This window comes from Pseudomonas sp. Irchel s3h17 (assembly GCF_900187505.1).
In the GTDB taxonomy this organism is placed as follows: Bacteria; Pseudomonadota; Gammaproteobacteria; order Pseudomonadales; family Pseudomonadaceae; genus Aquipseudomonas.
The window spans coordinates 1-44,228 of sequence record NZ_FYDL01000009.1; the positions used below are offsets into that span (position 1 = coordinate 1).

General features: G+C 62.0%; 49 protein-coding genes and 1 pseudogene. 28 read left to right on the top strand and 22 right to left on the bottom strand.

Going from position 1 to position 44,228, the window contains the following annotated elements; genetic code table 11:
• Positions 1 to 611: 611 nt before the first annotated feature.
• Complete coding sequence (gene rhtA / locus CKW25_RS14090; RefSeq protein WP_095080062.1) at positions 612 to 1,499, top strand: threonine/homoserine exporter RhtA; 888 nt, start codon at positions 612 to 614, stop codon at positions 1,497 to 1,499.
• A 163-nt stretch (positions 1,500 to 1,662) separates the two neighbouring features.
• A complete protein-coding gene (locus CKW25_RS14095) occupies positions 1,663 to 1,944 on the top strand; it encodes a hypothetical protein (RefSeq protein WP_095080063.1) in 282 nt (93 codons plus the stop codon).
• Between the two features lie 14 nt (positions 1,945 to 1,958).
• On the opposite strand, the gene CKW25_RS14100 is transcribed toward CKW25_RS14095, so the two are convergent.
• Entirely contained in the window at positions 1,959 to 2,525 is a 567-nt protein-coding gene (locus CKW25_RS14100; protein ID WP_095080064.1) for a TetR/AcrR family transcriptional regulator, read from the bottom strand.
• A 91-nt stretch (positions 2,526 to 2,616) separates the two neighbouring features.
• On the opposite strand from CKW25_RS14100, the gene CKW25_RS14105 reads away from it, so the two are divergent.
• On the top strand, positions 2,617 to 3,357 hold the full coding sequence (locus CKW25_RS14105; protein ID WP_095080065.1) for an SDR family oxidoreductase: 741 nt from the start codon (positions 2,617 to 2,619) through the stop codon (positions 3,355 to 3,357).
• Between the two features lie 37 nt (positions 3,358 to 3,394).
• Positions 3,395 to 3,985, top strand: coding sequence for a 2-hydroxychromene-2-carboxylate isomerase (locus CKW25_RS14110; RefSeq protein ID WP_095080066.1), 591 nt, complete (start codon positions 3,395 to 3,397; stop codon positions 3,983 to 3,985).
• Positions 3,986 to 4,036: 51 nt separating this feature from the next.
• Here the strand turns inward: CKW25_RS14110 and CKW25_RS14115 are convergent, their stop codons facing one another.
• The 5 genes from CKW25_RS14115 to CKW25_RS14135 form a co-directional block, all read right to left on the bottom strand.
• On the bottom strand, positions 4,037 to 5,845 hold the full coding sequence (locus tag CKW25_RS14115) for an aminopeptidase P family protein (protein WP_095080067.1): 1,809 nt from the start codon (positions 5,843 to 5,845) through the stop codon (positions 4,037 to 4,039).
• Positions 5,846 to 5,902: 57 nt separating this feature from the next.
• Complete coding sequence (locus CKW25_RS14120) at positions 5,903 to 7,072, bottom strand: cysteine desulfurase family protein (RefSeq protein WP_095080068.1); 1,170 nt, start codon at positions 7,070 to 7,072, stop codon at positions 5,903 to 5,905.
• A 199-nt stretch (positions 7,073 to 7,271) separates the two neighbouring features.
• The gene (locus tag CKW25_RS14125; RefSeq protein ID WP_095080069.1) at positions 7,272 to 7,886 is read right to left on the bottom strand and encodes a LysE family translocator; all 615 of its coding nucleotides are present in this window, start codon (positions 7,884 to 7,886) and stop codon (positions 7,272 to 7,274) included.
• Positions 7,887 to 7,982: 96 nt separating this feature from the next.
• On the bottom strand, positions 7,983 to 8,252 hold the full coding sequence (locus CKW25_RS14130; protein WP_095080070.1) for a hypothetical protein: 270 nt from the start codon (positions 8,250 to 8,252) through the stop codon (positions 7,983 to 7,985).
• Positions 8,253 to 8,370: 118 nt separating this feature from the next.
• Entirely contained in the window at positions 8,371 to 8,736 is a 366-nt protein-coding gene (locus CKW25_RS14135; RefSeq protein WP_095080071.1) for an antibiotic biosynthesis monooxygenase, read from the bottom strand.
• Between the two features lie 92 nt (positions 8,737 to 8,828).
• On the opposite strand from CKW25_RS14135, the gene soxR reads away from it, so the two are divergent.
• The 11 genes from soxR (at position 8,829) to CKW25_RS14190 (ending at position 17,368) form a co-directional block, all read left to right on the top strand.
• Positions 8,829 to 9,308, top strand: a complete 480-nt coding sequence (soxR, locus tag CKW25_RS14140; protein WP_095080072.1) for a redox-sensitive transcriptional activator SoxR — start codon at positions 8,829 to 8,831, stop codon at positions 9,306 to 9,308.
• Between the two features lie 130 nt (positions 9,309 to 9,438).
• Positions 9,439 to 9,897, top strand: coding sequence for a VOC family protein (locus CKW25_RS14145; protein ID WP_095080073.1), 459 nt, complete (start codon positions 9,439 to 9,441; stop codon positions 9,895 to 9,897).
• Positions 9,898 to 10,158: 261 nt separating this feature from the next.
• Positions 10,159 to 11,370 carry a PepSY domain-containing protein gene (locus tag CKW25_RS14150; RefSeq protein WP_095080074.1) on the top strand — a complete coding sequence of 404 codons (1,212 nt, stop codon included), beginning with the start codon at positions 10,159 to 10,161 and terminating at the stop codon, positions 11,368 to 11,370.
• Positions 11,367 to 11,906, top strand: coding sequence for a thiamine pyrophosphate-binding protein (locus CKW25_RS14155; RefSeq protein WP_095080075.1), 540 nt, complete (start codon positions 11,367 to 11,369; stop codon positions 11,904 to 11,906). Before CKW25_RS14150 ends, CKW25_RS14155 begins: the two co-directional genes overlap by 4 nt.
• A gap of 14 nt (positions 11,907 to 11,920) precedes the next feature.
• Positions 11,921 to 12,250: a hypothetical protein gene (locus tag CKW25_RS14160; RefSeq protein WP_095080394.1), complete on the top strand. Its 330-nt coding sequence runs from the start codon at positions 11,921 to 11,923 to the stop codon at positions 12,248 to 12,250.
• Positions 12,247 to 12,822 (top strand): DUF6162 family protein, encoded by a 576-nt coding sequence (locus CKW25_RS14165; RefSeq protein ID WP_095080076.1) that lies wholly within the window; start codon positions 12,247 to 12,249, stop codon positions 12,820 to 12,822. The genes CKW25_RS14160 and CKW25_RS14165 overlap by 4 nt, the downstream gene beginning before the upstream one ends.
• Positions 12,823 to 12,857: 35 nt before the next feature.
• A complete protein-coding gene (locus CKW25_RS14170) occupies positions 12,858 to 13,796 on the top strand; it encodes a metal ABC transporter substrate-binding protein (RefSeq protein ID WP_095080077.1) in 939 nt (312 codons plus the stop codon).
• Positions 13,793 to 14,545, top strand: a complete 753-nt coding sequence (locus CKW25_RS14175) for a metal ABC transporter ATP-binding protein (RefSeq protein ID WP_095080078.1) — start codon at positions 13,793 to 13,795, stop codon at positions 14,543 to 14,545. Before CKW25_RS14170 ends, CKW25_RS14175 begins: the two co-directional genes overlap by 4 nt.
• A complete protein-coding gene (locus CKW25_RS14180) occupies positions 14,545 to 15,444 on the top strand; it encodes a metal ABC transporter permease (RefSeq protein ID WP_095080079.1) in 900 nt (299 codons plus the stop codon). Before CKW25_RS14175 ends, CKW25_RS14180 begins: the two co-directional genes overlap by 1 nt.
• A gap of 12 nt (positions 15,445 to 15,456) precedes the next feature.
• Entirely contained in the window at positions 15,457 to 16,416 is a 960-nt protein-coding gene (locus CKW25_RS14185) for a metal ABC transporter solute-binding protein, Zn/Mn family (RefSeq protein ID WP_371855182.1), read from the top strand.
• 124 nt (positions 16,417 to 16,540) lie between these two features.
• Positions 16,541 to 17,368: a bifunctional 2-polyprenyl-6-hydroxyphenol methylase/3-demethylubiquinol 3-O-methyltransferase UbiG gene (locus tag CKW25_RS14190; RefSeq protein ID WP_095080081.1), complete on the top strand. Its 828-nt coding sequence runs from the start codon at positions 16,541 to 16,543 to the stop codon at positions 17,366 to 17,368.
• 137 nt (positions 17,369 to 17,505) lie between these two features.
• Here CKW25_RS14190 and CKW25_RS14195 read toward each other — a convergent pair whose 3' ends face one another.
• Positions 17,506 to 18,828, bottom strand: a complete 1,323-nt coding sequence (locus tag CKW25_RS14195; RefSeq protein ID WP_095080082.1) for an ATP-binding protein — start codon at positions 18,826 to 18,828, stop codon at positions 17,506 to 17,508.
• The gene (locus CKW25_RS14200) at positions 18,825 to 19,505 is read right to left on the bottom strand and encodes a response regulator (protein WP_095080083.1); all 681 of its coding nucleotides are present in this window, start codon (positions 19,503 to 19,505) and stop codon (positions 18,825 to 18,827) included. The genes CKW25_RS14195 and CKW25_RS14200 overlap by 4 nt, the downstream gene beginning before the upstream one ends.
• 153 nt (positions 19,506 to 19,658) lie before the next feature.
• Between CKW25_RS14200 and dsbD the strand changes: the two genes are divergently transcribed.
• From dsbD to dsbG, 3 genes are read left to right on the top strand one after another with little or no spacing between them, the layout of a single operon-like run.
• The gene (gene dsbD, locus CKW25_RS14205; RefSeq protein WP_095080084.1) at positions 19,659 to 21,395 is read left to right on the top strand and encodes a protein-disulfide reductase DsbD; all 1,737 of its coding nucleotides are present in this window, start codon (positions 19,659 to 19,661) and stop codon (positions 21,393 to 21,395) included.
• Positions 21,395 to 22,261, top strand: coding sequence for a TlpA disulfide reductase family protein (locus tag CKW25_RS14210; protein ID WP_095080085.1), 867 nt, complete (start codon positions 21,395 to 21,397; stop codon positions 22,259 to 22,261). Before dsbD ends, CKW25_RS14210 begins: the two co-directional genes overlap by 1 nt.
• Positions 22,237 to 23,004 carry a thiol:disulfide interchange protein DsbG gene (dsbG, locus tag CKW25_RS14215; protein WP_095080086.1) on the top strand — a complete coding sequence of 256 codons (768 nt, stop codon included), beginning with the start codon at positions 22,237 to 22,239 and terminating at the stop codon, positions 23,002 to 23,004. Before CKW25_RS14210 ends, dsbG begins: the two co-directional genes overlap by 25 nt.
• A gap of 125 nt (positions 23,005 to 23,129) precedes the next feature.
• Here the strand turns inward: dsbG and CKW25_RS14220 are convergent, their stop codons facing one another.
• Positions 23,130 to 23,570 carry a heme-binding protein gene (locus CKW25_RS14220; RefSeq protein WP_095080087.1) on the bottom strand — a complete coding sequence of 147 codons (441 nt, stop codon included), beginning with the start codon at positions 23,568 to 23,570 and terminating at the stop codon, positions 23,130 to 23,132.
• Positions 23,571 to 23,837: 267 nt separating this feature from the next.
• Between CKW25_RS14220 and gcl the strand changes: the two genes are divergently transcribed.
• The 8 genes from gcl to CKW25_RS14260 all read left to right on the top strand — a co-directional run bounded on the left by gcl (position 23,838) and on the right by CKW25_RS14260 (position 33,521).
• Positions 23,838 to 25,613 carry a glyoxylate carboligase gene (gene gcl / locus CKW25_RS14225; protein ID WP_095080088.1) on the top strand — a complete coding sequence of 592 codons (1,776 nt, stop codon included), beginning with the start codon at positions 23,838 to 23,840 and terminating at the stop codon, positions 25,611 to 25,613.
• Between the two features lie 140 nt (positions 25,614 to 25,753).
• Entirely contained in the window at positions 25,754 to 26,536 is a 783-nt protein-coding gene (gene hyi, locus CKW25_RS14230; RefSeq protein ID WP_095080089.1) for a hydroxypyruvate isomerase, read from the top strand.
• A 224-nt stretch (positions 26,537 to 26,760) separates the two neighbouring features.
• Complete coding sequence (locus tag CKW25_RS14235; RefSeq protein ID WP_095080090.1) at positions 26,761 to 27,654, top strand: 2-hydroxy-3-oxopropionate reductase; 894 nt, start codon at positions 26,761 to 26,763, stop codon at positions 27,652 to 27,654.
• A 148-nt stretch (positions 27,655 to 27,802) separates the two neighbouring features.
• Positions 27,803 to 29,083 carry a glycerate kinase gene (locus CKW25_RS14240; RefSeq protein WP_095080091.1) on the top strand — a complete coding sequence of 427 codons (1,281 nt, stop codon included), beginning with the start codon at positions 27,803 to 27,805 and terminating at the stop codon, positions 29,081 to 29,083.
• Entirely contained in the window at positions 29,073 to 30,488 is a 1,416-nt protein-coding gene (gene pyk, locus CKW25_RS14245) for a pyruvate kinase (RefSeq protein ID WP_095080092.1), read from the top strand. Before CKW25_RS14240 ends, pyk begins: the two co-directional genes overlap by 11 nt.
• A gap of 175 nt (positions 30,489 to 30,663) precedes the next feature.
• Positions 30,664 to 31,584, top strand: a complete 921-nt coding sequence (locus tag CKW25_RS14250) for an urea transporter (protein WP_095080395.1) — start codon at positions 30,664 to 30,666, stop codon at positions 31,582 to 31,584.
• 21 nt (positions 31,585 to 31,605) lie between these two features.
• Positions 31,606 to 32,430, top strand: coding sequence for an ion transporter (locus CKW25_RS14255; protein WP_095080093.1), 825 nt, complete (start codon positions 31,606 to 31,608; stop codon positions 32,428 to 32,430).
• A gap of 92 nt (positions 32,431 to 32,522) precedes the next feature.
• Positions 32,523 to 33,521 (top strand): sulfate ABC transporter substrate-binding protein, encoded by a 999-nt coding sequence (locus tag CKW25_RS14260; RefSeq protein WP_095080094.1) that lies wholly within the window; start codon positions 32,523 to 32,525, stop codon positions 33,519 to 33,521.
• A gap of 145 nt (positions 33,522 to 33,666) precedes the next feature.
• Here CKW25_RS14260 and CKW25_RS14265 read toward each other — a convergent pair whose 3' ends face one another.
• The 13 genes from CKW25_RS14265 to ccmA form a co-directional block, all read right to left on the bottom strand.
• Positions 33,667 to 34,065 carry a RidA family protein gene (locus CKW25_RS14265; RefSeq protein ID WP_095080095.1) on the bottom strand — a complete coding sequence of 133 codons (399 nt, stop codon included), beginning with the start codon at positions 34,063 to 34,065 and terminating at the stop codon, positions 33,667 to 33,669.
• Positions 34,066 to 34,202: 137 nt separating this feature from the next.
• Positions 34,203 to 34,607 carry a type II toxin-antitoxin system HicB family antitoxin gene (locus CKW25_RS14270; protein WP_095080096.1) on the bottom strand — a complete coding sequence of 135 codons (405 nt, stop codon included), beginning with the start codon at positions 34,605 to 34,607 and terminating at the stop codon, positions 34,203 to 34,205.
• Positions 34,607 to 34,819: a type II toxin-antitoxin system HicA family toxin gene (locus tag CKW25_RS14275; RefSeq protein WP_095080097.1), complete on the bottom strand. Its 213-nt coding sequence runs from the start codon at positions 34,817 to 34,819 to the stop codon at positions 34,607 to 34,609. The genes CKW25_RS14270 and CKW25_RS14275 overlap by 1 nt, the downstream gene beginning before the upstream one ends.
• A 190-nt stretch (positions 34,820 to 35,009) precedes the next feature.
• Positions 35,010 to 35,420: a hypothetical protein gene (locus CKW25_RS14280; RefSeq protein WP_095080098.1), complete on the bottom strand. Its 411-nt coding sequence runs from the start codon at positions 35,418 to 35,420 to the stop codon at positions 35,010 to 35,012.
• A 15-nt stretch (positions 35,421 to 35,435) separates the two neighbouring features.
• A complete protein-coding gene (ccmI, locus tag CKW25_RS14285) occupies positions 35,436 to 36,644 on the bottom strand; it encodes a c-type cytochrome biogenesis protein CcmI (protein WP_095080099.1) in 1,209 nt (402 codons plus the stop codon).
• Positions 36,641 to 37,111, bottom strand: coding sequence for a cytochrome c-type biogenesis protein (locus CKW25_RS14290; protein ID WP_095080100.1), 471 nt, complete (start codon positions 37,109 to 37,111; stop codon positions 36,641 to 36,643). The genes ccmI and CKW25_RS14290 overlap by 4 nt, the downstream gene beginning before the upstream one ends.
• Positions 37,108 to 37,644: a DsbE family thiol:disulfide interchange protein gene (locus CKW25_RS14295; protein WP_095080101.1), complete on the bottom strand. Its 537-nt coding sequence runs from the start codon at positions 37,642 to 37,644 to the stop codon at positions 37,108 to 37,110. Before CKW25_RS14295 ends, CKW25_RS14290 begins: the two co-directional genes overlap by 4 nt.
• Positions 37,641 to 39,629 carry a heme lyase CcmF/NrfE family subunit gene (locus CKW25_RS14300; RefSeq protein ID WP_095080102.1) on the bottom strand — a complete coding sequence of 663 codons (1,989 nt, stop codon included), beginning with the start codon at positions 39,627 to 39,629 and terminating at the stop codon, positions 37,641 to 37,643. The genes CKW25_RS14295 and CKW25_RS14300 overlap by 4 nt, the downstream gene beginning before the upstream one ends.
• A gap of 3 nt (positions 39,630 to 39,632) precedes the next feature.
• A complete protein-coding gene (gene ccmE, locus CKW25_RS14305; RefSeq protein WP_095080103.1) occupies positions 39,633 to 40,088 on the bottom strand; it encodes a cytochrome c maturation protein CcmE in 456 nt (151 codons plus the stop codon).
• A complete protein-coding gene (gene ccmD, locus CKW25_RS14310; protein WP_095080104.1) occupies positions 40,085 to 40,261 on the bottom strand; it encodes a heme exporter protein CcmD in 177 nt (58 codons plus the stop codon). The genes ccmE and ccmD overlap by 4 nt, the downstream gene beginning before the upstream one ends.
• A complete protein-coding gene (locus tag CKW25_RS14315; protein WP_095080105.1) occupies positions 40,258 to 41,013 on the bottom strand; it encodes a heme ABC transporter permease in 756 nt (251 codons plus the stop codon). The genes ccmD and CKW25_RS14315 overlap by 4 nt, the downstream gene beginning before the upstream one ends.
• A 77-nt stretch (positions 41,014 to 41,090) precedes the next feature.
• Positions 41,091 to 41,759 carry a heme exporter protein CcmB gene (gene ccmB, locus CKW25_RS14320; protein ID WP_095080106.1) on the bottom strand — a complete coding sequence of 223 codons (669 nt, stop codon included), beginning with the start codon at positions 41,757 to 41,759 and terminating at the stop codon, positions 41,091 to 41,093.
• Positions 41,756 to 42,391: a cytochrome c biogenesis heme-transporting ATPase CcmA gene (gene ccmA, locus CKW25_RS14325; RefSeq protein WP_095080107.1), complete on the bottom strand. Its 636-nt coding sequence runs from the start codon at positions 42,389 to 42,391 to the stop codon at positions 41,756 to 41,758. Before ccmA ends, ccmB begins: the two co-directional genes overlap by 4 nt.
• 194 nt (positions 42,392 to 42,585) lie before the next feature.
• Here ccmA and CKW25_RS14330 point away from each other — a divergent pair, with 194 nt between their 5' ends.
• Together CKW25_RS14330 and CKW25_RS27050 are read left to right on the top strand one after the other, a co-directional pair.
• A complete protein-coding gene (locus CKW25_RS14330; RefSeq protein WP_095080108.1) occupies positions 42,586 to 44,148 on the top strand; it encodes a flagellar hook-length control protein FliK in 1,563 nt (520 codons plus the stop codon).
• Positions 44,145 to 44,228, top strand: a pseudogene (locus tag CKW25_RS27050) (flagellar biosynthesis protein FlhB); the annotation flags it as partial. The gene CKW25_RS14330 and the pseudogene CKW25_RS27050, both read left to right, overlap by 4 nt.

Sequence of the window (44,228 nt, forward strand, 5' to 3'; positions counted from 1 at the left end):
CTCAGCAATCGTTGGTTACATCTTTGATTTCTCGCGGAGTAACTTGTGATGCTGATAATCTTGTTGACTATCAGTCTGACTGCACAAGCACCCACACGAATTGCTTGATTCAGTTGTTAAAGAGCGGCTGGTTAAGATCTTTCGTCTCAACCGAGGGGCGCATTCTACAGCAGCCTCTGTTGCTGTCAAGCGGTTATTTTCAGAAGTTTTCAAATAATCCTTTGTAACTTCAACCACTTGCGCTTTCGATCTCTCGTCAGCGGGAGGCGAATTCTACAGCGTTACACGCTGCTGTCAACACCTCTTTTTCAACTTCCTTCTGGCTTCGATGACCTGAAGCAACCTGCTGCCGAAAACTGCGTAACTCTTTGTTTACCAAGGAGTTTTCCGTTTCGACTGCGCCGGAAGTGGGGCGAATTATAGACAGATAAAATTCGCCGTCAACTGCTAATTCAGGATTTCTATCAGAAAGCCGCCAAAGCCCTGAAAACCTGGCTGAACAGGCACTACTCGCACAAAGACTGCGCAGTATATTGCTCAATCCATATTAGTTGAGCATGATGTGCCACACGTATGCTCTCTCGCCTCCTGATTCTGGAAGACTCCACGCAATGAATGACCACCCCCGCAGCCTGGCTTCGACTCTGCTCCCGGTCGGCCTGCTATTAATAGCCATGGCGTCGATTCAGTCCGGCGCGTCCCTGGCCAAAAGCATGTTCCCGGTCGTGGGCGCCGAAGGAACGACGACCCTGCGACTGGTCTTCGCCAGTGTGATCATGGTCCTGCTGCTGCGCCCCTGGAAAGCCAGGCTCACGGCCAGCTCATTGCGCACCGTGATTGTCTACGGGGTGGCGCTGGGTGGCATGAACCTCCTCTTCTATATGTCGCTGCAAACCGTGCCCCTGGGTATCGCCGTTGCACTGGAGTTCACCGGCCCCCTGGCAGTGGCGATCTATGCCTCACGCAAGGCCATCGACTTCATGTGGATCGGCCTGGCGATCGTCGGCTTGCTGCTGCTTATCCCGACGGACGCGGCAAGCGCGAGCATTGACCTCGTGGGTGCCGGTTACGCACTCGCAGCCGGCGTCTGCTGGGCGTTGTACATTCTCTTCGGCCAGAAGGCCGGGGCAGACAATGGCGTGCAGACCGCCGCGCTCGGGGTGATGATTGCCACTCTCTTCGTTACACCGTTCGGAATTGCCCATGCCGGTGCTGCGTTACTGACGCCGTCGCTGATTCCCATCGCGCTTGGCGTGGCGATTCTGTCCACCGCCCTTCCTTATACCCTCGAAATGGTCGCCCTCACCCGCATGCCCGCACGCACCTTTGGCACGCTGATGAGCATCGAGCCCGCTGTCGGCGCCTTGTCCGGGCTGCTGTTCCTGCACGAGTACCTGTCCCTGGCGCAGTGGATGGCCATTACCTGCATCATCCTCGCCTCCGTGGGCGCAACCATGACCATGCGCAGCGAATCCAAGCCGCTGGTGCCGGCAGACTAAGTTTCATTCTTACGAAGGTCTGGTATTTAGCGCTCAATTAGGCCATTTTAGCCCCGACTCGACATAGGATATCGACAGCTCGGGTAGGGATGTCATCGACAAGAAATGAAAGCGCACGCTGTCAGGCTTGGGTGCCAGACCCGAGACCGTATTAGGGAAAGGAATGAAACGATTTTTGGTACTTGTTGCAGTACTTGCCATTGCCGGATGTGCCGCGACCTCTAAAACCGAAGTTAAGCGTGGAAAAAAAGGCCTTCACATCAACTGTTCCGGCCTTTCGTCCTCCTGGGACAAGTGCGACGCAACCGCCGTCCACGCGTGCGGACCAAAAGGCTACAAGGTAATCGCCAAGTCCGGTGACAGTGTCGAGGACCCGGGCGATTATCCGTTTGGCTTGAACCCTGCCGGATATACCAGCCGCAGCATGATTATCATCTGCAAGTAATCCGTACATTCCGGTCAGGCTTTTCGAGTGGCTATCTGCAGTCCGATTTCCTCGTAGCCTGACTGCAATACGCTGCGCTGGACCTCAGGACTCACCAGCATCCGCGCAACCACCAGTGCCCCGACACATTGCGACAGGATGGCCCAGGCCAGACTGTCGCTCTCCAGAACAGCCGCCCAGCTTTTGTGCAATCGACATATCCACTGCTCCGCTTCCTGGCGAACGCGGACATCGGAGCGTGCAATCTCGGCCCCCAATGCGGGCAGTGCACACCCGGTCCCGGGCTGCTCGACATGGGCCATGCTCAGGTAGTGCTTGAGACAACGCTCTAGCCTGTCTCGACTCAAGTCCCCCTCGCCACTCAATCGCTCAAGGCTGTGACGCAACTCGCGCTCGACGATCGATACGAAAAGCTCGTCCTTGGAGGCGAAGTGGCTGTAGAACGCCCCGCCGCTGAGCCCGATGGCTTTCATCAAGCCATCGACACCCACGGTGCTGAAACCTTCGGTCTTGGCCGATACCGAGCTGCTTTCCAGCAGTTTCTGCCTGGTTTCCAGTTTGTGACTGGCTGAGTAGCGCATGCTTTTCCCCGAACTTCCATCACCTTGACGTACTCGCAATCGTAGCATAACGTTCGTTTAGTTAACGACCGTTTACCAAAGAGCGATCACTATGACCACTGCTATCAACAACAAGAAAGTCGTACTGGTTGTCGGGGCCGGCGATGCCACCGGCGGCGCCATTGCCAAGCGTTTTGCGCAGGAAGGCCTGATTGCCTGTGTCACCCGTCGCAGCGCCGACAAGCTGCAACCATTGGTCGATGCCATCAAGGCCAACGGTGGCGAGGCCCACGGCTTTGCATGCGATGCCCGCAAGGAAGAAGACGTGATCGCGCTGGTGGAACAGATCGAAAGCCAGATCGGCCCGATCGAGGCCTTCGTCTTTAACATTGGTGCCAATGTGCCGTGCAGCATCCTTGAGGAAACAGCCCGCAAGTACTTCAAGATCTGGGAAATGGCTTGCTTCTCGGGTTTTCTGAACGCCCGTGAAGTGGCCAAGCGCATGGCGACCCGCCAACGCGGCACGATTCTGTTCACCGGGGCCACTGCCGGCCTGCGGGGCGCCGCCGGGTTTGCCGCGTTCGCCGGCGCCAAGCATGGTATCCGTGCCCTGGCCCAAAGCATGGCGCGGGAGTTGGGGCCCATGAACATCCATGTCGCCCATGTGGTGGTCGATGGCGCCATCGACACTGACTTTATCCGTGAGAGCTTCCCGGACAAATATGCGCTCAAGGACCAGGACGGCATTCTTGACCCCGCGCACATTGCCGAAAACTACTGGTACCTGCACAGTCAGCCGCGGGATGCCTGGACCTTCGAACTGGACCTGCGCCCCTGGAATGAACGCTGGTAAGCACGCCCCCCAGAACAATAATCAGAGCGTATCGAACATGAGCAAAACCCTGGAGTTCTACTTCGACCTCGGCAGCCCCGCCACTTACCTGGCCTATACCCAACTGCCGAGCCTCTGCGAACAAACCGGCTGCCAACTGATCTACCAGCCGATGTTGCTGGGAGGCGTGTTCAAAGCCACCGGCAACGCCTCGCCGGCGACGATCCCGGCCAAGGGACGCTACATGTTCCAGGACCTGGCGCGGTACGCCAGGCGCTACGGCGTACCGTTCAGACTCAACCCACACTTCCCCATCAATACCTTGCTGCTCATGCGTGCCGTCACCGGCATCCAGCGGCAACAGCCCGAGCGGTTCCTCGATTTCATCGATTGCCTGTTCCAGGCGATCTGGGTCGATGGCCGCAATCTCAATGATCCGGCAACCGTCGCCGCCGTGCTCAGCGAACACGGCTTTGATCCCGACACCGTGCTGGCGTTGACGGCGGACGAAGACGTCAAGGCTGCCCTCAAGGACAACACCGAGCAAGCGATCAGGCGGGGAGTGTTTGGTGCGCCAAGCATGTTCGTCGATGACCAGTTGTTCTTCGGTCAGGACCGACTGGACTTCGTTCGCGAGGCGTTGAGCTAAGTCTGGGTCAAGCTGTGCGCCGGCAGCCCTGGCCGACGGCGCACGCTTGAGTCAGATAGCGGCAGTGCGGGTGTTCAGCCAGGCCAGGGCAGCACCATCGAGCAGAGGGCTCAGGCGCTCACGGACTTGTGCGTGATAGTCGTTGAACCACTCGCGCTCATCCTGGGTCAGCAATGAAGTCTCCAGGCAGCGGGTGTCGATCGGGCACAGGGTCAGGGTTTCGAACTTGAGGAATTCACCGAACTCGCTGCTGCCCGCCTCACGGTTCAACACCAGGTTCTCGATCCTCACCCCCCAGCGCCCCGGACGATAAGTACCCGGCTCGATCGAGGTGATCATCCCCGGTTGCATCGCGGTTTGCGGCGCTGCCGCGGCTTGATAGGCAATGACTTGCGGGCCTTCGTGAACGTTCAGGAAGTAACCGACGCCATGCCCGGTGCCATGGCCGTAATCAACGCTTTCGGCCCAGATCGGTGCCCGAGCAATCGAATCGAGCAACGGCGAGAGAATGCCGCGCGGGAACTGGGCGCGGGACAAGGCAATCACACCCTTGAGTACCCGCGTGCAGTCACGCTTCTGCTCTGCGGTAGGCGTGCCCACCGGGGCCATGCGCGTAATGTCGGTGGTGCCACCCAGGTATTGACCGCCGGAGTCGATCAGCAACAGGCCGTCGCCCTCGATCACCGCATGTTCGTCTTCGGTAGCGTGGTAGTGCGGCATCGCACCGTTGGCATTGTAGGCCGCAATGGTGTTGAAACTCAGCGACACATAACCCGGACGACGGGTACGGGCAGCCGTCAGGTGTTCGTCAATGGTCAGTTCGGTGATGCGCTCACGCCCCAGGGCGTCGTCCAGCCAAGTGAAAAACTCGCACAGTGCTGCGCCGTCCTGCTCCATGGCCCGGCGAATGTGCTCGGCATCGGCGAGGCTTTTCTGCGACTTGGCCAGGGTGGTCGGGTTCAAGCCTTCAACCAGCTTCACCCCACTGCCCAGGTTCCCCAGCAGTCCGGCCGTCACCCGCGCCGGGTCGACTTGCAGGCTTGCACCGTTGGGCACCGCTGCCAGGGCCTGGGCCACTTCCTCGTAGTCACGCAGGGTGACGCCGTCTTCTTCGAGGACCGCGCGCAAGGACGCATCCACTTTGCTCAATGCGACAAACAGCGTGGCCTGCTCCTGGTTGATCAGCGCAAAGGACACGAACACCGGGTTGAACGACACGTCGCCGCCACGCAGGTTGAACAGCCAGGCGATGTCGTCGAGGGTGGCGATGAAGTGCCAATCGGCACCGCGCGTTTTCAGGGCTTCACGCAATTTGGCGAGCTTTTCACCGCGACTCACAGTCGCCTGTGGTGGCAAGTGCGGGTAGATCGGTTGATCCGGCAGGCTCGGGCGATCGTTCCAGGCCTCATTCAACAGGTCGATATCGGTACGCAGCCGGGCACCACGCTCTTCAAGCTTGCTGCCCAGGGTGCGCGCCGAAGCCACGGCCATCACCGCACCATCCACCGCGACCACGCCACCTTCCGGGGTTTGCTCGGCCAGCCACTCCAGCGGGCCAGGCTGCCCCGGTTGCAGCTTGACCAGTTCGATGCCGCTGCCCTTGAGTTCCTTGGTCGCCTGCTCCCAGTAACGACTGTCGGCCCAGACGCCGGCGAATGCCTGAGTGACGATCAGCGTACCGACCGAGCCATGAAAGCCCGACAACCACTGACGCCCCTGCCAGTAACCCGGCAGGTACTCCGACAGGTGCGGGTCGGCCGACGGCACCAGCAGGGCGTGAATGCCCTCCCGGCTCATCAGCTCGCGGGTGAGCGCCAGGCGCTGGGGAACCGTTCCTTGGGTCAAAGGCTGCGTACTCATCATGTCTCCTGCTAACCACTTGATATTGTTATAGAGCGCTGACTTCTGATCGGCGCATCAGGGTTGGGCGGTAGCCCAGAACGCCGGTGCACTGGCGCTTGCTGCCTTGATCAACTGTGCCGCCTGATCAATGTCCTGCTCGGTGGTGAAACGTCCCAGGCTCAAGCGAATCGTCCGCCCGGCCGCCCGTGCGTCGTGGCCCAGTGCCAAGAGCACATGGGACGGCACATTGTTTGCCGAATTGCAGGCCGACGTGGCCGAGAAGGCAATCGAAGCACTCAAGAGCTGTGAATTGAACTCGCCCTCGTTGAAGGTCAGGCTCAGGGTATGGGGAATGCGTTGCGTCGGGCTGCCGTTCAAACGCAGGCCGGCAATCCCGTCGAGCTGCTCAAGCAAACGTTCGTGCAGCCGGGTGATGGTAGCCCCCTCCTCGGCAAAGTGCTCGGCCGCCAGGGCGAAGGCTGCGCCCATGGCCGCGATCTGATGGGTGGCCAGGGTTCCGGAGCGCAAGCCCCCCTCATGTCCTCCGCCATGGATCTGTGCCTGCAAGCGCTGCTGGGCGCGCGGACCAACGTAGAGCGCGCCGATCCCCTTGGGACCATAGACCTTGTGCGCGGAAAACGACATCAGGTCGACCGGCCACTGGGCCAGGTCAATCGCCACTTTGCCCGCACCCTGCGCCGCATCGACATGGAACAACGCACCGTGCTCGCGCACCCGCTGGCCAATGGCCGGGATGTCGTTGACGGTGCCCAGTTCGTTGTTGACCAGCATCAGCGATACCAGGAAGGTGTCGTCGCGCAGCGCTTCGCTGACCGCTTGGGCGGTGATCAGCCCTTCGGCATCCGGCAGCAGGTAGGTGACTTCAACACCGGTCTCCTGCAATTGCCGTGCAGTGTCGAGGATCGCCTTGTGCTCGATCTGGCTGGTAATGATGTGCCCGCCGGCCTGCCCCCGGGCCTGGGCCACGCCCTTGAGGGCGAGATTGTTCGATTCGGTGGCGCCGGAGGTCCAGACGATCTGTTGCGCCTGCGCCCCCACCAGATCGGCGACTTGCTGCCGGGCATGCTCGACCGAGAGGCGGGCCTGCTGGCCAAACGCGTGGGAGCTGGACGCCGGGTTGCCGAAGTTGCCGCTGAACCCCAGACAGTCGACCATCACCTGGATGACCCGCTCATCCACCGGCGTGGTGGCGGCGTAATCGAAATACAAAGGACGCTTATTCATAAAAGACTCGCAGAGCTGGTTCCGGGATCAGGTGCATGGGCTGGCATTGCCGCGCCACGCTCAGGGTAGCGCGCGAATGGCAGGCACTCAGCAATACCTGATCGGATGCCGTTAAAGAAAGACAACTTCATTTAAAAGTGCGTAGGAACGCTCCTGAAGTCGAGCTTAACAGGCATCGGACATCCGGTCGAAGCACCCGTCAGCTGAAGCTCTCCTGCAGCATCGGGTACAACGAGGCCACCAGCAACAGCGCCATGCCCCAGTTGAACACCCGCAGCCAGCGGCGATCACGCAGGACATTGCGCAACAGACTGCCGCACACCACCCAGAGACTGACACTGGGCAGGTTGATCAAGGCGAACACGGCGGCGATGACGATCACGTTGGTGAAGTAGCCCTGCAAGGGGGTGTAGGTACTGATGGCACCAATGGCCATGATCCAGGCCTTGGGATTGACCCACTGAAACGCCGCGGCCCCCAGGTAACTGATCGGCCGGGCCTGATCGTGCCCGGTGTCGGACACCGGCCCCGAGTGGGCGATTTTCCACGCCAGGTACAGCAAATAGGCCGCGCCGATAAAACGCAGCACGCTGTAAAGCAAAGGGTAAGTCTGGAACACAGCGCCCAGGCCGAACCCGACCGCCAGCACCAGGCTGAAGAAACCGCAGGTAATGCCAAGCATGTGCGGAATCGAGCGGTTAAACCCGAAATTGACCCCCGAGGCCAGCAGCATCGTGTTATTCGGGCCAGGGGTAATCGACGTTACCAGGGCGAACAGGGCAAAGCCCAGCAGTAAATCCAGTGAGAGCGTCATGGCGCATTCCGTCGGTGTCAGTCAGATACCGACCCTATCGCAGCCGCGGTCTGCCGCCCATGGACAGTTGGGTAAAACTTCGAGCAGTACAGTGCCTCAACTGGAACGACCGTGAAGCGTCACGCCCCGCTCGGCGTTCATCTCACCGTGCTGGTCGAAGCCGAAGGTCTTTTGCGGTTGGCCAAGCAGTTCGGCTTTTTTGGCCTGGTATTCATCAAACGACAATCCACGGCGATTCAGGGTTTCCAATGCCAGCTCCCGGCTTTCCTCGGCGGTGTAGGGGCGCAACTCGGGCGCGGACTGGCTGGCACAACCGGCGAACACCGAGGTCATCAACAACAACGAAGAAACGAGCAAAACGTGCATGAGGGCGATTCCCGGGAGCTGGCCTGAAACAATGGACACAGGCTACCCCCGCCCCTTTCGGGAGAAAAATCATCGTCCTCGATAGTCATTATTGAGCGCACTGCCGTCTTTCCACGGTTCAGTTCACCAGGCTGCACTGCAACGCATTGTCTGCGCTGCGTTCGATGCTGCGCAGCACCTGGAAGGAGCCAAAGGTGACGCCCTTGGCCTGATGGGCGCGGATCAGTTGCCAGAAATCCTGTTCACCGCTCTCGAAACCGCGAAACGCCGCCTCACCTGCTTCGCGCGATTGCCATTGCAGGTAATTGAGCACGCGCCGGCCGTCATCGCTGGCCTGCACGCTGGCACTGAGAAAACCCTGGTAGTGCTGGGCCAGATGTTCGGTCTGTGCAGACAGCGCCGAGACCAATCCTGGCTGTTGATGGGGTTCGATCTCGAACTCGATCAGTTGGGTAAAACTGCAATTTCTCTCTACTGGTTGCATGAGGATTCCCCCTGGCACGTAAGTCGCGACTTGCGAATGAAAGGTCGGCAGGATAAAACCTCTACTTAAGTAAAGGTCAAGCGGCAATTGAAATGACGATCAAGGAAAACCTGCACAAAGAGTTGAGCGTCGGCCAATTGGCCGAACGCAGCGGCGTAGCGGTCACAGCCCTGCACTTCTACGAGTCCAAGGGGTTGATCAAGAGCAACCGCAATCAGGGCAATCAACGGCGCTATCCTCGCGAAGTACTGCGACGGGTGGCACTGATCAAGGTTGCCCAGCGCCTGGGCATCCCCTTGGCGGAGATCGGCCGGGCACTCAAGTCCCTCCCGGATCACCGGGCTCCGACGGCCACGGACTGGAAACAGCTGTCCGCGCAATGGAGCAAGGACCTGAATGAGCGAATCACTCAGCTGACCTTGCTGCGCGACAAGCTCAACGGCTGCATCGGTTGCGGCTGCCTGTCGATGGAGGCCTGCCCGCTACGCAACTACGGGGATGTGCTCGGCGAACAAGGCGCGGGGGCACAATTGCTGGCGCCGGGAACGACTGATCAGCAGTGGCATGACTGATAGCCCTTTAATGGCCATACTGCAGTCCGTCGGCCTCTCGGAGAGGTTGAACAGGCTGGCCTATAGTTATCCGACCGGAAACCGGCGAAGGACTTGCACCACCCCATCAACGAAAACAGGGAGAACGGTCATGAGTGTCAAACCCATTCCCGAGGGTTATCGAAGCATCACCCCCTATCTGGGCATCCAGAAAGCCGCTGAAGCCATCGAGTTCTACAAGAAAGCCTTCGGCGCCACGGAAATCATGCGCCTGGCAATGCCCGATGGCAGTATCGGCCATGCCGAACTGCGTATCGGCGACTGCGCGATCATGCTCGGCACGCCGTGTGATCAAGGTCCGCTGAGCAACCCCGACAATTCACCTTCCGTTGGCCTGCATTTATATGTCGAGGATGTTGATGCTAGCTACACCCAAGCGATCGAGGCCGGCGGTATCGTGGTTTCAGAAGTGAAGGACCAGTTCTATGGCGACCGCTCGGGGACCCTGAAAGACCCCTTTGGTCACCTGTGGTTTCTGGCGACCCACAAGGAGGACTTGACCCAGGAACAGATCGAGCAGCGAGCCAAGGAAATGTTCACCCCGCAATAATCCCCTCCCCTGCAGGAACCGGCTGGCCAGCGAAGACGGCGTATCGACCCTCATCGCCTCGGCGCCAGCCGGCTCCCGCAGGCCTGCGCGTCAACCGCAGCCCCACCCTGAAACATTTGCTTTCACATCGCCCTTCTGGATTTATGATTCTCATTCGTCTTAATGAGATGCAGCGGCCTCGTAGGCAAAAGCCACGGCCAGCTTTTTCGGGAATCACGGTGCTCGGGCACCGCTCCTCTCATCGATTAAAGACCCCCATTCATGTCGAAGAAGTCCCGCTCCAAACTCTGGTTCCTGGTGCACAGCTGGCTCGCGTTGCCCATCTGGTTCTTTGTCCTGATCGTCTGCGTCACCGGCACCCTGGCGGTGGTCAGCCAGGAGATTGTCTGGCTGGCCAATCCGGACATCCGTGCCAGCCAGCCGTCCGACGACGCCGAACTGCTCAGCTATGACCAGCTCATCGCCGCCATCAAGAAGGCCGAACCAGACACCCTTGTCGAGTCCATCAGCCGCCCCGATGAATCGCACTTCGCCCTGTCGGCTGATGTCAGCTACCCCGACGGGCGATCAGTCACGGTCTACGTCAACCCCTATACCGGGGTGATTCAAGGGATCAGCCCGGACTTCAACTTCCAGGCCTTCACCCGCGCATTGCATGGCTGGTGGCTGGTGCCGTTCACCAACGGTTTCAGCTGGGGCTGGTACCTGGTGTCGTTCCTGGCTATTCCGTTGCTGGTGTCCCTGATCACCGGGCTGGTGGTGTACAAGAAATTCTGGAAAGGCTTCTTCAAGCCCACGCTACGGGTTCGCCACGGCACGCGGATTTTCTGGGGAGACTTCCACCGCCTCAGTGGCATCTGGTCGATCTGGTTCATCGCGGTGATTTCCATCACCGGCGTCTGGTTCCTGATCCAGGCGCTGCTGTCCGACTTCCACATTTCCATATCCAGCGAACCGGTGATCCCGGTGGTGGCCCGGGAGAGCGTGCCGCTGTCACCGAGCGGTACGCCAGCGAAAATGATCGACCTGGACAACGCCATCCTGATTGCCCAGGAGAAAATCCCGGGGCTGGAAGCCAGCTTCGTCAGCCTGCCATCCAACGCCTACAGCCACCTGACCATCGGTGGCCGTGGCTGGTACCCGCTGATGTTCCAGACCGCAACGATCAACCCCTACAACGGCGACATCGACGCCTCGCGCCTGTTGTCGGACCGCACCGGCCTCGAGTTTGTCACCGAGTCCATGCGGCCCTTGCACACCGGTGATTTCGGCGGGCTGTGGATCAAGCTGATCTGGTTCTTCTTCGGCCTGGTGTTGAGCATGATGGTCCTCAGTGGCCTGCTGATCTGGACCAAACGCACGGCCCTGGCCACCGCCAATGCCCTCAAGCGCAGTAACAAGACCGCGCGTCCCGCCAGGGCCGGGCAGCCGGTTCCCGCCATGCACATCGACACGCCGGAGGGCAGCCTGTGAGCAACGTCACCGCAGCAGCACCGTCGCGCCTGAGCCAGCTCTGGCACAAGTGGCGCTTTCACATCAATGTCCTGCTGATCCTGATTCCACTGGGGTTCATGCCCAAGTACTTCGCCGACGTCGCGCTGTTTCGCGGCGACAGCGGGTTGGGCGAGCGTGAAATCGGTGAGGTCCAGGTCGGCCCCTGGAGCCTGCGCCTGGCCGAGTTGCGCAATGCCGCGCCGGAAATGTCCGGCCCGGCCGGCTACATGAAGAGCTTCAACGCTGCGCTGTGCAAGACCTGCGCCGAGCAGGTCAAGGCCACCTACCTGCGCATCGGCAAACCCCGCAGCCTGCGCGCCGCCGGGGTGATCTTCTTCGGTACGCCCTACCGCATGGGCGCCATGCTGCCGGTCCCGGAGAAGACCCGCGCCGACGCTGAAATCTGGATCACCATGGAAGGCTGGGACGGCAGCCTGCACCAGGCAGCCGTGCCACTGAGCAAGGCGTCCCCGGCCACCCTCGCCTGGCTGAACAAACAAGGAGGCAAACCATGAAGAGCGCCCACCCCATGACCGCTGTACGCCTGATCGGCAGCGCTCTCACCCTGGCACTCAGCGTGGGCTTCAGCGCCCAGGCGCTGGCTCACAACCCGATGTGCGAGTGCAAGGCCATCGATGCCGAACAAATTCGCTGCACCGGTGGCTTCTCCGATGGCAGCGGCGCCCCCGGCGTCACCCTGGATGTCATCGGCTACGACGAAACCATCCTGGTACCGGGCAAGCTGGGCACCGACTCGACCCTGACCTTCAAAAAACCGGGGGCCGAGTTCTACGTCCTGTTCGACGCAGGTCCAGGCCACGTGGTCGAGATCGACCAAGCGGATATCGAGGCCCCATGAGCAACCCGACGACACAGGTAGTCCGCCCGGCCGGTGCCGGCCATGAAACCCTTTATGTACTGCTCTTGTGCCTGGCGATCCTGACGGTTGCCGCGTCGGTGGTGCTCTGGCGCGGCGAGACGCAAGCGGTCAGCAGCATCGAACGCCATCAACTGGACGCCCGACGCGACCTCAGTGCCTCCGAACAAGGCATCTACGCCGACCTGCGGGTAACCCTCGACGAGATCCACCTGCTGCGCGAAGAACAGCACACCCCGCCCTCCCCGCAAACCCTTGCCGATGAAGGTTTTGCCCCCTTCGCCCAGGACGCCAGTTCGCTCAGCCGCGGCGCTCATGCCTGGCAAATGCTGGTATCCGGCGCCTACTTCGGTCACAGCCAGACGCCGAGCGTGGCCGGTTCGTTTCTGATGCGCCTGAGCGCTGACGATGAGGGCGAGCCGGACATCTGGCTCAACCGTAGCGCCAGCCTCACCGCCCCCTCCGACCTGGCCGATGCCACGCTCATCAGCGCGGGCTGGCAACAGATCGTCGCCCAATTCGATGCCGGCGTCACCCGCCAGCATCGGCACTGATTTTGCGCATTCACCCGAGAGAAGACCGCTTGCCCATGCCTAGTTCATCTCAACGTTATCCTTTGCTGTCCATTGCCCAGCGCCTGCTCGTCGGCCTGCTGGCCGTCTTGATCGTGCCACTGGCCAGTGCCGATCAGGCCAAGCGCCTGCGCATCGGCATTACGCTGCATCCGTATTACAGCTACGTGACCAATATTGTCGGCGACAAGGCCGACGTGGTGCCGCTGATTCCGGCAGGCTTCAACCCTCACGCCTACGAGCCTCGCGCCGAGGACATCAAGCGCATCGCCGGCCTGGACGTGATCGTGCTCAACGGTGTCGGCCATGACGACTTTGCCGACCGCATGATCGCCGCCAGCGAAACCCCGAACGTCACGGTGATCGAGGCCAACGAAAACGTGCCGTTGCTGGCTGCCACCGGCGTGGCGGCGCGCGGCGCGGGCAAGGTGGTGAACCCTCACACCTTCCTGTCGATCAGCGCCTCCATTGCCCAGGTCAACAACATCGCCCGGGAGCTGGGCAAGCTCGACCCGGATAACGCCAAGGCCTACACCCAGAACGCCCGCGCCTACGGCAAACGCCTGCGGCAGATGCGCGCCGACGCCCTGGCCAGGCTGACCACGGCGCCCAACGCCGACCTGCGGGTGGCCACCGTCCATGCCGCCTACGACTACCTGCTGCGCGAGTTCGGCCTGGAAGTGACCGCCGTGGTCGAGCCGGCCCACGGCATCGAGCCCAGCCCGAGCCAACTGAAGAAAACCATCGACCAACTGCGTGAGCTGGATGTGAAGGTAATCTTCTCGGAGATGGACTTTCCGTCCGCCTACGTCGACACCATCCAGCGTGAATCCGGGGTCAGGCTCTACCCGCTGTCGCACATTTCCTACGGTGACTACAGCGCCGACAAATATGAAAAGGAAATGACCGGCAACCTCAACACCGTGGTCCGGGCCATTCAGGAGGCTGGCGCATGACGGCCCGGCAAATCCTGAACGCACAACATGTTGGCCCGGCCCTGAACTTCAACGATGTCAGTCTGACACTCGGGCGCACGACGATCCTCGACCAGGTGAGCTTCCAGGTGCAACCCGGCAACGTGCATGCATTGGTCGGCCCCAACGGCGGCGGCAAAAGCTCGCTGATCAAGACCCTGCTCGGGCAAATGCCCCATCAGGGCCTTCTGAGCCTGGAATGGCCGGGCGAGCCAGGCACCATCGGCTACGTACCGCAAGCCCTGGAGTTCGATCGCGGCTTGCCCCTCACCGTCGACGACTTCATGGCCGCCATGTGCCAGCGCCGTCCGGCGTTCCTGGGCATCAGCCGGCACTACAGCGCAGCCATCGGCGAAGCGCTGGAACGGGTCGGCATGCAGGACAAGCGCAAACGCCGCATGGGGGCGCTGTCCGGTGGCGAGCGCCAGCGTGTGCTGTTGGCCCAGGGGTTGATCCCGGCACCGCAGCTGCTGGTGCTCGACGAGCCGATGTCGGCCCTCGATGAAGCGGGGATCCAGGTGTTCGAACGCCTGCTGGCCGATTGGCGCCAGGCCGGGATCACCGTGCTGTGGATCGAGCACGACCTGGAAGCCGTAGGCCGTCTTGCCGATCGCGTCACCGGGCTCAATCGCCGCGTACTGTTTGACGCCACGCCGAAACAGGCGTTGACCCCGGAACGCTTGCTGAGCCTGTTCTCCACCCACCCACGAACCGCCGGGAGCGCCGCGTGATGAGTTACGAAGCCTTTCGCTTGATGGTCCAGGGCTGGGCCTCTTCGGGTTACCTGCCCGAAGCGCTGGCCTACGGGTTTGTGGTCAACGCATTGCTCGCCGGGTTGTTGATCGGCCCGGTACTGGGCGGCCTGGGCACGCTGGTGGTGGTCAAGCGCTTTGCGTTTTTCTCCGAAGCGGTCGGCCATGCGGCATTGACCGGCGTAGCCATCGGCATTCTGCTGGGCGAACCCTACACCGGCCCTTATGGCAGCCTGTTCGGCTACTGCCTGCTGTTCGGCATCCTGCTCAACTACCTGCGCAACCGCACGGGCCTGGCGCCCGATACCCTGATCGGGGTCTTCCTCTCGGTGTCATTGGCCCTGGGCGCCAGCCTGCTGCTGATTCTGGCCGGCAAGATCAACGTGCACATTCTGGAGAACGTACTGTTCGGCTCGGTGCTCACGGTCAACGGCAATGACCTGCTGGTACTGGCCATCGTCGGTTCACTGGTGATGGGCCTGAGCCTGCCGCTGTACAACCGCATCATGCTGGCCAGTTTCAACCCGCAACTGGCGGCCGTGCGCGGCGTTGCGGTCAAGACCCTCGACTACCTGTTCGTGGTCCTGGTCACGCTGATCACCGTGGCCGCCGTGAAAGTCATCGGCGCCATCCTGGTGGGCGCGCTGCTGGTGATTCCGGCGGCCGCGGCACGCCTGCTGAGTCAATCGCTCAAGGGCTTCTTCTGGTGTTCGGTGCTCATCGCCACCGTCAGTACCCTGTGCGGGATTCTGGCGCCGATCGTCTTCGACCTGCCGATCCCGTCAGGTGCCGCGATCATTCTGACGGCCGGTATCGCCTTCGCCCTCGCCGCCATCGCCCGTGGCGTGGTCCCCAGCCTCAAAGGGAATATTGGATAAATGTCATTTTCCATGCGCCAGCTGACCTTGACCCTGGCCCTGTGCGGCCTGGCAAGCACCAGCACCTTCGCCACCGACCGCTTCGAACCGATGCGCCTGACGGCCACCAATGGCATTGGCAACACCGTGCTGCATGCCGCAACCGCGGCCCGCACCGTACAGGTACTGGCCTCGCTGCCGATCACCCATGGCCTGGCCGCCCGCCTGACCGAGGGCACCGACATCGCGCTGGAACGTGCGGCGCCCGCCAATCTTCCGGGCTCACGGCAAGCCGCGTACTTCTCCGGACGGGGTGCAGCGGCCCTGCACACCTTGTCGCAGCAAGCGGACGCGGTGATCGGCCTGCGCTCGTTGTGGCCAGACGACCCGCTGTACCCGAACGCCCGACGCAGCAATATCCGTATCGTCGAAATCGATGCCGCGCGCCCGGTGGACGGTGCCTTGCCGGGCGTTGCCTTGCAGCCGGGCAATGTCGACGGGCTGAACAGCCAACCCTGGATGGCCAGCAACAACATGGGGCGCATGGCCGACGTGATTGCCGCCGACCTGGTACGCCTGGCTCCCGAGGCCAAGCCGAGGATCGAGAGCAACCTGGCAACCCTCAAGCAACGCCTGCTCAAACTCAGCGCAGACAGCGAAGCGCAGCTGGCCGACATCGACAACCTCAGCACGTTCAGCCTCAGCGATCACTTCACCTACCTGGTCAGCGGCCTCAACCTGGAACCGGTCGGCCTCGACACCCGCGCCGACAACGAGTGGACAGCCGAAACCCTGCAACAGTTGAGCGCAACCCTCAAGGACAACGATGTAGCGGTGGTGCTGCATCACCGCCCGCCATCGGCGGCACTGAAGGCTGCCATTACCGCGGGGGGCAGCCGGTTGCTGGTGCTGCAGACCGACGGTGCCGATCCGGTGGCCGAGCTGTCCGGCAACATTGATCAAGTGCTCCAGGCGCTGAAAAGCCGGTCCTGAAACCTCCCGCCTGAAGTCGCGGCCCTACCGGGCCGCGCTTACAAAGTCCCTCAAGAAACCAGGCAGCCCCCCATGCTAGCTTGCCCTGCGCATGACGCGAACAGACAGGGAGAGGGACTAAGCCATGAGTGACTCCATCGCACTGAACAAGGCCAACTGGGACGAGCGCGCACCACTGCATGCCGCCTCAGCGGAATACGCGACCGCCGCCTTTATCGACGCCCCCCGGCATCTGTCCGATGTCGTGCGGTTCGACCTGCCACTGCTGGGGGATATCTCCGGACTGCGCGGCGTGCACCTGCAGTGCCATATTGGTACCGACACCCTTTCACTGGCCCGACTGGGCGCACAGATGACCGGGCTCGACTTCTCACCGGCCGCCCTGGCTCAGGCCCGCGCCCTGGCGCAGCAATGCGGCGTGCCCATCACCTATGTTGAATCCGAGCTTTATCACGCCACCGAGGTGTTGCCCCTAGCGGCATTCGATCTGGTGTACACCGGCATTGGCGCCCTGTGCTGGCTACCGAGCATCGACGCCTGGGCACGCACCGTCAGCGAACTGCTCAAGCCTGGAGGACGGTTGTTCATCCGCGAGGGCCACCCGATGCTGTGGGCGCTCAATGAAGACTGCGAACACGCCCTGTCTGTCGAACTGCCGTATTTCGAGCGTGAGGCGCCACAGGTGTGGGACGACGACCGCACCTATGTCGAAACCGATGTCTCGCTCAAGGCGACGGTGACCCATGAATGGAACCACGGGCTGGGGGAAATCATCAGCGCATTGCTCGCCCACGGGCTGGACATCACCGGCCTGGTCGAGCATCAAAGCATTCCCTGGGATGCCCTGCCGGGCCAGATGGTCAGCGACGCCAACGGGGAGTACCGTCTCAAGGAAGCACCGTGGCGCCTGCCGTTGACCTACACCTTGCAGGCCGTCAAACGGGGCACCTGAAGCCCGGTGGCGGACACGAAATCCACTGCCTCGCCACGGTAATGCCGTTCAGTTGAGGCGATGAAACCACCGTTGCAGGAGCGAGCGTGCTCCTACAACGGGGCATATGTCCGGCATCCCTGTTCCTTTGAACAGTGTCAGGTCTGCAACGGCATGGTCAGTTCAACCCGCAAGCCGTCATCACGACTCTCGAAATGCAGCACGCAACCGCAGCGCTGGACGATCGCCTGGACAATCGCCAGGCCCAGGCCACAACCGGTGCTCGAACCGTTGCGCCAGAAGCGTTGAGTCAAGTGCTGCAGGTCCTCTTCGGCAATCCCCGGGCCGTGGTCGCGCACCTTGAAGCGCACGCGATTGCCGGTGGTTTCCAGGCTCAGTTCCACGGCCGCATCCGCCGGCGTGTGGCGCAAAGCGTTGTCGAGCAGGTTGCGCAGCGCGGCAATCGACAACACCGCGGGCATCTGTACCGGTGCCTGGGAGTAGCTGGCCGGCAGGTGCAGCTTGATCCGGCTGCGGTCGCCACTCGCCGCGTCCTGAATCGCCAGGCGGGCGACCTGTTCGGCGCTGCACTGCACGCCATCGTCGAACGACAGGCTGCCCTCGACCCGAGCCAGCAACAACAGTTGCTCAAGGGTCCGGTGCAAGCGGTCGGCGCCCTCCTCGGCACGGGCCAGGGACTGGTCACGGGCCGCCCCGTCGGTCATGCGGGCCACTTGCAGATGGGTCTTGATGGCCGTCAACGGGCTGCGCAGTTCGTGGGCCGCGTCACCGGTCAGCCGACGCTCGCGCTCGATGGTCTTGCCAATGCGCTGGAACAGTTGGTTCTGGGTTTCCAGCAACGGCTGCAATTCACTGGGCAACGGCTGGATCTGCAGGGGTTCAAGGGAATCGGCGCTGCGACGCATCAAGGCATCGCGCATACGGTTGAGTGGCGCCAGCCCCTGGCCGATGCCCAGCCACAGCAGGCACAGGCAGCCGAGCAAGGCCACGCCCACCGGCACCGACGCCGCCAGCAGTATCGACAGGTTCAACGCTTCGCGCTCCACTTGCCGGTCGGCCGTGGTGATGCGCAGGTCGCCGCGGGCCAGGGTGAAGCTGCGCCAACGGGCGCCGTCGATCATCTGATCGTGGAAGCCCAGTTTTTCCGCTTCCAGGGTTTGCTCGGGCGTCGCATGACTGCGGGCCAGGATTTCGCCGCGCAGCGAGCTGACCTGACAGGCCATCCCCCCAGGTACATTCAACTGTTCGGCACTGAAGTGGGTGCCCTCGCCCTTGCTCGGCAAGGGCGGCAGCTGCTCCAGCAGCCCCGCCACCATGCGCGCCGACGCCACCAGCCGCTGATCGAGGGAGAACATCATCTGGTTACGCAGGTCGCTGAGCATCCAGGCCGCGGCCAATGCCCAGATCATCGCGAAAGCCGCGCCGAGGGTCAGGCTCAGGCGCACGCGCAAACTCATCACTTCGATTGCTCTCCAGCGTCCGCCGGCCCCAGGCGATAACCCAGCCCTCGCACGGTTTCGACAATGCCATTGCCGAGCTTGCGCCGCAGGTGATGGATATGAACATTGAGGGCGTTGCTTTCCAGTTCATCGTTGAAGCCGTACACGCTGTCCTTGAGTTGCTCGGTGGACAGCACCCGGCCACGGTTGTGCAGCAAGGCCTGCAACAGCGATTGCTCGCGGCGCGACAGGTCCACCGATTGACCAGCCAACAAGGTTTCCCGGCTGCTGGGGTCGTAGGTCAGGGCCCCGTGTTCGATCAGGTTGACGCTGCGACCCGCGACCCGACGCAACAGGGTGTGCAGGCGCGCGGCCAGCTCACGCAAGTCGAAGGGCTTGAGCAGGTAGTCATCGGCACCGGCTTGCAGGCCATCGACACGGTCGGTGACCGAGTCGCGGGCGGTGAGAATCAGCACCGGAATCTCCAGGCCTTGCTGGCGCAGTTGCTGAAGCAGTTTCAAACCGTCTTCGTCGGGCAACCCCAGGTCGAGTACCATCACCTCGAACTCGGCGACCTTGAGCATCGCCCGGGCAGCCGACGCCGTGGCCACATGTTCCACGGTCATGCCCTGGGCCGTAAGGCCGGCAACAATGCCGCTGGCGATCAGCTCATCGTCTTCACAGACAAGTACATGCATGGTGGGACCTGTAGAAAAGTGTTGATTAAGAAGGCGCCGGATTAAGCGGACATTATGCCCCAGCTGTCATCGCCACAAGGATAACGCGGTTAATCATCGGTTAATCGTGATCCTTCATGGTGCACCCTACTTGCACCGGTATAAGGTTTACCCATGCGTCGTCTGTTTCTATTCATGCTGTTTGTTTTCGCAGGCCTGGCCCAGGCCGCCGCCAACCCGTTTGAAACCAAGCCTGATTTCCTGCCGGTGGGCAAGGCCTTCACCTTGACCTCCGAACGCCTGGAATCCGGGGAAACCCAGCTGTTCTGGCAAATTGCCGACGGCTACTACCTGTACCAGAAACGCCTGAGTTTCAACGGCCTGTCCGAGACCAACGCCCCTGCGCTGCCCGAGGGCGAAGCCCACAGCGACGAATTCTTTGGTGATCAACAGGTCTATCGCCAGGGCCTGGAGCTGAAGATCCCGGCTGACGCCACGGGCCGGATCAAAGTCGGTTTCCAGGGCTGCGCCGATGCTGGCCTATGTTACCCGCCACAGACCCAGGTGGTTGATCTGGGCGGCATCGTGCCCGCCATCGACACCGCAGAGGCGCCGGATCAAGCCCTGGCCAGTGGCCTGCAACAACACGCGTTGGGTTGGAGCTTGCTAGTGTTCTTCGGCCTGGGCCTGCTGCTCGCATTCGCCCCTTGTTCATTGCCCATGCTGCCGATTCTCGCCGGCTTGATCGTCGGCAGTGGTGCCAGTGCCAAGCGCGGTTTTGCCCTGGCCGGCAGCTATGTGGTGAGCATGGCGCTGGTGTATGCGGCACTGGGTGTGCTGGCGGCATTGCTGGGGGCCAATCTGCAGGCATGGCTGCAAAACCCCTGGCTGCTGGGCAGTTTCGCAGTGATCTTTGTGCTGCTGTCGCTGCCGATGTTCGGCTTCTTTGAACTGCAATTGCCGGTGGCCGTGCGTGACCGCCTGGAAAACGCCAGCCGCAAGCAGGGTGGCGGCAGCCTGGTCGGGGCCGGTGTGCTGGGGGCGTTGTCCGGTTTGCTGGTGGGCCCGTGCATGACCGCGCCACTGGCCGGGGCCTTGTTGTACATCGCCCAGAGCGGCAATGCGCTGCATGGCGGGCTGATCCTGTTCACGATGGGCATCGGCATCGGTTTGCCCCTGTTGCTGCTGGTGACCGTCGGCAACCGTTTCCTGCCCAAGCCCGGCACCTGGATGAACCTGCTCAAGGGCATCTTCGGCTTCCTGTTCCTCGGCACCGCGCTGGTCATGCTCCGGCCGGTGCTGGATGAGTCGTTGTGGATCGGCTTGTGGGGCGCGCTGTTGCTGATCATTGCCTACAGCGCCTGGCGCCAGACCGGCGGGTTCGGTCGTGCCGCCCATGTATTCGGTGGCCTGGCACTGCTGTCCGGGTTGTGGGGCAGCATGCTGATGATTGGTGCTGCCGGCGGCAGTGATGACCTGTTCAAACCCTTGCAGGTCTATCGCGCACAAGCCTCCACGGGAGTGGCCGGCCCTACGGCCCATGACGCCTTCATCACGGTCAAGGACGCCACCGCGCTGCAACGCGAACTGGACACGGCACGCGCCCAGGGCCAGTGGGTGCTGCTGGACTACTACGCCGACTGGTGCGTGTCGTGCAAGATCATGGAGAAACAGGTGTTCGGCAAACCCCAGGTGCTGGAGGCGCTGAAGGATGTGCGCTTGCTGCGCCTGGATGTCACCGCCGACAATGCCGACAGCCATGAACTGCTCGACCGTTACACAGTGCCCGGGCCACCCAGCCTGCTGTGGATCGGCACCGACGGCGAAGAACGCCGCAGCCAGCGCATGACCGGAGAGGTCGATGCCGCCGGTTTCCTCCAACACTGGAACATCGTCCGGAACGCTCTTTGATGCTGACCTTTACCCTCGGCACCTTTGCCATCGCGCTCAATCATTTGCTGCTGATCAGCGCCCTGGGACTGGCCACCCTGGTCGGTTGGCGCGTCGCCAAGCGCGGAGGCGAGAACCCCGAGTCGGTGCTGTTCGGGTTATTCATGCTGGGCCTGCTTGCCGCCAGAGCGGGGTTCGTGGTCGCCTACTGGCCTCACTACCGCGGTGACCCGTGGCAAATCATCGACCTGCGCGATGGCGGTTTCCTCGCCTGGCCGGGGGTGATTGTGCTGCTGCTGGCAACGGTGGCGTGGGGCTGGCGTCGTCCGCCCCTGCGCAAACCGCTGGGGTACGGCGTGGCCAGCGGTCTGTTGTTCTGGCTGCTGGCGAGCCTGTCCCTGAATCTGTATGAACAAGGCACCCGCCTGCCGGAAATCACCTTGCGCAATGCCGCTGGCGAAACCGTGCAACTGGCCGACTATCAGGGAGGCCCTCTGGTGATCAACCTCTGGGCCACTTGGTGCCCCCCCTGCCGGCGGGAAATGCCGGTGCTGGAAAATGCCCAGCAACAACGCCCCGACCTGACCTTTCTGTTCGTCAACCAGGCTGAAAGCATGCAGAGCGTCAGCACCTTCCTCGCCACCCAGGGCCTGAGCCTGTCGAACGTCCTGTTTGATCGTGGCGGCCGGTTGGGCCAGGCCGTCGGCTCCATGGCATTGCCGACGACGCTGTTCTACAGCGCCGAGGGTCGCCTGCTCGGCAGCCATCTGGGCGAGCTTTCAGAAGCCAGCCTGGCCCGCGCACTGGAAAATTTCGATACCCCCTCTACCCCCATTCAGGCCACACGGCCAAGGAAACTGCCATGCCCCGCTTCCGCCATCTGCTGACGATGACCCTGGGCGCAGCCCTGCTGCAAAGCCCCTTGCTCCATGCCGAAGAACTGCCTGCGGCAATCCGCAAGATCGAAGAAAAAGGCGCGAAGATCATTGGCAGCTTCGATGCACCCGATGGTTTGCGTGGCTATGCCGCGCAGTACCAGAACCGTGGCATGGCCCTGTACCTGACACCCGATGGCAAGCATGTATTGTTGGGCAACCTGTATGACGCCAACGGCAAGGACCTGAGCGCCGAGCCGTTGCAAAAGCTGGTGTACGCGCCGATGGCCAAGGAGGTCTGGGCGAAGATGGAGTCCAGCGCCTGGATTGCCGACGGCAGCAAGGACGCCCCTCGAGTGGTGTACCTGTTCAGCGACCCGAACTGCCAGTACTGCACCCTGTTCTGGGAGCAGGCCAGGCCGTGGGTGAAGTCCGGCAAGGTGCAACTGCGGCACATCATGGTCGGCATCATCCGTGAAGACAGCCCGGGCAAATCCGCCGCCCTGCTGGCCAGCAAAGACCCGAGCAAGGCCCTGGACGACCATGAAAAGGCCGGCAAACAAAGCGCACTCAAGGCGCTGCCAACCATTCCCCAGGAGGTCCAGGACAAACTCAATGCCAACATGGCATTGATGGAAGAACTCGAACTGCCCGCCACCCCGGCGATCTTCTACCTGGACGCCAAGGGTGACCTGCAACAGCAGCAAGGCGCACCGTCGCCGGACAAACTGGCGAAGATCCTCGGCCCTAAATAGAAACCGCAGAAGCAACCGAGCGCCATTGCGGGGCGCCCGGTTGGGTGCATCATCGTCGACGACCATCGCGAGCAAACGCAGCACCGTCCGACTGCTCGCGATTGCAACGGCTCAATCGCCGAAGATCAAGCCACCACCCCCGCATCCGCCCGCAACCCCAGCGCCTCGACGGCATTGATCGCGCACTGCTCATCGACATCCGACAGATCACCGCTGATTCCTACGGCGCCGAGCACATTGCCGTCCTGATCCCGAATCAGCACGCCGCCCGGTGCGGGTACCACGCTGCCCTGCCCCAGGCTGTTCAACGCCGCGATAAACGCCGGACGCTGTTGTGCGTCCAGTGCCAATAGCCGCGAGCCCTTGCCCAGCGCAATCGCGCCCCAGGCTTTGCCGATCGCAATGTCGGGACGCAGCAGGCTCGCGCCGTCTTCGCGCTGCAACGTGATCAGATGCCCGCCGGCATCCAGTACCGCAATGGTCAGCGGGGCTGCGCTGATTGCTCGCCCGGCGGCGATCGCCTCGTTGACCAGGCTGACTGCGACTTTCAAGGTTAAAGCGCTCACGGGTGCCGTCCTTATTTTGTTATGGGAAAGCCGTTGGGTTCTTTTTGTCGAGAAACCCGATGGAACAAATAGAACACAAAGAGTTATTTTTTTGTATACAATAATTATCGAAAAGCGCCTCATGCGACGAAACGCCACAGTGTTTATGGGCTTCCGACGAATGAAACAAGCGCTTGAGAAAATGGATTGACCTGCGCCGTCCGCCGTGAATACACTCTGCGCAAAGCCACTTGTATACAATTACAAAACGTAAAGAGGCACAAAACCATGAGCAAAATGAGAGCAATCGAAGCCGCCGTTCTGGTGATGCGCCGTGAAGGGGTCGATACCGCTTTTGGCATCCCGGGTGCCGCCATCAACCCGCTGTACTCCGCCCTGCAAAAGGTCGGCGGCATCGATCACGTCCTCGCTCGCCACGTTGAAGGCGCCTCGCACATGGCCGAGGGCTACACCCGCACCAAAGCCGGCAACATCGGCGTGTGCATCGGTACTTCCGGCCCTGCCGGTACCGACATGGTCACCGGGCTCTACAGCGCCTCGGCCGACTCGATTCCAATCCTTTGCATCACAGGCCAGGCACCCCGCGCCCGTATGCACAAGGAAGACTTCCAGGCTGTCGATATCACCACCATCGTCAAGCCAGTGACCAAGTGGTCGACCACCGTCATGGAACCGGGCCAGGTGCCTTACGCGTTCCAGAAGGCCTTCTATGAAATGCGCTCCGGCCGTCCAGGCCCAGTGCTGATCGACCTGCCGTTCGACGTGCAGATGGCCGAAATCGAATTCGACATCGACGCCTACCAGCCGCTGCCATTGGCCAAGCCGAGCGCGACCCGCGTGCAGGTGGAAAAAGCCCTGGCCATGCTCGACCAGGCTGAACGCCCGTTGCTGGTGGCCGGTGGCGGCATCATCAATGCCGATGCCAGCGACCTGCTGGTGGAGTTCGCCGAGCTGACCGGCATCCCGGTGATCCCGACCCTGATGGGCTGGGGCACGATCCCGGACGATCACCCGTTGATGGTCGGCATGGTTGGCCTGCAGACGTCGCACCGCTACGGCAACGCCACCATGCTGAAATCCGACGTGGTGCTGGGCGTCGGTAACCGTTGGGCCAACCGCCACACCGGTTCGGTCGACGTGTACACCGAAGGCCGCAAGTTCATCCACGTCGACATCGAGCCGACCCAGATCGGCCGCGTGTTCACCCCGGACCTGGGCATCGTCTCCGACGCCGCCGCCGCGCTGACCGTGTTCATCGAAGTGGCTCGTGAATGGCAGGCCGCCGGCAAACTGAAAAACCGCAGCGCCTGGTTGCAAGACTGCCAGCAACGCAAAGCCAGCCTGCAGCGCAAGACTCACTTCGACAACGTACCGGTCAAGCCGCAGCGCGTGTACGAGGAAATGAACCAGGTGTTCGGCAAGGACACCTGCTACGTCAGCACCATCGGGCTGTCGCAGATCGCCGGCGCGCAGTTCCTGCACGTCTACAAGCCGCGCCACTGGATCAACTGTGGCCAGGCGGGCCCGCTGGGCTGGACCATTCCGGCCGCGCTGGGCGTGGTCAAGGCTGACCCGAGCCGCAAGGTTGTGGCACTCTCGGGCGACTACGACTTCCAGTTCATGATTGAAGAGCTGGCAGTGGGCGCGCAGTTCAAACTGCCGTACATCCATGTCGTGGTGAACAACTCGTACCTGGGCCTGATCCGTCAGGCGCAACGCGGTTTCGACATGGACTACTGCGTGCAGTTGTCCTTCGACAACCTCAACGCACCGGAGCTCAACGGTTACGGGGTTGACCACATAGCCGTTGCGCAAGGCCTGGGTTGCAAGGCACTGCGCGTGTTCGAACCGGCTGAGATCGCCCCTGCACTGCGCAAGGCGCAAGAGCTGATGGAAGAGTTCAAGGTTCCAGTGATCGTCGAGATTATCCTGGAGCGCGTGACCAACATTTCCATGGGCACCGAGATCAACGCCGTCAACGAATTCGAAGACCTGGCGCTGGTCGGCAACGACGCACCGACTGCCATTTCGATGCTCGATTAACGGCTACAGATCGTTCCCATTGTGGGAGCGGGCTTGCTCGCGAAGGCGGCTTCACATCCAACAGCGATGTTGACCGTTACACCGCTTTCGCGGGCCAGCCCGCTCCCATGAGGGAGCTCACACATTTACAGGAGACCACCATGCCGCGTTTCGCAGCCAACCTGTCCATGCTGTTTACCGAGCAGGATTTTCTTGCCCGCTTCGAAGCGGCCGCCAAGGCCGGCTTCAGTGGTGTCGAATACCTGTTCCCGTACGATTTCAGCTCCGCCGAAATCAAGGCGCAACTGGATGCCAACGGTCTGACCCAAGTGCTGTTCAACCTGCCGGCCGGTGATTGGGCCAAAGGTGAACGCGGGATCGCCTGCCACCCTGATCGCGTGGAAGAGTTCCGCGCTGGTGTGAGTCTGGCCATCGCCTATGCGCAAGTACTGGGCAACACCCAGGTCAACTGCCTGGCCGGTATCCGCCCACAAGGCGTCGACGATGCCACGGTAGAAAAAACCTTCATCGCCAACCTCCGGTTCGCCGCCGACAAGCTGCAAGCGGCCGGCATCAAGCTGGTGATGGAAGCCATCAACACCCGCGACATCCCGGGCTTCTACCTGAACAACACCGCGCAAGCCCTGTCGATTCGCGAACAAGTGGGCAGCGCCAACCTGTTCCTGCAATACGACATCTACCACATGCAAATCATGGAAGGTGACCTGGCCCGCACCATGGCCACGCACCTGGACGAGATCAACCACATCCAGCTGGCCGACAACCCCGGCCGCAACGAACCAGGCACCGGAGAAATCAACTACCGCTTCCTGTTCGAACACCTGGACCGCATCGGCTATCAAGGCTGGGTGGGTTGTGAATACAAGCCACTGACCACCACCGAAGCCGGTCTTGGCTGGTTGAAAACCCATAACGCACTCTGAGATTGAAACCGGGCTTTTGTGGCGAGGGAGCTTGCTCCCGTCGGCCGGTCCGCGTTCGGGCGAAGCAGTCGTAAATCCTGAGCACCGGCTCTACCTGATTCACTGCAGTGAAGGGCTGTGGGGCCGCTTCGCGTCCCAGCGGGAGCAAGCTCCCTCGCCACAAAAAGTGGTCGCCTCAACTACCTGCACATTAATTGGCTACATAAAAACAAGAGGATTTTCTCATGGCTAAAATCGGATTTATCGGCACCGGCATCATGGGCCACCCAATGGCGTTGAACCTGCAGAAAGCCGGTCACAGCCTGTTCCTGTCGGCACACCACGATACCGCTCCGGCAGACCTGATCGCCGCTGGCGCGGTGGCGCTGGCGAACCCGAAAGAAGTCGCCCAGGAAGCCGAATTCATCATCGTCATGGTGCCGGATACCCCGCAGGTTGACGACGTACTGTTCCGCGCCGACGGCATCGCTGCCGGTGTCGGCCCTGGCAAAGTCGTGATCGACATGAGCTCGATCTCGCCGACCGCGACCAAGACCTTCGCCGCCAAAATCAATGAAAAAGGCGCGCAGTACCTCGACGCCCCGGTATCCGGTGGTGAAGTCGGCGCCAAGGCGGCCACCCTGAGCATCATGGTCGGCGGCGACGCAAACGCCTTCGAACGCGCCCTGCCGCTGTTCCAGGCCATGGGCAAGAACATCACCCTGGTTGGTGGCAATGGCGACGGTCAAACCGCCAAGGTGGCCAACCAGATCATCGTCGCGCTGAACATCCAGGCCGTTGCCGAAGCGCTGTTGTTCGCCTCGAAAAACGGTGCCGATCCGGCCAAGGTGCGTGAAGCCCTGATGGGTGGTTTCGCTTCGTCGAAGATTCTCGAAGTCCACGGCGAGCGCATGATCAAAGGCACCTTCGATCCAGGCTTCCGCATCAGCCTGCACCAGAAAGACCTCAACCTGGCGCTGGCCGGTGCTCGCGAGCTGGGCATCAACTTGCCGAACACCGCCAACACCCAGCAAGTGTTCAGCACCTGCGCGGCCATCGGTGGCAGCAACTGGGACCACTCGGCGCTGATCAAGGGCCTGGAACACATGGCGAACTTCTCGATCCGCGACAAGAAGTAAGCCCTGCCCGGTACTGATCGTTCCCACGCGCAGCAAAGGAACGCATCCCTGCCGAAGCGGACGCGGAGCGTCCATTGAGGCATTCCCACGCGGAGCGTGGGAACGATCATTAGCTCTGTTCCAAAAACAATAAGATTGGGAGCCCGCCATGTCGGTCGATCCGCAACAATTCCTGCGCGACCTGTTCGCCACCGCCATCGACGCGGCCCATCCGCACCAGGTCCTCGAAGCCCATTTACCCAAAGACCGCAGCGGCCGGGTGATCGTCATCGGTGCCGGCAAGGCTGCCGCGGCCATGGCGCTGGTGGTCGAGCGCTGCTGGCAGGGTGAAGTGTCCGGCCTGGTCGTCACCCGCTACGGTCACGGCGCACCGTGCGAAAAAATCGAAGTGGTCGAAGCCGCCCACCCGGTGCCCGACGCCGCCGGCCTGGCCGTGGCCAAGCGAGTCCTGGAACGGGTCAGCAACCTCAGTGAAGACGACCGCGTGATCTTCCTGCTGTCGGGGGGTGGTTCAGCCTTGCTGGCCCTGCCCGCTGCCGGGATCACCTTGGCCGACAAACAGGCGATCAACAAAGCCCTGCTCAAGTCCGGCGCGACCATTGGCGAGATGAACTGCGTGCGCAAGCACCTCTCGGCGATCAAGGGCGGACGCCTGGGTAAAGCCTGCTGGCCCGCGACGGTCTACACCTATGCCATTTCCGATGTCCCGGGCGACCTTGCCACGGTGATCGCGTCCGGCCCGACCGTGGCCGACCCAAGCACCTCGGCAGACGCGCTGGCCATTCTCAAACGCTACGCCATCGATGTCCCGGCATCGGTACGCAGCTGGCTGCAGAACCCCGAATCCGAGACCGTGAAACCTGGCGATCCATGCCTGGCGCGCAACCATTTCCAACTGATTGCCCGTCCCCAGCAATCCCTGGAAGCGGCTGCGGTGAAAGCCCGTCAAGCCGGTTTCAGCCCGTTGATCCTCGGTGACCTGGAAGGCGAGTCCCGCGAAGTGGCGAAAGTCCACGCCGGGATCGCGCGCCAAGTGGTGCTGCACGGCCAGCCCCTGGCGGCTCCCTGCGTGATCCTGTCGGGAGGTGAAACCACGGTCACCGTACGCGGCAATGGCCGTGGCGGACGCAATGCCGAGTTCCTGCTCAGCCTGACCGACAGCCTCAAAGGCCTGCCGGGTGTCTACGCCCTGGCCGGCGATACCGACGGCATCGACGGTTCCGAGGACAACGCCGGCGCCATCATGACCCCGGACAGCTACGCTCGCGCCGCGGCGCTGGGCCTGAGTGCCAGCGATGAACTGGACAACAACAATGGCTACGGCTACTTCGAGGCGCTCGACGCCCTGATCGTCACCGAGCCGACGCGCACCAACGTCAACGACTTCCGTGCCATCCTGATCCTCGAGAGCCCTAAACATGACGCCTGATAAAAAGGTCAAAATCCTCGCCACCCTGGGTCCCGCCACCGACGGGATCGACACCATTCGCGAGCTGGTGCAGGCCGGGGTCAACATCTTCCGCCTGAACTTCAGCCACGGCGAGCACGCCGATCACGCCCAGCGCTATCAGTGGATCCGCGAAGTCGAACGCCAGCTCAACTACCCGCTCGGCATCCTGATGGACCTGCAAGGCCCGAAACTGCGGGTCGGCAAGTTCGCCCAAGGCAAGGTGCAACTGGTCCGGGGGCAAGCCTTGCGCCTGGACCTGGATACCACACCGGGCGATGAACATCGGGTCAACCTGCCGCACCCGGAAATCATCGCCGCCCTGGAACCCGGCATGGACCTGCTGCTGGACGACGGCAAGCTGCGCCTGCGGGTGGTGACCAAGTACGCCGACGCCATCGACACCACAGTGCTCAATGGCGGTGAACTGTCGGACCGCAAGGGCGTCAATGTGCCGCAAGCGGTACTCGACCTCAGCCCGCTGACCGACAAGGATCGCCGCGACCTGAGTTTCGGCCTGGAGCTGGGTGTGGACTGGGTGGCCCTGTCGTTCGTGCAGCGTCCTGACGACATTCGTGAGGCCCGTTCGCTGATCGGCGACAAAGCCTTTTTGATGGCGAAAATCGAGAAGCCATCGGCCGTTGAACAGTTGCGCGAGATCGCCGAACTGAGCGACGCGATCATGGTGGCCCGTGGTGACCTGGGCGTGGAAGTCCCGGCCGAGAGCGTGCCGCAGATCCAGAAAGACATCATCAGCACCTGCCGCCAACTCGGCAAGCCGGTGGTGGTGGCGACTCAGATGCTGGAGTCGATGCGGTTCTCTCCGGCACCGACCCGTGCCGAAGTCACCGATGTGGCCACGGCCGTGGCCGAAGGCACTGACGCGGTGATGCTGTCGGCGGAAACCGCCTCCGGTGACTACCCGCTCGAAGCGGTGCAGATGATGAGCAAGATCATCCGCCAGGTCGAAAGCGGCCCGGATTATCAGGCACAGCTGGACGTCAGCCGACCGAAAGCCGAGGCCACCACCTCGGACGCCATCAGTTGCGCCATTCGCCGGATCAGCAACATCCTGCCGGTTGCGGTGCTGGTGAACTACAGCGAGTCAGGCACCTCGAGCTTGCGCGCCGCTCGCGAGCGTCCTTCGGTGCCGATCCTCAACCTGACCCCCAACCTGACGACCGCGCGGCGCCTGAGCGTGGCCTGGGGCGTGCACTCAGTGGTCAACGATCGTCTGCGCCAGGTGGATGAAGTGTGCTCTACCGCGCTGGAGATCGCCCAGGCGCAAGGCATGGCCCAGCGTGGCGACACGTTGTTGATCACCGCCGGTGTGCCTTTCGGTCAACCCGGGTCGACTAACTCGTTACGAATAGAGACATTGATCTAACGAACTGCCCTTGTGGCGAGGGAGCAAGCTCGCGCTCGACTGCAGAGCAGTCGTCTTTCGGTATGACGGTTTTCACAGAAAAACCGCGCTCATCGATTTTAGGGCCGCTTTGCGGCCCAGCGGGAGCAAGCTCCCTCGCCACAGGGTTTTATGCAACTCCCCGGTAATGATCTTCATGCCTGCCAACCACTTCAACACCCATTGCCCCGATTGGGCCACTGCCCTGCTCAACGGCTTCAGCCAGATTTTCCTCCAGCGCAACCCGCTGTGCGGCCTGCTATGCCTGCTGGCCATCCTCCTGACGGCCCCGGCCTTGCTCGGCGGCGCCCTGCTGGGTGGCGTCGCCGGCTTGCTCACCGCGCAACGTCGTGGCTATGCCAAGGCGGATCGCCAGGCCGGCCTGTTCAGCTACAACGGCGTATTGATCGGCCTGTTGCTGAGCCTGGCCTTCAGTTGGTCGGCCATGCTGCCGCCCCTGATCCTCGCCTGCGGCGGGCTGAGCGCCATGCTCACCGAGCAATGGCTCAAACGCACGCGCGAGCGGCGCTTTTTACCCGCCTATACCGCGCCCTTCGTGCTCCTGGGCTGGTTGCTCCTGAGCTTCGCCGCGCCCACCCCTGCAACGCCTGGCCCCGTGGCCGAACTCACGGCCTTGAACCTGCTGGGTGCCGGACTCAAGGGCCTGGGTCAAGTCATGTTCCTCGACCATCCGCTGGCGGGTGTCCTGATCGCCGCCGGTCTATTGCTCGCCGATCGCCGCGCCGCCCTCTGGGCACTGGTCGGTTCCGCCGCCGGCCTGACCTGCGCCCTGTGGATGAACGACACCCCAGGCGCCTTGCTCGGCCTGCAGGGCTACAACCCGGCACTGGCAGCCCTCGCCCTCAGTCAGCAACGCCGCCAACCCTGGCTGCCGCTGCTGGGTATCGCGCTGGCGATCCTGCTCACACCGGCCTTCGCCGCCATGGGCCTGGCAACGCTGACCGCGCCCTTCATTCTTGCCTGCTGGTTGCTGCGTGCCGGCATTCGGTTGCTGCGCCGCACACCCCGCGACCGTACGCCTTGCCAAACCCCGGAGAATCAACCTAGGCTGCGCTGATTTAAAGCCAAGGCGATGTGAATGGACAGCAGGGACACGTGGCGCAATCGCCTGTACGTGATTATTTTCCAGACCGACACACCGGCGGGACGGCGCTTCGACACCAGCTTGCTGCTGATCATCTTCGCCAGCCTGGTGGTGGTGATCCTGGACAGCATCGATGACGTCCATCAGAACTACGCCGGCCTGCTGGCCGCCATCGAGTGGGGCTTCACCGCGATTTTCCTGCTCGAGTACGGCCTGCGCCTGTACTGCTCCCCCAAACCGCTGCGCTATGCCTTCAGCTTCTATGGCCTGGTGGACCTGCTGGCGATCGTGCCGGGGATCCTGGCACTGTATTACAGCGACGCCCAGTACCTGTTGATCATCCGGGTGATCCGGATGCTGCGGATCTTCCGCGTGCTCAAGCTCGGCCCCTACCTCAAGCAGGCCCATTACCTGCTCGACGCCTTGCGCGGCAGCAAACAGAAAATCCTCGTGTTCCTGCTCAGCGTCTGCACCCTGGTCACGGTGTTCGGCACCCTGATGTACGTGGTCGAAGGCCCGGAACATGGCTTTACCAGCATTCCCAAAGGCATCTATTGGGCAATCGTGACCCTGACCACGGTCGGCTACGGCGACATCGTGCCCAAGACCATATTGGGCCAGATCATTTCGTCGATGGTGATGATCACCGGTTACTCGATCATTGCTGTGCCCACCGGGATCTTCACCGCGGAACTGGCCAACGCCATGCGCGGGGAAAAGCTGCAACACGACTGCCCGGTGTGCAGCAAAGACAACCATGAACACGGCGCGTCGTTCTGCTCACGCTGCGGCAACGCGCTATTCAAGAGAATCGAATAAGCAAAGCACTTTTTAGTATTTAAAGAGCTATAGAGCTCCAGCTATAGTCGACGGCAAATTGCCTTCACTCTCTCGAACAAAAGGAATGTGCAGTGAAAAAGATCTTTGGCGCTTCACTTCTGGCCGCCGGCCTGACCCTCGCTAGCGTGGCTCAAGCCGCACCGACCCTGCTTAACGTGTCCTACGACGTGATGCGCGATTTCTATAAGGACTACAACACTGCCTTCCAGAAACACTGGCAAGCCGAGCACAACGAAAACATCACCGTGCAGATGTCCTTCGGCGGCTCCAGCAAACAGGCGCGCTCGGTGATCGACGGCCTGCCAGCCGACATCATCACCATGAACATGGCCACCGACATCAACGCGTTGGCCGACAACGGCAAACTGGTCCCTGAGAACTGGGTCACCCGCCTGCCGAACAACAGTGCACCGTTCACCTCGGCCACCGTATTCATCGTCCGCAAAGGCAACCCCAAAGCCCTGAAAGACTGGCCAGACCTGCTCAAGGATGGCGTCCAGGTCATCGTGCCAAACCCGAAAACCTCGGGTAACGGCCGCTACACCTACCTGTCGGCCTGGGGCTACGTGCTGAAGAATGGCGGCGACGAGAACAAGGCCAAGGACTTCGTCGGCAAACTGTTCAAGCAAGCCCCGGTGCTCGACACCGGTGGCCGCGCCGCCACCACCACCTTCATGACCAACCAGATCGGCGACGTGCTGGTGACCTTCGAAAACGAAGCGGAAATGATCGCCCGCGAGTTCGGCCGCGACCAGTTCGAAGTGATCTACCCGAGTGTCTCCGCCGAAGCCGAGCCACCGGTGAGCGTGGTCGACAAGGTCGTCGACAGGAAAGGCACCCGCGCCGCCGCCGACGAGTACCTGAAATACCTGTGGTCCCCACAGGGCCAGGAAATTGCCGCCGCCAACTACCTGCGCCCGCGTGACCCGGCCATCCTCGCCAAATACACCGACCGCTTCCCGACAGTCGATTTCCTGTCGGTGGAGAAAACCTTCGGTGACTGGCGCACCGTGCAGAAAACCCACTTCAACGATGGCGGTGTTTTCGACCAGATCTATAGCGGCCAGTAAACGCTGGGCGAGACATGAAAAAGGCGACCTTCGGGTCTAATGCCAGTCAGTCAAGTAACTTGAGCGAAGAAGATCCTGTGGGAGCGGGCTTGCCCGCTCCCACGGGTTCTGCGGCTTAACTGACGGGCATTAACCTTGGGGTCGACTAAGGAAGCATCGCCTCCACTTCCACCTCAATCAGCCATTGCGGTAGCGAAAGACCACTCACCATCACCCACGATGACGCCGGCGGATTGCTCGGAAAACGCTCCAACAACACCTCGGTGATCTGGTCCTGCTGATCACGGGCAGAATCGACAATGTAAATCCGCATAATCACCACATGAGACAAGTCTCCACCCGCCTCGGCCAGTATGGCCTCGATGTTGTCGAATACCTTGTCCGCTTGTTCGCGCAGCCCCAGGGCAACCGTGCGCTCACACTCATCGACACCAACCTGACCGGATAACAACAAACGGCGCCCGCCGCTCACTTCAACGGCCTGGCTGAAACCGTACTGCAGCGAGTTGAAAACAGTTGAAGGATTCAAAACCGACTTCTGCATAGGGACTCCCGATTCCTTGAGATGATCGGGAAAACTAAACCAACGCCCATCAGAGTTCTACCCGAAGTCCACCCGCTGCAATACCAGGAAACGTAACTACTCGGGACGAAGTTACCCCTATTACCTGCAGGTGTTTCTCAGTGCCTCACCAGTTTCTCCAATGCCGCGTCGGCCAAAAAGGAGGAGCGGCTTTTAACGTTATGCTCCCGTACATAGCGGTCAATGCGCTGGATCACGTAGCCCGGCAATGTCACGTTGACCTTCTCGGTCTTGCCCAGATAAGGCGCGATGTCCAGTTCCAGCATCCCCCAGCCCATGTCGGAAAAATCCGGGTTACTGCGGTGCAACGCGGCAGAAGTCGGCATCGGTATGTCCTCCCCGCCAGCGGCGATCTCCTGCAACATGATGTGGGCAACTTCTACCGCTGAGTTGTAAGCCTCTTCAAACGTGTCTCCTGCGGTGACAGCGCCCGGAATATCGGGGATCTGAATACCGATGGCGGTGTCCTCGTCGCCCCATTCGATACAGATGGGAAATTGCATTACGGATCTCCTGCGTAACTGGCTACCGGGTAATGAAGCCCGGCTCGCCTCCTGATGCTTTTAACCGTCCCGATCGGCAAGTCTTTCTTTGGATGGGGTACGGGTATCGTGAACGGACTGTAAGGGTGGGTGAAGATGTGATGACTGCCAGTGACCCGGTCGAGCCTCCAGCCCGCCGCCTCCAGCTCCTTGATCAATAACCTGCTCTGCACCACGCGCCTCCTTGCCCCGGCCCAAATAAAAATAACCCTAGAGTTACTTTTACTCAAGCACAAAAAGTCGAGCCGTGACGTACGGTTGTTTTACAGCGTGTTGAATTGATCGGTGTCTGCGGCGAGGACTGAGCCGGTAGATGCATTGAACCCACCTGCAAAAACGGCGACCCGAAGGTCGCCGTTTGCGTTACTGCCCGTACTGCCGGCCCAACCCCGACGGCACGCCATGGATATCGGTATCCTCCCATGGCCCTTGCGGGCTGATGCTGCGGCTCCAACCGTTGTTCCAGCGATAGTAGGTGCGCTGGCGGTAGAAGACGTTGGTCTGGTCGTCGAGGACATAGACACCCAATCTGGCGTCCCAGTGGCTGTTGCCGCCAGGAGGTGGGGCGAAGCTTGCCGAGGTGCGAGGCAGGGGCTTGCCCGGTTTGTTCGGGGTCACCGGCTTGCTGGGCGCGGTGGAAGGCCCAGGCTTGGTCGTCGGGCCCGATGGCGGGATCGGCGGCAATGGCCGGGTATCCGGTAATGGCTCCTGGACCGCACAGGCGCTCAACCCCAAAACCAGGCTGAGCAGAGTGATACGGGCGAATACGGTCATTGCGGTGTTTCCTGGTTATTTGTCCGGACTGTCGATGGTCAGTATTTGCGGCGCGGTGGTGCTGCTGGCCAAAGGCTGGCTGCGACCGATCCATTCGCCGGCAGTCGGTTGACCGGCACGAGACACGCGCGCAACCAGTTGGACTTCAGGAAAGTTGGACAGTTTCAACTGCGGCATCATTGCGTCGGCATCACCCAGCTCAACGGTCACAGGCAGGTCGGCGACTGTCAGGCGCTTGGCTGCCAGGGGGGCCGGCGGGCCGGACGTGGCGCGCGCAAAGATGAACACGCTGTCACCCGGCAGGACCTTGGCCTTCAGGTCAGCCGCCAGGTCGACGGTCACCTTCAGCAGCGCCGCGGGCTTGGCCGCGGCGACCGGAGCCTTGGCCACGGCACCGCCGCTCTCCTGCAATTTTTCGCTCGCCCGTTGGATGCCGCCCTGCAGGGCGCTGCGCGAATTGTCCTCGGCTGGCAGTTGCGCCAGCAGGCGATTCCAGTAGTCGATGGCCTCCTGGTAACGCTCGCCTTCGAAGGCCGCGATGCCCAGCAGGCCGAGGCTGGTGACTTCTTTCGGATCAGCCTTGAGCGCTTCGTCGGTCAGCGCCTGGACCTTGTCCGACCACTTCTTGTTGTCGGCAAAGTACTGGGCCTGGGCCCACTGGCCGAGCAACTCGGGCTGACGACCGGCAATGGCCACGGTGCGTTCGAAAATCTTTGCGGCGTCCGCCGGACGGTCCTGGGCCATATAGGTACGCCCCAGGAAGTACAGGCCTTCGGCAGAGTCCGGCTGAGCGGCAACGGCACGCTCCAGGCGCAGGGTCATCTCTTCCATCGACTGCGGCGCCTGGGCGAACTCGCGGGTCAATTCGACCTTGTCGCTGGCACCAAAATGCAGGTACAGCCCCAGCCCCAACACCGGCACCAGGATCGCGGCCAGCAACGGCAGCGGCTTGCCCAAGCGGGAAACCCGGCCGGTATCGGCACCTTCGGTGTCGGCCAACAGCTCACGGGCGGCTTCGTCACGACCGGCGCTCATCTGCGTCGCATCGAGCACGCCTTCGGCCTGCTGCGACTGCAACTCGGCCACGCGCTCTTGGTAAAGCGCCACGTTCAGCGCGGTACGATCCTCTTCGCGCTGGGCGCGACGGCCCCGCAGCACCGGGATCAATAGAAAACTCAGGGCAACCAGTAGAAGCAGACCTGCAGCGAGCCAGAAATCAATCATTCTTGGTTTTTATCCAACAGTTGGTCGAGGCGCTTGCGCTCCTCGTCAGTAAGCGTGTCCTTGCCAGCGGCACGCTCGACGCGCCGACGACGGACGATCAGGGCAATCACCACCACACCTCCGAGCAACAGCCCGGCCGGGCCAAACCACAACAGCGCGGTCTTGCCGGTCAGGGCCGGCTTGTAGCGCACGAAGTCGCCATAGCGATCGACCATGAAGTCGATGATCTGCTGGTTGTCCTTGCCCTCGCCGAGCATGCGGAAAATCTCTTTGCGCAGGTCAGCGGCAATCGGCGCGTTGGAGTCGGCAATGTCCTGGTTCTGGCACTTGGGGCAACGCAGCTCTTTGGTCAGCTCGCGAAACCGCTCGCGATCGCCTTCCTTGGCGAACTCGTAGGTGTCGATGGCCGCATGGGCCACACCCGCGATGCTCAAGCCCAGTACGGCGGCGGCAATCCAGCGCTTCATGGCTTGGCCTCGTCGACCAGCGCCTGGTACTTGAACGCCAGTTGCTCACGCCAGACCACTTCGTCGATCACCCCGACGTATTTGTCGCGAATGATGCCCTTGGCGTCGATGAAGAAGGTTTCCGGGGCACCGTAGACACCCAGGTTCAGGCCCAGGGTGCCCTCCTCGTCACGGATGTCCAGCAGGTACGGGTTATGGAACTCGGCCAGCCACTTCAAGGCGTCGGCATTGACGTCCTTGTAGTTGACGCCGTAGATCGCCACGCCCTGCTCGGCCAGCTTGTTCAGCACCGGGTGTTCGACCCGGCAGGAAATGCACCAGGTCCCCCAGACGTTGACCAGCGCCGGCTTGCCCAACAGGTCGGCGCGGGTCAGGGTCTTGTCGCCCTGCACCGTGGGCAGGGAGAACTCCGGGAACGGCTTGCCGATCATGGCCGAAGGCAACTCGGCCGGGTTCAGGTACAACCCCCGATAAAGAAACACGGCGACCACCAGGAACAGCGCCAGTGGCAACACCATCAACCAACGTTTCATGCAGTCGCTCCCGTCATGCCCAGCGCTTCACGCACACGGCTTTTCACCTTGACCCGATAACGCCGGTCCATTGCCGCCAGCAAACCGCCAAAACCGGTGAGCAGGCCGCCGAACCAGATCCAGCGCACGAACGGCTTGACGTGCACGCGCACGGCCCAGGCGCCATCGCCCAGCGATTCACCCAGGGCCACATAGATGTCCCGGGTGAAGCCGGCGTCGATCCCGGCTTCGGTCATGACCGAGTTCTGCACGGTATACAGGCGTTTTTCCGGGTGCAGGACACTGACTTCCTTGCCATCGCGGATCACCCGCACGGTGCCCTTGTCGGAGGTGAAGTTCGGGCCTTCGAAGTGCTTGGCCCCTTCGAACACGAAGTGATAACCGGCCAGCTCCATCGACTCGCCCGGGTCCAGGCGCAAATCGCGCTCGGCGCTGTTCTGGCTCGACAGCACCACGCCCAGCGCGCACACGGCGATGCCAAAATGCGCGATCTGCATGCCCCAGTAGCTGCGGGTCAGGGTCGGCAGGCCCTTGACCAGGCCCTTGTGACGGGTTTTATCGAAGATGTCACGCACACCGGCCAGCAACACCCAGGCCGCGAGCATGAAGGTCGCCAGCACCGCCCAGTTGAAATCGCCGTAGGCGATCCCGGCCACCACGGCCAGCGCGGCGCTGCCCAGCAGCACCGGGGTCAGCATGCCCAGCAGCCATTTCACCGGGGTGTCTTTCCAGCGCACCAGCACGCCCACCGCCATGACCATCATCAGCAATGCCATCAATGGAATGAACAGGGCGTTGAAGTACGGCGGGCCTACTGACAGCTTGGCGCCGGTCAGGGCGTCCAGCACCAGCGGGTACAAGGTGCCCAGCAGAATCATCGAGGCCGCCACCACCAGCACCAGGTTATTGCCCAGCAGCAGGGTTTCACGGGACCACAGGTTGAAGCCCACGTGGCTCTTGACCACCGGCGCGCGCAAGGCAAACAGCGTCAGCGAACCGCCCACCACGAACAGCAGGAAGATCAGGATGAACACACCGCGCTCAGGGTCCGAGGCGAATGCGTGCACCGACGTCAGGACGCCGGAACGGACCAGGAAGGTGCCCAGCAGGCTCAGGGAAAACGCGGCGATGGCCAGCAACACGGTCCAGCTCTTGAACACACCCCGTTTTTCAGTCACCGCCAGCGAGTGGATCAGCGCGGTGCCGACCAGCCATGGCATGAACGAGGCGTTTTCCACCGGGTCCCAGAACCACCAGCCACCCCAGCCGAGTTCGTAGTAGGCCCACCACGAGCCGAGGGTGATGCCGATACCCAGGAAAGCCCAGGCAACAATGGTCCAGGGACGGGACCAACGGGCCCACGCCGCATCCAGGCGACCGCCCATCAACGCGGCAATGGCGAAGGCGAAGGCCACCGAGAAGCCGACGTAGCCCATGTAGAGCATCGGCGGGTGAACAATCAGGCCGATGTCTTGCAACAACGGATTGAGGTCGGCGCCATCCGTCGGCATTTGCGGCAGGATGCGCTCGAACGGGTTCGAGGTAGCGATCAGGAACAACAGGAAACCGGTGCTGATCATGCCCATCACCGCCAGTACCCGGGCCAGCATGACCTGCGGCAGTTGCCGGGAGAACACCGACACCGCGAAGGTCCAGCCACCGAGAATCAGCGCCCACAGCAACAGGGAACCTTCGTGGGCGCCCCACACGGCGCTGAACTTGTAGTACCAGGGCAACGCGCTGTTGGAGTTGTTGGCCACATAGGCGACCGAGAAGTCATCGGCCATGAAGGCATAGGTCAGGCACCCGAAGGCGAACGCCAGAAAGGTGAACTGCCCCCACGCCGCAGGCTGGGCCAGGCCCATCCACAGGCGATCGCCGCGCCAGGCGCCGAGCAACGGCACAATGGCCTGCACGACGGCAAAGCACAGGGCGAGAATCATCGCCAGGTGGCCAAGCTCGGGAATAAAGAGACCGGAAGTCATGGATCAACCCTCCTTCGCGGGTGTGGGAGCGGATTGACCACTGTCTTTGAGCGCCTTGGTCACTTCGGGCGGCATGTACTTCTCGTCGTGCTTGGCCAGCACTTCGTCCGCCACCACTACGCCATCAGCGTTCAGCTTGCCCAGCGCAACGATGCCCTGCCCTTCACGGAACAGGTCCGGAAGGATGCCGCGGTAGGTGATGGTCACGGACTTGTTGAAGTCGGTCACCACGAACCTGACGTCCAACGAATCGCCGGAGCGCTGCAGGGACCCGGCTTCGACCATGCCGCCCGCGCGGATGCGCGTGTCTTGCGGAGCTTCGCCGTTGGCGATCTGGGTCGGCGTGTAGAACAGGTTGATGTTCTGCTGCAGGGCGCTCAAGGCCAGGCCGACGGCAGCGCCGACACCGACCAGGATCGCGAGAATGATGACAAGACGTTTTTTACGCAGCGGATTCACTGGCTGTTCTCCCGGCGCAGACGACGCGCCTCTTGTTGCAGATAACGCTTGCGGGCCAGGATCGGCGCAGCCACGTTGAGGGCCAGTACCGCCAGGCAGATGCCATAGGCCGACCAGACATAAAGACCGTGATGGCCCATGGCGAGGAAGTCGCCAAATGAAGCGAAACTCATGACGCGGCCTCCAGGCTGTTTTGCACTTCGGCTTTCACCCAGCTGGCACGCGCTTCGCGCTTGAGCACTTCAAGGCGCATGCGCAGCAATAGCACCGCGCCGAAGAAACAGTAGAAGCCCAGCACCGTGAGCAACAACGGCAGCCACATTTGCGCCGGCATCGCCGGTTTTTCGGTGAGGGTGAAGGTGGCGCCCTGGTGCAGGGTGTTCCACCACTCCACCGAGTACTTGATGATCGGGATGTTGATCACACCGACAATCGCCAGCACCGCGCAGGCCTTGGCCGCGCTGTCGCGATTGCTGATGGCATTGCCCAGGGCAATCAGGCCGAAATACAGAAACAGCAGGATCAGCATCGACGTCAGCCGTGCATCCCAGACCCACCACGAGCCCCAGGTCGGCTTGCCCCAGATCGCCCCGGTCACCAGCGCCACGGCGGTCATCCAGGCACCGATCGGCGCGGCGCACTGCAGGGCCACGTCCGCCAGTTTCATCTTCCACACAAGTCCGACAATGCCGCAGACCGCCAGCATCACATAGACGGACTGGGCCAGCATGGCGGCCGGCACATGAATGTAGATGATCCGGAAGCTGTTGCCTTGCTGGTAGTCCGGCGGCGCGAAGGCCAGGCCCCAGACGGCACCGATGCCGATCAGCAGCAACGCGGCGATGCTCAGCCAGGGCAGCATTCTACCGCTGATGCCGTAAAACCACTTGGGTGAGCCGAGTTTATGAAACCAGGTCCAGTTCATTACTGTTTCCATCACGGTTGTTTTTCGTTGTCACGAAAAGCCAGGGCCTTTTCTGGTTAAAAAATAACCAGGCCTCATTATTCGCCGACGCTGATCTTCAGGCCAGCAGCTATTGCAAAGGGTGTCAGGGTTATCGCCAGGGCGGCCAGGCTACCCAGCCACAGCAGATACCCGGTTGCCGGCATGCCCTGGAGCGCCGCCTGCAAGGCGCCACTGCCCAGGATCAGCACCGGGATGTACAACGGCAAAATCAACAGCGCCAGCAGCAAGCCACCGCGCTTGAGACCCACCGTCAGTGCCGCACCGACCGCACCGAGCAAGCTCAGTACCGGTGTACCCAGCAACAGCGACAAGAGCAAAACCGGCAGACAAGCGGCAGGCAAACCGAGCATCAACGCCAGTAACGGCGCAAGCAATACCAGTGCCAGGCCGGAAAACACCCAGTGTGCCAGTACCTTGGCCAAAACCAGAAGAGGCAGGGGGTGCGACGAAAGGACCCACTGCTCAAGGGATCCGTCCTCGAAATCACTGCGAAAAAGCCCGTCCAGCGAGAGCAAAACCGACAAAAGGGCCGCTACCCAGACCAGGCCCGGCGACAAGGTTTGCAACAATTGTGTCTCAGGTCCGACCGCCAGCGGGAACAATGCAACGACGATGGCGAAGAATACGAGAGGGTTGGCCAGCTCTGCCGGTCGACGACACAGCAAGCGCGCCTCACGGGCGACCAACAGCGCAAAGACACTCATACGGCCCACCGCCCCAGATCAATGTCGCGGTAACCGGCCGGCATCCGGGTCAGGGTGTGGTGAGTGGTCAAGACCACCATGCCACCCTGCTCGCAGTGTGCGGCCAGGTGTTCTTCCAGCTGGGCGACACCTTGTTTGTCGAGCGCGGTAAACGGCTCGTCGAGAATCCACAACGTCGGACTGTCCAGGTACAACCGCGCCAGGGCGACCCGGCGTTGCTGCCCGGCGGACAAGGTGTGGCAGGGAACATCTTCGAAACCACGCAGTCCTACCGCTTCCAGCGCCCGCCAGATGGCCTCATGCGTGGCCGGTTGATGCAAGGCGCACAACCAGCTGAGGTTCTCCTCAGGGGTCAGCAAGTCCTTGATGCCGGCGGCATGGCCGATCCACAGCAGGTTGTGGGCCAGCTCCGTGCGCTGTTGATTGAGTGGCTGGCCATTGAGCAACACCTGGCCGCTGGTAGGCTGCATCAACCCGGCGAGCAGGCGCAGCAGGCTGGTCTTGCCGCTGCCGTTGGGGCCGCTGATCTGCAACATGTCACCGCTGCCCAGCTGCAATTCGAGGTGCTCGAAGAGCATTCGCAAGTCTCGCTCGCAGGCGAGCGCTACGGCTTGTAGTCGAGGGATGGTCAAAAGATCGCGGGCCTTTACGGTTCAAGTCGGCTGTGGATCGGCCGTTAACGTGGTGCAGCATAGAGGCATTGACGGCCTGTTCCAGAGAGCTGGGTCAAACAATTGCGATGTTTTCGCGAGGTCTCCGAAGACGGGCCGCATTATACATGTGATGTCCTACTCTAAAGAGGGCAATTTCGACAGGGTGTGACCTGATGACCGGTGAGATCAACATTCTTCCATTGCCCCCCACCGCAGCGGTCCCGTCGCGCCAGCAGGTCAGTGGCGAGTTGCTCAAGCTGCTCACGCCCATGGATGGCCTGATCGCGGCGGGCAAAAGTGCCGACGCGCAAGTCCTGTCGCTCAAGCAGAACGACCAGATCTTCCAGCTCCTGCTCAAAGTGACGCTCGACAGCGGCCGCCAGACCACGGTGCAGGCCACCAGCAATCTGCCGCTGCCCCAGGGTACCGGCCTGACCCTCACTCAACCCTCGGCCAGCAACCTGGCGATCACGGCACAACAGGTCCAGGCCGCGAACATTGCCGCCCTCACCCGCCTGGACACCTCGCAACTGCCGGTCGGCACGTTGTTGCAGGGTAAAGTACTGACCCAGCAGGCGTTACCCCAAACCCCGGGGCAACCGGCGGTGTACCGCTCCATGGTGAGCCTGCTCAATACGGCGCTCAGCGGCAGCACCCTGAGTATCGACAGTGCGCAACCGCTGCGCATCGGCACCCTGCTCAGCGCCCTGATCCAGGACTCGCAGACCCTGAGTTTCGTGCCGCTCGCCAACCGCCAGGATCAACTGGCGATCGCTCAACAGCTGATCAACCAGCAGCACCGTCAAGGCTCGCTGGAGGGTTTGCTCAAGGCCTTGCAAAACCTGCCCGCCGGCCAGCCCGCCGAGTTGCGTGCCACCGTCGAGCAACTGTTGGCAAGCCTGCCCGATGCACAACAATTAAGTTCCAGCAAAGGGCTGGCGCTGGCGCTGGCCAACAGCGGTCTGTTTCTGGAAAACAAGCTGCTCGCCGGAGCGTCTCCCGAGCTGGCCCAGGACCTGAAAGGCAACCTGCTGCGCCTGGTGGCACAGCTGGCGCCGGGATTGCCGGCCAATACCAGTTTCAATGCCGCCATTGCGGCCAACACCTTGGCCCAGGCGCTGCCAAGCTTCGTGCGCAACGCCCTCGGGACCCTGGGCCAGGTCAGTGCCAAGCCGCACCCCGGCAGCTTCCCCCTGCCTTCGCGCCTACTGCAGAGCCAGGACGGCGAAGGCGACCTGGAGCACCTGTTGCGCCTGGCGGCAGCCGCCATCTCTCGCCTGCAAAGCCATCAACTGGCGGGCCTGGAACAAACCGGCATGACCGAGGATGGCCGGCTGCAAACCACCTGGCAGCTGGAAATCCCCATGCGCAACGGGCAAGACATCGTGCCGTTGCAGGTCAAACTCCAGCGTGAAGATCCGCCACCCCGGGAGCACAAGGATCAACCCACCGAACGCGAAGCCCGGCAACCGCTGTGGCGGGTTGACCTGGCCTTCGACCTGGAGCCGCTGGGGTCGTTGCAGGTGCAGGCTCAACTGGTACGCGGTAGCCTGTCCAGCCAGCTCTGGGCCGAGCGCCCCTACACCGCGAGCCTGATCGAACAGCACCTGGGCAGCCTGCGCGCGCAACTGCTGGCCGCCGGGCTGAACGTTGGCGAACTGGGTTGCCACCTCGGCAAACCACCCCAGGGCCCGCAAACCCGTCTCGAACAACGCTGGGTCGACGATACCGCATGAAAAACCCCAACCCGCCCCGCCAGGCCATCGCCCTCAAGTACGACGGCAGCCAGGCCCCCACGCTGACCGCCAAGGGCGAC

What these genes read in the sequence shown, in the direction of transcription:
- ccmD (WP_095080104.1), bottom strand. Translation starts at nt 40,261, where the DNA reads ATGAGTTTCGCTTCATTTGGCGACTTCCTCGCCATGGGCCATCACGGT.
- CKW25_RS14250 (WP_095080395.1), top strand. Translation starts at nt 30,664, where the DNA reads ATGCCTGCCAACCACTTCAACACCCATTGCCCCGATTGGGCCACTGCC.
- CKW25_RS14100 (WP_095080064.1), bottom strand. Translation starts at nt 2,525, where the DNA reads ATGCGCTACTCAGCCAGTCACAAACTGGAAACCAGGCAGAAACTGCTG.
- CKW25_RS14175 (WP_095080078.1), top strand. Translation starts at nt 13,793, where the DNA reads ATGACGGCCCGGCAAATCCTGAACGCACAACATGTTGGCCCGGCCCTG.
- CKW25_RS14135 (WP_095080071.1), bottom strand. Translation starts at nt 8,736, where the DNA reads ATGCAACCAGTAGAGAGAAATTGCAGTTTTACCCAACTGATCGAGTTC.
- rhtA (WP_095080062.1), top strand. Translation starts at nt 612, where the DNA reads ATGAATGACCACCCCCGCAGCCTGGCTTCGACTCTGCTCCCGGTCGGC.
- CKW25_RS14270 (WP_095080096.1), bottom strand. Translation starts at nt 34,607, where the DNA reads ATGCAATTTCCCATCTGTATCGAATGGGGCGACGAGGACACCGCCATC.
- CKW25_RS14300 (WP_095080102.1), bottom strand. Translation starts at nt 39,629, where the DNA reads ATGACTTCCGGTCTCTTTATTCCCGAGCTTGGCCACCTGGCGATGATT.
- gcl (WP_095080088.1), top strand. Translation starts at nt 23,838, where the DNA reads ATGAGCAAAATGAGAGCAATCGAAGCCGCCGTTCTGGTGATGCGCCGT.
- CKW25_RS14095 (WP_095080063.1), top strand. Translation starts at nt 1,663, where the DNA reads ATGAAACGATTTTTGGTACTTGTTGCAGTACTTGCCATTGCCGGATGT.
- CKW25_RS14120 (WP_095080068.1), bottom strand. Translation starts at nt 7,072, where the DNA reads ATGAATAAGCGTCCTTTGTATTTCGATTACGCCGCCACCACGCCGGTG.
- ccmB (WP_095080106.1), bottom strand. Translation starts at nt 41,759, where the DNA reads ATGAGTGTCTTTGCGCTGTTGGTCGCCCGTGAGGCGCGCTTGCTGTGT.
- dsbD (WP_095080084.1), top strand. Translation starts at nt 19,659, where the DNA reads ATGCGTCGTCTGTTTCTATTCATGCTGTTTGTTTTCGCAGGCCTGGCC.
- soxR (WP_095080072.1), top strand. Translation starts at nt 8,829, where the DNA reads ATGACGATCAAGGAAAACCTGCACAAAGAGTTGAGCGTCGGCCAATTG.
- CKW25_RS14240 (WP_095080091.1), top strand. Translation starts at nt 27,803, where the DNA reads ATGTCGGTCGATCCGCAACAATTCCTGCGCGACCTGTTCGCCACCGCC.
- CKW25_RS14290 (WP_095080100.1), bottom strand. Translation starts at nt 37,111, where the DNA reads ATGAAGCGCTGGATTGCCGCCGCCGTACTGGGCTTGAGCATCGCGGGT.
- CKW25_RS14165 (WP_095080076.1), top strand. Translation starts at nt 12,247, where the DNA reads ATGAGCAACCCGACGACACAGGTAGTCCGCCCGGCCGGTGCCGGCCAT.
- CKW25_RS14180 (WP_095080079.1), top strand. Translation starts at nt 14,545, where the DNA reads ATGAGTTACGAAGCCTTTCGCTTGATGGTCCAGGGCTGGGCCTCTTCG.
- dsbG (WP_095080086.1), top strand. Translation starts at nt 22,237, where the DNA reads ATGCCCCGCTTCCGCCATCTGCTGACGATGACCCTGGGCGCAGCCCTG.
- CKW25_RS14190 (WP_095080081.1), top strand. Translation starts at nt 16,541, where the DNA reads ATGAGTGACTCCATCGCACTGAACAAGGCCAACTGGGACGAGCGCGCA.
- CKW25_RS14170 (WP_095080077.1), top strand. Translation starts at nt 12,858, where the DNA reads ATGCCTAGTTCATCTCAACGTTATCCTTTGCTGTCCATTGCCCAGCGC.
- CKW25_RS14255 (WP_095080093.1), top strand. Translation starts at nt 31,606, where the DNA reads ATGGACAGCAGGGACACGTGGCGCAATCGCCTGTACGTGATTATTTTC.
- CKW25_RS14115 (WP_095080067.1), bottom strand. Translation starts at nt 5,845, where the DNA reads ATGAGTACGCAGCCTTTGACCCAAGGAACGGTTCCCCAGCGCCTGGCG.
- CKW25_RS14150 (WP_095080074.1), top strand. Translation starts at nt 10,159, where the DNA reads ATGTCGAAGAAGTCCCGCTCCAAACTCTGGTTCCTGGTGCACAGCTGG.
- CKW25_RS14105 (WP_095080065.1), top strand. Translation starts at nt 2,617, where the DNA reads ATGACCACTGCTATCAACAACAAGAAAGTCGTACTGGTTGTCGGGGCC.
- CKW25_RS14315 (WP_095080105.1), bottom strand. Translation starts at nt 41,013, where the DNA reads ATGAACTGGACCTGGTTTCATAAACTCGGCTCACCCAAGTGGTTTTAC.
- hyi (WP_095080089.1), top strand. Translation starts at nt 25,754, where the DNA reads ATGCCGCGTTTCGCAGCCAACCTGTCCATGCTGTTTACCGAGCAGGAT.
- CKW25_RS14130 (WP_095080070.1), bottom strand. Translation starts at nt 8,252, where the DNA reads ATGCACGTTTTGCTCGTTTCTTCGTTGTTGTTGATGACCTCGGTGTTC.
- CKW25_RS14185 (WP_371855182.1), top strand. Translation starts at nt 15,457, where the DNA reads ATGCGCCAGCTGACCTTGACCCTGGCCCTGTGCGGCCTGGCAAGCACC.
- CKW25_RS14160 (WP_095080394.1), top strand. Translation starts at nt 11,921, where the DNA reads ATGACCGCTGTACGCCTGATCGGCAGCGCTCTCACCCTGGCACTCAGC.
- CKW25_RS14110 (WP_095080066.1), top strand. Translation starts at nt 3,395, where the DNA reads ATGAGCAAAACCCTGGAGTTCTACTTCGACCTCGGCAGCCCCGCCACT.
- CKW25_RS14295 (WP_095080101.1), bottom strand. Translation starts at nt 37,644, where the DNA reads ATGAAACGTTGGTTGATGGTGTTGCCACTGGCGCTGTTCCTGGTGGTC.
- ccmI (WP_095080099.1), bottom strand. Translation starts at nt 36,644, where the DNA reads ATGATTGATTTCTGGCTCGCTGCAGGTCTGCTTCTACTGGTTGCCCTG.
- CKW25_RS14280 (WP_095080098.1), bottom strand. Translation starts at nt 35,420, where the DNA reads ATGACCGTATTCGCCCGTATCACTCTGCTCAGCCTGGTTTTGGGGTTG.
- CKW25_RS14200 (WP_095080083.1), bottom strand. Translation starts at nt 19,505, where the DNA reads ATGCATGTACTTGTCTGTGAAGACGATGAGCTGATCGCCAGCGGCATT.
- CKW25_RS14210 (WP_095080085.1), top strand. Translation starts at nt 21,395, where the DNA reads ATGCTGACCTTTACCCTCGGCACCTTTGCCATCGCGCTCAATCATTTG.
- CKW25_RS14145 (WP_095080073.1), top strand. Translation starts at nt 9,439, where the DNA reads ATGAGTGTCAAACCCATTCCCGAGGGTTATCGAAGCATCACCCCCTAT.
- pyk (WP_095080092.1), top strand. Translation starts at nt 29,073, where the DNA reads ATGACGCCTGATAAAAAGGTCAAAATCCTCGCCACCCTGGGTCCCGCC.
- CKW25_RS14265 (WP_095080095.1), bottom strand. Translation starts at nt 34,065, where the DNA reads ATGCAGAAGTCGGTTTTGAATCCTTCAACTGTTTTCAACTCGCTGCAG.
- CKW25_RS14330 (WP_095080108.1), top strand. Translation starts at nt 42,586, where the DNA reads ATGACCGGTGAGATCAACATTCTTCCATTGCCCCCCACCGCAGCGGTC.
- CKW25_RS14235 (WP_095080090.1), top strand. Translation starts at nt 26,761, where the DNA reads ATGGCTAAAATCGGATTTATCGGCACCGGCATCATGGGCCACCCAATG.
- CKW25_RS14125 (WP_095080069.1), bottom strand. Translation starts at nt 7,886, where the DNA reads ATGACGCTCTCACTGGATTTACTGCTGGGCTTTGCCCTGTTCGCCCTG.